Here is a 57,671-nt window from a genome sequence, read left to right as displayed (position 1 = left end):
CGCTACCACTACGACTCCGCCCAGCGCTGGGAGCGCCTGCACGCCGCCCTGCAGCGCTACCTGCCGTCGTGCCGCGCGCTGGCGGGGAGCGAACACGCTAACGCCTTCTGGCTGCAGACCCCGGCGCAGATCAACACCCAGCAGCTTACCTGGCGCGCCGCCCACGCCGGCGTGCTGATTGAGCCCGGGGCGCGCCATTTTCTCAACGCCGCGCCGCCGGATAACTACTTTCGCATGGGATTCCACGCCATTAACCCCGACGCCATCGCCCGGGGGGTGGAAGTCCTGCGCGGCCAGCTGGAGCAGATGGGTTAGCGGGATTGCTCATACTCGACGGCATCGCGCACGTTGAGCAGCGCCGGGCGCAGGCTGTCGAAAGGCACCGAACCGAGCGCGATGCGCAGCGCCTGGGGGATCGTGGCGGAGACGCAGAACGGCTCGGCGGTCGACACCGAAATACGGTGTTCCATCAGCGCATTCGCCAGCCGGTCGGCGCGGCTCTCTTCGCCCAGCGGCAGCCAGACGAAGTACGAATCGGGATGACTCACGACGGGAAGCCCACAAAGCACCTCGCGGGCCACCTGCTGCCGCTGTCGCGCATCCTGTCGTTTCTGCGTTTCAAAGCGGGCCACCGTGCCATCTTCAATCCAGGCGCAGATCAGCGAGCTTATCAGCGTCGGCGTATTCCACGTCGTGGCCCGGATGGCGCGCTCAATCTCCGGCCGATAGCGCGGCGGAGAAATCACCACCCCCACGCGCAGTCCGGTGGCGATATTTTTCGAAAATCCGGTGACATACACCGTTCTTTCCGGCGCATAGCTGACCACCGGCGGCGGCGGACGGCTCACCAGCCGGGCGTAGGCGGCATCTTCGATAATCAGCAGATCGTGCTGGCGCGCGAGGTCGGCCAGCGCCTGCCGCTGCCCGGCGTTGAGCACCCAGCCCAGCGGATTGTGCAGCGTCGGCATGGTATACACCGCCCGCACCCGCCGCTGCTGGCACAGCGTGTGAAGCGCCTGCAGGTCCGGCCCTTCGGCCCGACAGGGGATCGCCGCCAGCTCCAGATGATAGAGCGCCGCCAGCACCTTGAAGCCCGAATAGGTCAGCGCATCCACCGCCACCACATCCCCCGGACGTAACAGCCCCATAACGGTCACCGCCAGCCCGTGCTGCGCGCCGTTGACGATCAGGACATTTTCCGCGTCCGGCGCAAAGTGCCGGCAGGTCAAATGGCGGGCGATAATTTCCCGCTCGGCGAGCCGCCCGGCGTGAGGCTGATAGCGCAGATGCGAGTCAATATCGCCCGCCATCGCCAGCTGCCTGAGCGCCTCGCGCAGCGCATCGCCCTGCGCCGGCAGCGAAGGGTAGTTGAAGTTAAGATCCACGACGTCGGCGGCCACCACCTGCTGGTCGACCCCATGCCCCGGCGGCAGCGAGAGGTCCCGCACGAAGGTGCCGCGCCCGGTTTCGCCACTGACCAGCCCCATCTCCTCCAGTTCACGGTAGACGCGCGTGGCGGTGGCCAGCGAGAGGCGTTCCTCGGCGGCCAGGGTACGGTGCGTCGGCAGACGGGTGCCGGCGGGCAGCTGCCCGCTGCGGATCGCCTGCGCGTATCGGTCGACAACGGCTTTGTATCGGGCTTTCATCGTGAAATGTATCTATGACAATAATTTGATTGTATCAGATTGGCCACATTACCATCGCCGCTGACGATGCTCAAGCGGGCGCAGCCCAATCAGATAACGCGAGGTTAACGTGGTAGATTCAACACTGGATAAATCGGCGCCCGGCCCCTGGTCCGGATGGCTTCATGGTTTACTGGGGGTGATCATTTTCAGCGGTTCGCTGCCCGCGACGCGGCTGGCGGTGCTGGATATGGATCCGTTGTTATTGACCTTTCTGCGCGCCTCCATCGCAGGGCTGCTTGCCGTCGCCCTGCTGGTCGGCTTTCGTCAGAAACGCCCGCGCCTGGCGCAGCTTGTGCCCCTGATCATCGTCTCATCCGGGGTGGTGATCGGCTTTCCCCTGCTCACGGCGCTGGCACTGCAGCGCATCACTTCGGCGCATTCGATTGTGTTCATTGGCCTGCTGCCGCTGATGACCGCCCTCTTCGGCGTACTGCGCGGCGGCGAACGTCCGCGGCGGGCTTTCTGGATCTTTTCGCTGCTGGGCAGCCTGCTGGTGATGGGATTCGCCCTGACGCAAAGTGCGGCGGCGTCGCTCAGCGGCGATCTGCTGATGCTGGCGGCGGTGATCGCCTGCGGCCTCGGCTATGCGGAAGGGGCAAAGCTGACCCGGGAGCTCGGCGGCTGGCAGGTGATTTGCTGGGCGCTGGTGATAGCCCTGCCGTTGATGCTCCCCGCCTCGCTGATGGTTCAGCCCGCCTCCTGGCGCGCCATATCGACCTCCTCCTGGGCCGCGCTGGGCTATGTGTCGCTCTTCAGCATGCTGATTGGTTTTATCTTCTGGTACAAAGGGCTGGCCGCGGGCGGGATCGCCGCCGTCGGCCAGCTCCAGCTATTGCAGCCGTTCTTTGGGCTTGGCCTGTCGGCGGCGCTGTTGCACGAAACCGTCAGCCCCTTGATGCTGGCGGTCACCCTCGGGGTGGTGCTGAGCGTGGTGGGCTCGCGCAAATTTGGCCGCCAGCGGGTTGGCGCAGGGAGCGGGAGCCGCGCTTGACCTGACGCGTCGCCCCGCCGGGGAGGATGAGCGCCTACACCGGCCGCGCGTACTGGAGCATCACCTGCAGCAGCACGTTGGCCCCGGCGGCGACGTGCTCCGGCGAGGCATACTCCATTTCGTTATGGCTGATCCCGTCCTTGCAGGGGATAAAAATCATCCCGGTCGGCGCCAGGTAGCTCATATACACGGCGTCATGCCCGGCGCCGGAGACAATCGGTCGCGCCGGGTAGCCCAGCCGCTGCGCGGCATCGGCAATGGCCTGCTGGCATTCGCTATCGAACGGCGCCGCCGGATAGTGACTCACCTGCTTCAGGGCCACCTGCAGACCGCTCTCCCGTTCAACCTCCGTGATAAACGCCCGCAGCTGGCGATCCATTTCATCCACCAGCGCATCGCTGAGATTGCGCATATCAATGGAGAAGGTGACCTCCCCGGGCACCACGTTGCGGCTGTTGGGCCACGCCTGCACGCTGCCGACGGTGCCGCGTCCCTCTTCGCTGCGCCCGGCAATGGCGACCACCTCCTGCATAATGCGGGTCGCCACCTGCAGGGCATCCTGACGCAGGCGCATCGGCGTGGGTCCGGCGTGCGACGCCTGGCCGGTCACCACGCAGTCGTACCAGCGGATCCCCAGCACGCCCTGCACGATACCGATGGTTTTCGCTTCATCTTCGAGAATCGGTCCCTGCTCAATGTGCGCCTCAAAATAGGCGCCGATGGGATGCTCTCCCGGGGTCTGCTCGCCGATATAGCCGATCTGCGCCAGCGCCTCGCCGACGCTGACGCCCTCTTTATCCGTGACGGCCCAGGTCTCCTCCAGCGGGAAGACCCCGGCAAAGACCCCGGAGCCCATCATCACCGGCACGAAGCGCGACCCCTCTTCGTTGGTCCAGAACACCACCTCAATCGGCGCCTCGGTGGCAATCTGCCGATCGTTGAGCGTGCGCACCACCTCCAGCGCCGCCAGGACGCCGTAGTTGCCGTCAAATTTGCCGCCGGAGGGCTGGGTGTCGATATGGCTGCCGGAGACGATGGGCGGCAGGCTGGGGTTGCGCCCTTCCCGGCGCATAAACACATTGCCGATTTTATCGATGGTGACGCTCATCCCGGCCTCCCGCGCCCAGCCAATCACCCGGTCCCGCCCCTGGCGGTCGAGGTCGGTGAGGGTCAGACGGCGGCAGCCGCCCTTCGGCGTGGCGCCGATCTGAGCAAGATCCATTAACGACGCCCACAGGCGGTCGCCATTGATGCGCCAGCGGGTGGTGTCGGTGGCGGGGGTAAAAAGTACATCACTGCTCATGGTGGTCTCCTGACATCAAGGTCGCCGCCAGCGCAACCGGCGGTGGAAAATAAGGCATCAGCGCCTGGCCTTCATCTGTAGAGTGTGTTGCCGTCGGTCAGACGGCCAGGGCCTGCGCGTGGGCGTCAATCGCCAGCTCGCGCCAGCGGTGGCAACTCACCGTGTGGCGCTCCGCTGCGGCCTCCGTCGGCGGCAGGCTCTGCTCGCAGACCGGGCGACGGTGCGGACAGCGCTCGGCAAAGGCGCAGCCGGGGGGCAAGCGCGCCAGATCCGGCGGCGCGCCGGGAATGCAGTGCAGGGCATCGCCTTTCTTGAGCCCCTCTTTCGGCCGGCTGCCCAGCAGCACCCGGGTATAAGGATGGCGCGGGTGGCGCAGGATCTCGCTCATGGCGGCCTCCTCAACGATCCGCCCGGCGTACATCACCGCCACCCGGTCGGCAATCTCCACCGCGGCGCCGATGTCGTGGGTCACAAACACGATCGACAGCCCGCGCTGCTTTTGCTGCTCGCGCAGCAGGATCAGGATCTGGATTTGCACCGTGGCGTCGAGGGCGGTGGTCGGCTCATCCGCCAGCAGCAGCTGCGGGTTACAGGAGAGCGCAAGGGCGATCATCGCCCGCTGGCGCATCCCGCCGGACATCTCGTGCGGGTAAGCCTCCAGCCGCCGTTCGGGGCTGGGAATGCGCACCTGGCGCAGGGCCTCCAGCGCCCTGTCCCGGGCCGCCTGGCGCGACAGCCCTTCGTGGCGGCGCAGCCCTTCTATAATCTGCTGGCCGACGGTGTAGACCGGATCGAAGGCCAGCAGCGGCTCCTGAAAAATCATCGCGCAGCGCCCGCCGCGATAGCGCCGCAGCTGGCTGGCGTTCATCGTCAGCACCGCGTCGTCCCCCACCCGCAGGGTGCCGGAGAGCTCACTGCTCCCCGGCGGGTGCAGGCGCATCAGCGCCCGCAGGGTCACGCTCTTGCCGGAACCCGACTCGCCAATCAACGCCATCACCTCCCCCTTTTGTACGTCAAAGGAGACGCCGTTGACCGCGTTGATGGTCTGTCCGTCGCGGCGAAAGACGACCCGCAGGTCGCGCACATGGACAAAGGCGTTATGCGACATGGCTGACCTCCTTAAGGGGGATGCGCTGATGCCAGGGCGAGGCTGACTGCGCCATCAGGCAGGCGCTCTGGTGCCCCTCCCCGACCGCCTCCAGCCGCGGTTTCACCTCGGCGCAAACCGCCTTCGCGTGCGGGCAGCGGGTGTGAAAGCGGCAGCCGCTCGGCGGCGCGATGGGGCTGGGGGGATCGCCGCTTAGCGGCGAGGTCAGGGTGCGGTTTTGCGGATCCATGGAGGGCATCGAGCTTAACAGCGCCCGGGTATAGGGATGGGCGGAGGCGGTAAACAGCTGCTCCGCCGGGCCGATCTCCACCACTTCGCCAAGGTACATGACGAGGATCCGATCCGACAGCCAGCGCACCACGTGCAGATCGTGGCTGATAAACACATAGGTCAGCTCGAGGGTCCGCTTCAGCTCCTGCAGCAGCTGCAGCACCTGAGCTTCCACCGATTTATCCAGCGCCGACACCGCTTCATCAAGAATGACCAGCCGCGGCTTCATCGCCAGCGCGCGGGCGATATTCACCCGCTGCCGCTGGCCGCCGGAGAGCGCATGCGGATAGCGGTCGGCAAAGCGCGCCGGCTCAAGGCCAACGTGCGCCAGCAGATAGCGGGCGTATTCGCTGGCCTCTCTGGCGCTGACGCCGTGGACGCGCTGGCCGAAGGCGATGCTCTCCTCCATGGTCAGGCGCGGATTGAGCGAGGCATAGCTGTCCTGGAAAACCATCTGCACCTGGCGACGGTAGGCTTTCAGCGGCAGACGCGACGAGCCGACCCCCAGCCCGTCGAAGATCAGTTCGCCGCTGTCCTGGGTGAGCAGCTGCATCAGCAGCCGGGCGGTGGTCGATTTGCCGCAACCCGACTCGCCGACCACCCCCAGGGTTTCGCCTTTCATCACCGTGAAGCTGATATCGTCCACCGCCTGGACTACCTCCCGGCCTTTGCCGCCGCGGAAGTACTTCAGCAGGTGATTGACTTTCAGCAGCGGCTGCGCTGGCCCGCCGAGGTCGATATTGGTAAAGGGTTGCATCGCTTACTCCTTAATCGCCATTGCCGCACGCAGGCGGTCCGCGAGGATATTGAACGAAATGGAGGTGATAAAAATCATCAGGCCCGGCAGGGCGGCCACCCACGGCTGGGTATAGATTGCCGTGCGCAGCGTATTGAGCATCAGCCCCCACTCGGGCTCCGGCGGCCGCACGCCGAGGCCGAGAAACGACAGGCCGGAGGCGAGGATCATGCACACCGAAATCAGCCCGGTGGAGAAGACGAAGATCGGCCCGAGCACGTTACCCAGCACCTGGACGCGGATAATGGTCAACGCGCTGGCGCCGGTGGCCCGGGCGGCATCGATATAGTCCATATGCCGTACCTGGGCGGTCACGCTCTCGGCAATCCGCGCCACCTGCGGGACAAACACCAGGGTCAGCGACAGCAGCGCATTGCCGATGCCCGCCCCCAGCGCCCCCGACAGCGCAATCGCCAGCAGAACCGAGGGAAAGGCATAGAACACATCCACGGTGCGCATGATCAGGGTATTGATTTTGCCGCCCATGTAGCCAGCGATGATCCCGATGGCGCCGCCGATAAAAAAGGCGAACACCACCGGGACAATCCCCATAAACAGCGACAGCCGGGTGCCGAGGATCAGTCGCGACAGCATGTCGCGCCCCAGCTCATCAGAGCCCAGCGGGAAGCCGTCGCTGCCGATGGGCTTCAGGCGCAGGAACATCGACGTTTGATAGGGGTCTTTGACGATAAGCCACGGCCCGAACAGCGCCAGGGCCAGCAGAACGAGAATGATCGCGCCGACGAATACCCCGCCCGGATCGCGCAGCAGGCGGCGCAGCACGCCGCGCCAGTAACCTTGCCGGGAAGCGTTGGCCGGCGCGGCCGGGACCGCTTTCGTCGTTGCCGTATCCACCATGGTCAGCTCCTCTTAATGCGCGGGTCGAGGGTGGTCTGCAGAATATCCACCAACAGGTTGAGCAATACGAAAAACAGCGCCAGCACCCAGATGGTGCCCTGCAGCAGGGGCAGGTCGCGCTGAAAAATGGCGGTGTTGAGCAGCAGTCCGGTTCCCGGCCAGGAGAAGACGGTCTCCACGAGGATCGAGCCGCCCATCAGATAGCCCACCTGCAGCCCCATCACCGCCAGCGCGGTTGGCGCGGCATTTTTCATGACGTGGACAAAGATGCGCGACTCGTTGAGCCCGCGAGCGCGCAGGCCAACGATGAACTCCTGGCTGAGGATATCGGCGACCTGCGAGCGCACGGTGCGGGCGATAATCCCGGTCGGGATCACCGACAGCGTGATAGCCGGCAGCAGCATGAACTGCAGGTGCGCCCAGTCCCATTGCCAGCCCACCTCGCCTATCGGCCCGCCGCCGGTGGCCGGCAGCAGCGCGAACTTGACGCTGCAGAGGATCACCAGCAGCATCCCCAGCCAGTAGTGCGGCACGCTGACGCCAAACACCGACAACACCGAGGCCAGACGGTCAATGACGCTGTTGCGAAAATAGCCGGCGACAAAGCCGAACAGACTGCCGAGGACGAAGCCGATCGCCGTCGCCAGCAGCGCCAGGCGCAGGGAGTAGCTTACCGCGGTCATCACCTCGTCTATCACCGGGCGGCCGGTGGCGACCGACATTCCGAGGTCGCCGTGCAGCGCCCGCCACAGCCAGTGGATAAACTGCAGGGGCAGCGGCTTATCAAAGCCGTAGGCCTGCATCAACGTCTGGCGCAGCGCCTCCGAGGCGTCCGGCGGCATTACCGACACCAGCGGGTCGCCAGGCGCTATCTGCACCAGCATGAAACAGATCACCGCCACCCCAAGCATGGTGGGGATAGCCAGCAGAATGCGGTATAGCAGCGTATTGATCATCGGTCGCCCCTTTCGCGATTACTCTTTTTTGCTCACCAGACTGAGGTCGATAAACCAGCTCTGCGGTTGCACCACCCCGGTCACCGCGGGCGAAATCGCGCGCGGCCCGACGTCGTGGGCGACAAACAGGAACGGCACCTGATCCACCAGCGCGGCGTGCAGCTCGCCGGCGGCTTTATTCATCGCTTCCGGGGTAAAGGCGTGCTTGACGGCGGCGGCCAGTTTTTCCGTCTCCGGGGTGGAGAAGTAGCCCCAGTTGGTCGCCACCGGCGGAAACGCTTTGGCGGTGGAGAAGCGGATCAGGCCAAAATAGGGATCGTTGACCGCGGCGCTGACGTTGATCGCGTCGATCCCTTTTGCCGAGGGATCCCGGGCGCCCAGACGCCAGTTGGTGAACAGGGTGTTCCATTCCACCACTTTGATATCCACATTGAAGAAGCAGCTCTTCAGGCTCTGCTGGATATACTCGTTCATCGGCAAGGGCTGCATCTGCCCGGAGCCGGAAGCCGAGGTCGCCACCGTGACGTGCAGCGGCTTGCCGGCGCTGTATCCGGCCTCGGTCATCAGCTGACGGGCGGCGTCCGGGTCATATTTGATTTGGAAGGTGGGTTTGCCATGCCACGGGCTGTCGGCCTCGTAGACCCCGGTGGCCTCGGTCATATAGCCGCCGAGGTAGCTCTTCAGCTCGGCGCGGTTCAGACACAGGTTGGCCGCTTTGCGCACCCGAATGTCCTGCCACGGGGATCCTTTTTCAAAGGAGAACTGCCAGGGCCACAGGTGCGGCTGGGTGTTGGCGTAGAGGTGAAAACCCTGAGACTTGATCTGATCGATGGCGTCCGGCGCCGGGGCTTCAATCCAGTCCACCTGCTTCGACAGCAGCGCCGCGGTGCGGGCGTTAGCCTCCGGCAAGGGGATCAGCACCACCTTATCCACCCGGGGAATGCGATCTTTATTCCAGTAGTCGGGATTTTTCGCGAGGATCAGCTGCTGACGCGGCACCAGCTTCTCCAGTTTGAACGGGCCGCTGCCCACCGCATGGGCGGCGAAGGCGGTCCACGCCTGTTTGCTGCGCGCGGCGCTATCGCCCGCGCTGGCCGGCACCGCGTCATACTGCTTCTGCCACGCCGTGGGCGAGACAATAAACAGGTTGGTGATGTTGTACGGCAGCAGCGCGTCCGGTTCCGAGGTGGTCAGCGCCACGGTGTGATCGTCAATTTTCTCCGCGCCGGCGAGGGTCGGCATCCGCGACAGGGTGTTGCCGATCTGACCCGGGGCGTACTGTGGCGCTGCTTTATTGAGCACCTTATCCACGTTCCAGACGATGGCGTCGGCGTTCACCTCGATCCCATCATGAAATTTCACCCCCGGACGCAGGGTGAAAATCCAGCGGCGGGTGTTCTGCGGATCGATGTGCCACTCGGTCGCCAGCCCCGGCACCAGACCGCTGGGCTTTTCCCCTTGCGACAGATCCCACTCCACCAGCGCGTCGTACAGCGGGATGCCGGTAAAGCGGTTGCCCTCATAGCCCTGATCCGGCTGGCCGAGGGTCAACGGAATATCCGCGGCGGTCATGGCGATCCGCAGCGTGGAGGCGTTGGCAGGTAAGGCGGCGCCCGCCAGGGCCAGTGCGCCGCTCACCGCCACGGCGAGACGACCGGCACGCGAAAATAACGTCGTTTTGTGCATCACATGATCCCTGTTAAATAAAGTGTCACTGATTAACAGGCAAAATGCGTACCAGCTCTGGTGCGGGCGGAAATAGGCCGAAACCGACCGATAAAATAAGAAGGACTTATATTATCACCATGATAATTATGGGAAAATAATTCAACCTTATTCTGCCGCACCGCCAGCGGGAAATATGTTGCAGAATTGCACCAGTCGCTATATCGCAAAATTTAAATAATCACGTCGCGTCACTTTTTTATGCTTCCCCCTCCCCCGCCGCGGCGTATTCTCCGCCGGGAACAATCCCTTCTATACTTCAGAGAACACATCGACCGGGAGAGACTATGCCTTTAGCCGATTTTCACCGCTCCGATCCGTTTACCCTCGGTATCGAACTGGAGCTGCAGGTGGTGAACCCGCCGGGTTACGACCTCAGCCAGGATGCCTCGACTCTGATTGCCGACGTCCAGCATGAACTGACCGTGGGAGAAGCCAAGCACGATATCACCGAGAGCATGCTGGAGATCGCCACCGGGGTATGTCGCGACATCAGCCATGCGCAAGCCCAGCTCAGCGCCATCCAGCAGGCGGTCCAGCGCGCGGCGCTGCATCATCATCTGCAGATCTGCGGCGGCGGTTCGCACCCTTTTCATGCCTGGCAGCGCCAGCAGATCAGCGACAATCCGCGCTATGTCAAAACCGTCGAGCATTTTGGCTATCTGGCGCAGCAGGCGACGGTCTTTGGCCAGCATGTGCACGTCGGCTGCCAGAGCGGCGACGACGCCATCTATCTGCTGCACGGCCTGTCGCGCTTTGTACCGCATTTCATCGCCCTTAACGCCGCCTCGCCGTGGTTCGACAGCACCGACAGCCGCTTCGCCTGTTCGCGCCTCAACCGCTTCTCCTCTTATCCCGACAACGGCCCGATGCCGTGGGTGGCCGACTGGCAGGGGTTTCGTCGCCTGTTCCGCCAGCTGAGCTACACCAGCATGATCGACAGCATGAAGGATCTGCACTGGGATATTCGCCCCAGCCCGCAGTTTGGGACCGTCGAGGTGCGGGTGATGGACACCCCCCTGACCCTTGCCCAGGCGATCCACATCGCCGGCTTTATTCAGACCCTGGCCTGCTGGCTGTTGACGGAGCGTCCTTTTAAGCACCAGCCTGACGATTATCTGCTGTACCCTTTTAACCGCTATCAGGCCTGTCGCTACGGGCTGGACGGGACTCTCACCGATGTGCGCGGCGGGGAGCAGCGCAGCATCCGCCAGGAGATCCTGCAGCTCGCCGACCGGCTGGCTCCTTTCGCCCATCAGTTGAAGGCGACGGCGGCGCTGGAGGCGGTGGTTCGCCAGGCGAAATCGCCGCACAGCGAGGCGCAGCAGATGCGCGAGTTTATCGCCAACGGCGGTTCGCTTTCCGGGCTGGTGCAAAAACACTGTGAGATTTGGGCGGCATAAGGCAGCGAGGCGGGTATACTCGGCGCAGACCATAGAAAGGACCGCCCATGTTATTACGCTGCCTGCTCCCCCTGGCGCTGCTGCCCCTGGCCACCCTCGCCAGCGCCGCCTGTACCCTCACCGACCCGACGCTGACCCTGCAGAGCTATCGGGTGGATGCGCAGAAAGAGCGCATTGCGATGTACTGGCAGGATCGGCACGGCAAAGCCTGGGGTTCCCTGCGTTCGCTGCTGGCGGGTATCGATGGCGATGGCCGGGTGCAGATGGCGATGAACGGCGGCATTTACGATAAGGCCTACGCGCCGCTGGGGCTGTATATCGAAGACGGCAAGCGCCTGACGCCGGTAAACCGCTCCGCCGGCGGCGGGAACTTCTTTATCCGCCCCGGCGGCGTATTCCTGGTGGAGAACGGCCGGGCGAAAATCGTGCCGCTGCCGGCGTTTAAACGCTCTCCCGCCATCCGCTATGCGGTGCAGTCCGGCCCGATGCTGATTGAAAATGGCGCTATCAACTGGCGGCTGAAGCCCTCCGCCAGCTCCCGCAAACTGCGCAACGGCGTTGGCATCGATAAGCAGGGCCGGGTGGTGTTTATGCTCAGCGATCGGGAAACCAACTTCTATGATTTTGCCTGCTATGCGCAGTCAAAGCTTGGGGTGCGGCAGATGCTTTATCTCGACGGCACCCTGTCGAAGATGTACCGCAAAGGCGGCAGCGTGCCGTGGCAGTATCATCCGTTCGTGACCATGATAACGGTGGAGAGGAAATAGCGGGCGCGTTTGGGGGCGGCCATTCCAGCCAGGAGAGTGAATAAATTAACGACAGGCCGGGCAAGGGATTGCCGCCGTGCCCGATGTCCTTGCCCGGTGGCGCTGCGCTTACCGGGCCTACAAAGTCTGCTCGCTATGGTATGGCCCCTGAAAACTACGGGCTTGCAGCGGGGCCGATTCCCCCTGACCCCGGCTCTCCCCCAGAGGAGAGGGGAGAGCCCGGTAGTCGTTGTGGCGCCGCGCTTACCCCCGCCGATGCGCCCACTCGCGCATACGCTGAAACAGCACATACAGCGAAGGAATAAACAGGATGCCAACCATCGTCGCCACCAGCATCCCGCTGAACACCGTGGTGCCGATGATCCGCCGGCTCTGCGCCCCGGCGCCGGTGGCGAGCATCATCGGCATGATGCCGATAATAAACGACACCGCGGTCATCATCACCGCGCGGAAGCGGCGGGTGGCGCCCTCGCGCGCGGCGTCGACTATCGACATCCCCTCCTCGCGCCGGCTGCGGGCGAACTCAACGATCAGAATCGCATTCTTCGCCGCCAGGGCGATCAGCAGCACCAGCCCTATCTGGACATACACATCGTTGGCATAGCCCGCCGTCCACAGCCAGACCAGCGCTCCGCCGATGGCGAACAGCACCGAGAGCATGACGCTCGCCGGCAGCGTCCAGCTTTCATACTGCGCCACCAGGAACAGCCACGCCATCGCCACCGCCGCCAGCACGATCCACACCGCCTGATTGCCGGTCTGCTGCTCCTGCCAGGAGATCCCGCTCCAGGCGTAGTCATACCCCGGCGGCAGATGGGCCTGCAAAATCTGCTCCATGGCCGCCATCGCCGTGCGGCTGCTGACCCCCTCGGCCGCTGAACCGCTCACCGACACGGACGGGAACTGGTTGTACTGCTGAATAAACGGCGCCCCCACCGTCGGCGTAATGGTGACCAGATTGCTCAGCCGCACCCGCTCGCCGTCGCGGCTGCGGACGTACAGCTCGCTAATCTGCTCAGCCCGCTCGCGCCACTGCATCTCATTTTGCATCACCACATGATAGACACGGTTGTTAAGACTGAAATCGCCGGCGCGCGTGCCGCCGAACGCCGTCTGCAGGCTGCTGAAGATCTGCGCCACCGGCACATCCAGCAGCGCCGCCCGATCGCGGTCGACCGTCAGGGTCAGCTGCGGCACGTTGCTGCTCCAGGTGGTAAATACCCGGCTCAGCTGCGGATGCTGGTTCGCCAGCTGAAGGATCTCCCGCGTCACCTGCTCCAGCTCCGCCGACGACTGACCGGCCTGCGCCAGAATGCGCAGATCAAACCCCGAGGCATTGCCCAGGCCCGGCAGGGTCGGCGGCGCGAAGGTCATGATCGTCGCCTCCGGCAGCGACAGCAGCTGGCGCTGAATATCCGCCATCACCGTATCCAGCGGCGGCCGCTGATGCCAGTCCTTGAGCATCACCGAGATAAACCCGCCGTTAGCGGCGCTGGTGCCGTTGAGAATGTTAAAGCCGGACACCTGAATCACATCCTCCACCGCCGGGTTAGCCGTCAGCAGCTTGCGCGCCTGGGCCATCACCGCTTCGGTGCGCTCCAGCGACGCCGCCTCCGGCAGCTGCACACTGGCAAACAGGTAGCCCTGATCTTCCTGCGGCAGGAAGCCTTTCGGCATCGAGGTGAAGCTGAACGCCACCAGCGCGCCCGCCGCCACCGTCGCCGCCAGCGCCAGCCACGGGCGGCGGTTCATCCACCCCACCAGCCGGCCATAGCCGTCGCGGGTGCCGTCGAGAAGACGGTTAAACGCCCGCCACACTGCCGCCGGCCGGGCGGGTCGCGGGCGCAGCAGCAGCGCGCAGAGGGCCGGGGTCAGGGTTAACGCCACCAGGCTCGACAGGGCCACCGCGGTGGAGAGCGTCACGGCAAACTGCCGATACAGCTCGCCGACGATCCCCAGGAGCAGCGCCACCGGCACAAACACCGCCAACAGCACCAGGGTCGTGGCGATCACCGGCCCGGCGATCTGCCGCAGCGCCTGGGCGGTGGCCTGCAGGCGATCCAGTCCTTCCGCCATTTTGGTTTCGACATTCTCCACCACCACAATGGCGTCATCCACCACCATCGTCAGGGCAAGAATAATCGCGAACAGGCTGAGGGTGTTGGCGCTGTAGCCCAGCAGATAGAGCACCGCAAAGGTGCCGATCAGTGACACCGGGATCGCCAGGGCCACGATCAGCGTCGCCCGCCAGCTCTGCAGGAACAGCGACACCACCACCACCACCGCCAGCAGGGTCAGCGCCAGCGAGACGCCGATCTCTTTGATCGTCGCCGCCACAAAGCGGGTGGTATCGAACTTCACCTCCCAGGTGAGATCCGCCGGAAAGCGAGTGTGCAGGCGGTTAAGCTCCGCGCGCACCGCGCTGGCGACCTGCAGGGCGTTGGCGGTTGGCGTCGGATAGATCCCCAGATAGGCCGACGCTTTACCGTTCAGCTGCGCGCCGGAGCTGTAGCTGCGGGCGCCCAGCTCGATGGTCGCCACGTCGGCGAGGCGCACCAGCTGCCCCTGCGCGCCGCGACGGAGGATAATCTCGCCAAAGCTGGCCGCCTCGTTCAGACGCCCCAGTCCGTTGATGGTCAGCGTCTGCTGCTGGCCGTTGAACACCGGTGGGGTGCCCACCTGCCCCGCCGCCCCCTGCACATTCTGCTCGCGCAGCGCCTGGGCAACGTCATCCGTGGTGATGTTGAGGGCGTTCATGCGGTCCGGGCGCAGCCAGATGCGCATGCTGTAATCCCGGGCGCCAAACATCTGCACCTCGCCGACGCCGGGCAGGCGGGCCAGCGCCTCGCGCACCTGGGTGCTGGCGTAATTGCTGACAAACAGCGGCGACAGCGTGACCAGCGGCGAGTAAAGGCTTACCCCCATCAGCAGGTTGCTGGCGCGCTTGCGCACCTGGACGCCATTCTGCTGCACTTCCGCCGGAAGCTGCGCCAGCGCCTGCGCCACCCGGTTTTGCACGTCGATCGCCGCCAGATCGGCATCGGTGCCTGCCGCGAAGGTGATACTCAGGCGGTACGTCCCCTCGTCCGAGCTGGTGGACTCCATATACAGCATATGATCGACGCCGTTGAGCTGGGTCTCCAGCGGGGCGGCGATGGCCTCCGCCACGTCTGACGCGCTGGCGCCCGGCCAGCTGGCGGTGACGTTCACCACCGGGGGCGTGATCGCCGGGTACTGCTCCACCGGGATCAGCTTCAGCGATACCGCGCCGACAAAGGTCAGCAGCAGCGCGATCACCATCGCAAATCGCGGACGACGGATAAAAAAGGTCAGCATCCCCTCTCCTTAGCTAGTTCAGCACCTGCACCGCGGCGCCTTCGCGCAGCCGCTGCGCGCCGTCAGTGATCACCTGCTCGCCCGCCTGCAGCCCTTTCTCGACCGCAAACTGCTGCCCCTGTTGCCCCGCAAGGGTCAGACGACGCTGCCCGGCGGTGTGGTCCGGCTTCAGCACCCAGCTGAAAAAGCCCTGCGGATCCTGCTGCACGGCGGCAGCCGGGATCATCACCCGCGACGACAGCGCTTGCGGACGGAACAGGATCGTCACGCTGCCGCCCGGCAGCAGACGGTGCTGCGGATTGGCAAACTCCGCCCGCACCGCCACGCTGCCGGTGCGGGCGTCGATCCGGTTATCGATGGAGGTCAACACGCCGTCGCGCCGTTTGCCATCCACGTCAATTTGCGCCAGCCATGCCTGCTTCAGGGCGTGGATGTCGGCATGCTGGCCGGTTTTGCTGAAAAACGCGGCTTCGTCGAGGGCAAACGACACCCGTACCGGATCGAGCTGCACGATGTCCGCCAGCACCCCGCTGGACGGGTTGACCAGCGTCCCGACGTGAAAGGCGCTGTGGCCCACCCGCCCGGTCACCGGCGCCGCAATCCGGGTATAACCGAGCACAATCTGCTGAGCCTCGACGCGGGCTTTCGCCTGCTGCACGGCGGCGGCGGCGACGTCGCGCTGCATCCGGGCCGTGTCGAGGTCGTTGCGGCTGATGGAGTGGTTGTTGATGAGCCGCTCATAGCGAGTGAGCAGCTGCTGCGACTGGCGTAGCGAGGCTTCGGCGCTTTTCAGCTCGGCCTGCGCCAGGGCCAGCGCCGCGCGGGGCTGCGCGTCGTCGAGGGTAAACAGCAGGTCGCCCTCGGTCACATACTGCCCGTCCTGGAAGTGGCGCTGAACAATCACCCCTTCGGTGCGCGCGCGAATGTCGACGGCGCGGATCGCCTCGACCCGCCCGGGGATGGCGCGTTCTTCAGCGTGAGGAGCCCGTTCTACCGTGGCGACGCGGACCGGCACCGCCGGCGCGGCGGTCGCCGTCAGGGTGCTACCGCCCAGGACGCAGGCCAGCAGCGCAAAGCGAAAGGTGTTAATCATAGAGGATCCTTGCGAAAGTAACGCGCGCCTGCAGCCAGGCGCGCGAGATCGATCAGGCCGTTTTGCGGAACCGGCGCGTCAGACGCTTCTCGACTTCCACCACCAGGAACATGGCGATGCCGATGACCAGGGTGACAAACCAGTAGCGCAGCGGCAGCGCTTCCGTGCCAAACATGCTCTGCATCAGCGGGACATAGATAATCACCAGCTGCATCAGCAGCAGGACACCGGTCACCAGCCAGATGCCTTTATTGCGCAGCAGGCCCATGCTCAGGGAGAAGCTGTCGCTGCTGCGGCAGTTGATCATGTAGACCCACTGCGCCGTCACCAGCATCTGCAGCAGCACGGTGCGGATAAACTCCGGACTGTGGCCGCGCGGCGCCAGCCAGGCCTCAAGGATAAAGGCGGCAATCGCGATCATCGACCCGACGAAAGCCACCCGCCACACGGCGAAACCATCCATCACGTGCTGGCCGGTTTTACGCGGCGGGCGGTTCATCACGTTGCGCTCCGCGGCCTCAAAGGCCAGGCCGAAGGAGAGCGTCGCCGACGTCGCCATGTTCATCCACAGGATCAGCACCGGGGTCAACGGAATCATGTTCCCCGCCAGCAGGGCGATGATGATCAGCAGCCCCTGCGCCAGGTTGGTCGGCATGATGAAGAGGATGGTCTTCTTCAGGTTGTCATAGACCCGACGGCCCTCTTTCACCGAGCTGGCGATGGTGGCGAAGTTATCATCGGTCAGCACCATGTCAGCCGCCTCTTTGGTGACTTCGGTGCCTTTGATGCCCATGGCGATACCCACGTCGGCCTGGCGCAGCGCCGGCGCGTCGTTGACGCCATCGCCGGTCATGCCGACCACTTCGCCGTTATCCTGCAGGGCTTTCACCAGGCGCAGCTTATGCTCCGGGCTGGTGCGGGCAAAGATGTCGTACTCCACCGCCGCCTTCGCCAGCGCCGCATCGTCCATGTGCTCCAGCTGGTAGCCGGTCATGGCCTGGCTGCTGTTGGTGATCCCCAGCATCTGGCCGATGCTCATCGCCGTCTGCGGGTGGTCGCCGGTGATCATCTTCACGCGGATGCCGGCGGTCTGGCAGGCGTGAATAGCGTCAATCGCTTCCGGACGCGGGGGATCCATCATCCCGGCGATGCCGAGGAAAATCAGTCCCTCCTGCAGGTCCTCATGGTTCAGCGTGGTGGCATCAACGCTGGCCGGCTTACAGGCCGCCGCCACCATGCGCAGCCCCTGACGGGCGAAGCGCGCCATCTCCTCTTCCCAGTACTGCGCCTCGAAGGGCACCGCGCCCTGGCGGGTCATCTGCTCGCGGCACATGGCGAAGATGACGTCCGGCGCACCGGTGATCAGCACCCGGGCGTCGCCATCGATGTGCTGCAGCGTCGACATATATTTGTACTGCGAGTCAAAGGGGATCTTGGCCACCAGACGGGCCTCCACCGCCGGGAGCTGCGCTTTCGCCGCCAGCACCTTCAGCGCCCCTTCGGTTGGCCCGCCGGTGATCCCCCACAGGCCGCGCTCATCCTGGGTAAGCTGGCTGTCGTTGCACAGGTCGATGGTGCGCAGCCAGGTCTCCAGCACGGTACCCGGCTGAACCTGCACGGGCTCATCGCTCCCCTCAAGGAAGATCCGCCCCTGCGGCTCATAGCTGTCGCCTTCCACCCGGTAGCAGCAGTCGGCGGTGATGATCGCCTTGACGGTCATTTCGTTCATCGTCAGGGTGCCGGTTTTATCCGAGCAGACCACGGTCATGGCGCCGAGGGTTTCCACGGTCGGCAGCTTACGGATAATCGCCCGCTTGCGTGCCATCGTCTGGACGCCGAGCGACAGAATAATCGAGATGATCGCCGGCAGTCCCTCCGGTACCGCGGCCACCGCCAGGCTAATCAGCGACAGCAGCAGTTCGCCCATCGGGATGTCCCGCAACGCGAGGCTGAAAATAAACAGCGCCACCATCATGGCGAGGATAATGACGAAAATCGCTTTGCCGAGCTTATCCATCTGCACCAGCAGCGGGGTGCGGTGCTTCTCAATGCCCGCCATCATCTGGTTGATATGGCCGAGTTCGGTCTGCGCGCCGGTGGCGGTCACCACGCCGACGCCGCCGCCGGCGCTGACGGTGGTCCCGGAGAAGACCATGTTCACCCGGTCGCCCAGCGGCAGGTCGCCCTCCAGCGCGTCGGTGATTTTATCCACCACCGTCGACTCGCCGGTGAGGATCGCCTCTTCCACCCGCAGGTTGTGCGTTTCAATCAGCCGCATGTCCGCCGGCACGCGGTCGCCGGCGCGCAGGATAACGATATCCCCCGGAACCAGGTCGCGCGTCGGGATAGTCTCATGTTTGCCGTTACGCTGGACGCGGGCATCGCTGGAGAGCATGTTGCGGATCCCCTGCAGGGATTTTTCGGCGTTGCTCTCCTGGATATGGCCGATCAGGGCGTTAATCACCGTCACGCCAAGGATCACCAGGGTATCGACCCAGTGCCCCATGATGGCGGTCAGCGCCGCGGCGGCCAGCAGCACATAAATCAGTACGTCGTTAAAGTGGGCGAGAAAGCGCAGCCAGGCCGGTTTTCCCTTCTTTTCCGGCAGCGCGTTCGGCCCGCAGGTATTCAGGCGCTCGGCGGCGTCTGCGGAACTTAACCCAGCGGCCTGGCTTTTGGTCTGCGCCAGCACTGCGTCAACGGTCTGCTGCCAGACCTGCCGTGGCGCGGTGTCGCCCGAGGGCGTCGTAAACTTTGGGTTATTCATCTTGGTCAAATTACATTTTCCTTATAAATTCCGTGAGTCGGAAAGCCTGAAATCATTCCTGGCCAATGCAATAAAAGGTGGCGAAAAAGCCGATAAAAATGTGAACCATTACAAGCCTAAATTTTTCGCAAAATAAAAAATATGTGGTAAGTTAATTCCACGAACCAACTATTACAGAATATTAATAAACCAAAACTAAACGAGGTCAAATATGTTTGGAATCTACCGCGGACGCCGTCTGGCGCTGTACATCCTGCTGGCCATCATCGCTGCCACGCTGGTGGGGTATAGCACTTATAGTTTTGTAAAAGCGCTGGCATAATAATGACGTTAATTTACAAGTAACGGGATTTAATTTAATTACAAATTATTTCAGATTAATTAACATGCGAAGACAACGCAGGCAATAATATTAAAAAGAGGCGCATTAAGGCGAGTAAAATACAAAGCATATTGCGTTAGGTGTTATTTTGCCGGACAATATGTTTTTTAACTGATGATTAACATGACATGAAACATCCGCTGGAAACGCTCCTCTCCGCCGCCGGGATCTTACTGCTGGCCCTGCTCTCCTGTCTGCTGTTGCCCGCGCCGTCGCTGGGCCTGACGCTGGCGCAAAAGCTGGTTGAGACATTCCATATGATGGATCTCAACCAGCTTTATACCGTGCTGTTTTGTCTGTGGTTCCTGGCGCTGGGCGCCATTGAGTATCTGGTGCTGCGCTGGGTGTGGCGTCGCTGGTTTTCCCTCGAACGCTAAATCAGGAAGGGCGCGCCTCAGTGGGCGCGGCTGTGGTTCTCTTTACGGTAGGCGCCCGGCGGCAGATTGAAGGTCCGGGTGAAGACGCGGGTAAAGGTCTGTTGTGAATCGAAGCCATACTTCAGGCAGATATCGTAGACCCGCTGATCGGTGTCGCGCAGATCGCGGGCGGCCAGCAGCAGCTTCCTTTCGCGTATATAGCGCCCCAGGCTCTCCCCTTTATACTGTAAAAACAGCCGTTGCAGATGCCATTTCGAATACCCGGCATGGCGAGCGATATCATCAATACGCAGCGGTTGATGCAGGTTGTCATCAATCCACTCGACGATAGTGTCAATCACCTGAGCGGAAATCGTCATATGCTCTCTCCTCTGATGCTGCACTGGCGCTTAGCGCCACCAGGCGTTAAATGATTGCGTCTTATCGGCGACCCACACCGGCTCGCCCTGCACAGGCGTCAGCAGACGCCAGGCCCTTCCTTCGCTGGCAGCCGCCAGCCGTTGATACGGTTCATCCCAGCTGTGTTTCGCCAAAACGAATCGTCCTGCATGCCCAGGCAGCACCGCGCGAGCGCGCAGGTCGTCAGCAGCCTGAGCCGTTTCATCCGGCATCATGTGGATATATTTCCAGTCCTGGTCATACTGTCCGTTCTCCATGATCGCCAGATCGATCGGACCGAACTCATCGCCTATCGCTTTAAAGTGCGGCCCATACCCGCTGTCGCCGCTGTAATAAATCTTTTGCTGCGGGGTAACGAACAGAAAACTGGCCCACAGCGTCTGGTTGCGCTTCAGCCCACGGCCGGAAAAGTGCCGCGCCGGCAGGACGTGGACGCTGAGCTCATCGCTAACCGGAATCGCCTGCTGCCAGTCCGCTTCGGTAATCAGCGCCCCGTCCATTCCCCAGTAGCGCAGGTGCGACCCAACCCCCAGCGGCGTAATGACCCGCTTAATTTTCGGCAGCAGAGCGCGGATGGTGGCGTAATCCAGATGGTCGTAGTGATCGTGGGAGACGATCAGCAGATCGATCGCCGGCATCCCTTCCGCTCGCCACGGATAATCGCCGGGGAAGGCTTTATTGATAAAGGAGAACGGCGCCGCGTAATCGCTGAACACCGGGTCGATCAGGATGCGTTTTCCCGCCAGCTGCAGATACCAGGAAGAGTGGCCGAGCCAGACCATTACGTCCTGCCCGAGGGGCAGCGTCGCCAGATCGGTTTTCACCAGCGGCAGCGGCTGCGCGGGACGGGCGTTTTCCCGTTTGGTCATCAAAAAATCCCACCACGCCGCCAGCATATTTTTCTGCCCGGTGAATCCCGGCGTGGGCAGTTGGTTATGGAACTGGCCGTCCCGGTAGTGGGGAGACGCTTCCACCTGGCTAAGCTGTGCCCCCTGCGGCGCCTTACCAAAACCGGCATTGAGGACAAACGGCAATGTCGTTGCTGCTGCGAGTAACATGATGGCGACCACGCTGAAAGTGACACGGTTCATATCCTGACCAGACAAAAGCCCCCATCCCGGAGGCTTTATGATATAACTTGATTATGAGTGAGTACGCACTCATTATTAGGAATGTGATGAAAGTCGTCAAGACGATTTTCAATTTTTGCGTTCCGCCGTTGCAGCGACCTGGTCAGACGTGCAAAGATCGGCGGTTTGTTTAAACCTGCGTGAGGAAAAATGTAGTGGCTCGTCCAAAGAGTGAAGATAAAAAGCAAGCGTTACTGGAAGCTGCCGCCGCGGCTTTCGCCCAGTCCGGCATCGCCGCCTCGACGTCGGCCATCGCCCGCAGCGCCGGGGTTGCCGAGGGGACGCTGTTTCGCTATTTCGCCACCAAGGATGAGTTGCTCAACGAACTGTACCTCGCCATTAAGCTGCGCCTGGTGCGGATGATGATCGCCGGGCTGGATCCGGACGAAAAGCGCCCGAAAGAGAACGCGCGCAATATCTGGAACAGCTATATCGACTGGGGCGTGCGCAACCCGATGGAGCACAAGGCGATCCGCCGGATGGCGCTCAGCGAGCGCATCACGGACGAAACCCGCCGCCAGGTGAAAGAGAGTTTTCCGGAGCTCAACGAAATGTGCCAGCTGTCGGTGAAAGAGATATTCCTCAGCGAAGCGTATCGCGCCTTTGGCGATGCCCTGTTTCTGTCGCTGGCGGAAACCACTATCGAATTCGCCAGCCACGATCCGCAGCGCGCCCGGGAGATTATCGCCCTCGGTTTTGAAGCCATGTGGAACGCCCTGCATGAGGCGGACGCCAAATGACGCCGGAAACGCTGCACCCCTGCGCCCACCGTATCGCCCTGACCTACCCGTTTACCGAGCACTGCTGGCCCTTTGGGCCGGAGTACGACGTGTTTAAGGTCGACGGCCGCATCTTTATGATCACCATGACCATTCGCGGCCGGGCGCTGGTCAACCTCAAGGCCGAGCCGCAGAAGTCGCTGCTCAATCAGGAAATTTATCGCAGTATCGAACCGGGCTACCATATGAACAAGAAACACTGGATCACGGTGGTGCCGGGGGACGATATCAGCGAGGATCTGCTGGCCGAGCTGATTGACGACTCATGGCATCAGGTGGTGAACAAGCTGAGCAAAAAGGCCCAGCAGCGCCTGCGTCCGCGCTGATTTTCAGCCAAACGCGATAAGTGTTATCGCATTTTTCACCCTTATCATTTGGCGATCTTCGCTGTACTCTTCCTCTCCTGAACGCACCGGTAAGGTGCTGTAAACTGTGAGGAAGAGTTATGGATATCGTATCGGTCGCTTTGAAGCGCTATTCCACCAAGGCCTTTGACGCCACGAAAAAGCTGACTGCCGGGGAAGCGGAACAGCTGAAAACGCTGCTGCAGTACAGCCCGTCTAGCACCAACTCCCAGCCGTGGCACTTTATCGTCGCCAGCACCGATGAAGGGAAAGCCCGCGTGGCGAAAGCCGCCAGCGGTACCTACGTGTTCAACGAACGTAAAATTCTCGACGCCTCGCACGTGGTGGTGTTCTGCGCGAAAACCGCGATGGACGACGCCTGGCTGCAGCGCGTCGTGGATCAGGAAGAGGCCGATGGCCGTTTCGCCACCCCGGACGCAAAAGCCGCTAACCACAAGGGTCGCACTTTCTTTGCCGATATGCACCGCAAAGAGCTGAAGGATGACGATCAGTGGATGGCGAAGCAGGTGTATCTCAACGTCGGCAATTTCCTGTTGGGCGTAGCGGCGATGGGTCTCGACGCCGTGCCGATTGAAGGGGTTGATTTTGCGATCCTTGATGAGGAATTTGACCTGAAAGCCCAGGGCTACACCAGCCTGGTGGTGGTCCCGGTCGGCCATCATAGCGTTGAAGACTTTAACGCCTCCCTGCCGAAGTCGCGTCTGCCGCAGTCGACGACGATTACCGAGATTTAATTCCCTTCTGCCGGGAACGCCCGGGCCATGGCGCAACAGCGTCTCGCCCGGGACTTTCTTCCCCCACTCTTTCCCCCTCTTTTTCTGCCGTTTGTGCCAGGTTTCTGGCGCTAATAAGCCCGCTTGTGCCAGGAATAACGCCTTTAGTGTGAACCAGCCGCTTTAATTAATTGATAAATAATATTTTTTATTTCTGGCACGCCCTTTGCTCTTAACAGATACCGCTATCTGGATGAAGGAGAAACCGGGTGAAACATATCTATGTGGCCAGCCACGGCCATTTTGCTCGCGGACTGGTGAACAGTTTGTCACTGCTGATTGGCGACGAACACGGCGTTATCCCGGTCTGCGCCTATGACGAAGATATCGTGACCACCGAACAGCTGGAGCAAACCCTGGAGCATCTCATCGTCCAGGCGAATGGTGATGAAGTGGTGATCTTTACCGACCTGCTTGGCGGCAGTATCAACAATAGCGCCGTGAGCGTCTTGATGCGTCATCGTAACGTTTTCGTGGTCGCCGGCATCAATCTGACTCTGCTGCTGGAGTTTCTGCTGTGCGAAGAAGCCACTACCGAGGCCGCGATTGTCTACGCCACCAGCGCGGCGCGTGAATCCATTGTTTTCATCAACCCTCTACTAACACAACCATCCTCTGACCCACAGGGAGAATCTCATGATTAAACTCGTGCGCATTGATTATCGGCTGCTGCACGGCCAGGTGGTTTTTGCCTGGACCCGAGCGCTGGATATCGATCATATCATCGTCGCTAACGCCAAAGCCGCGGCGGATGCCTTCATTACGATGTCGCTTAACCTGGCCAAGCCGGCGGGCGTCACGCTGGACATCGCCACCGTTGAACAGGCGGCGGAAAAGCTTAACGGCGGCAAGTTGGATCATAAAAAAGTCATGGTGGTCCTTGGCAATACTGCTGAAACCCTCGCGCTGGTAGAAAAAGTCCCGGGAATTAGCGCAATTAATTACGGCGGTCTGCCACAGAAGGAAGGGGCAAGACAATTCGGCAAGGCCATCTATCTGACCGAAGAGGAAATCGCCCATAGCAGAGCGCTTAAAGAAAAAGGCATTCGGCTGGAGATGCGTCAGGTACCCGCCCACTCGGCTGAACTCCTTAACGACCAACTTTAACTTCGGAGGTCACTATGTTGCTCACCGCAACGTTACTCGGACTGATTGCCGCCCTGGGGATCCTCGATGGCCGCCTGCTTGGGGTATCGATGATCGACCGGCCGCTGGTGATGTGCGCCCTCACCGGTCTGGTCTGCGGCAATCTGCATGAGGGGATTCTGATTGGCGCTACGCTGGAGCTTATTTTCCTCGGCAACGTCGCCATCGGCGCCGCGCACCCGCCAGATATCGTGACCGGCTCCGTACTGGCGACCGCGTTTTCGATCATGTCCGGCCGCGGTCCGGAGGCTGCGCTCACCATCGCCATTCCTGTTTCAATGCTGGCGCAGACGCTGGGCATCCTGGTGCGCGTGGTGAACGCCCGCTTCGGTCATCTGGCGGATCGCTATGCGGCACAGGGTAATACCCGAATGGTCGGCCTGATGCACCTCGCCGGTCCGACGCTACTCTATTTTTTAAACGGATTTCTACCGGTTTTTTTCGCCATCCTGCTTGGCTCTTCGGCGGTAAGCTGGTTCCTGGAGGCCATTCCACCGGTGATAACCAACGGATTGATCGTCGCCAGTAAGATCCTGCCGGCGCTCGGCTTCGCCCTGCTGATCAGCATGATGCTCAGCAGCAAACTGATGCCGTACCTCGGTCTGGGATTTCTGATAGCGGCATATACCAAACTGGATATCATCGCCATCGCGCTATTCGCCGTGGTGTTGGCTTTTATCATCAGCCAGTTTCTTAATCTTAAGCAGCAGGAGAGCTAATCATGAGTGAAATGACGCAGACCCTGTCAGGCGCCGCCCAGCCGCAAAGCGATGACGCAAGCCGGGTCACCGCTCGGGATTTACGCAGCGTGTTCTGGCGCTCCTTTACGCTGCAGGGCTCGTGGAACTACGAGCGCCAACAGCATATGGGCTACGCCTTCGCAATGTCGCCGGCCCTGAAGCGCATCTATCAGGACCCGACGGAACTGGGGCGCGCCCTGCAGCGCCATCTGGTGCTGTTTAATACTACGCCGCACCTCTCCACCTTTATCTTCGGCTTGTCGATCGCTATGGAAGAGGAGAATCAACGCAATCCCGAATTTAATGAAGAATCAATAAACGCGATTAAAACCAGCCTGATGGGGCCTCTGGCGGGTATCGGTGACTCCATATTCTGGGGGTCATTGAAGGTGATTGCCGCCGGGATGGGGATTTATTTCGCCCAGCAGGGCAGCCTCCTGGGACCGATAATGGCGTTGTTAGTTTATAACCTACCGCATCTGTTGTGCCGCTGGTATGGGCTGAAGCTCGGCTATCGGGCTGGCACCACCTGGCTGATGCGGATTTACCAAAGCGGACTCATGGATCGGGTCACCTATATCGCGTCAATCGTTGGCCTGATGGTCGTCGGCGCGATGACCGCCAGTATGATAGATATCACCACCCCGCTCAGCTTCACTGCCGGGCAGACGACCATGAAGGCGCAGGAGTTTATCGACAAAATACTTCCTTCTCTGCTGCCTCTGCTTTTCACCCTTGGGATGTACAAGCTGATCCGTAAGGGAGTCAACATCAACTGGATCCTGTTAGGCACCATCGCGTTTGGCATGGCGGCCAGCGCGTTAGGCCTGCTTTAAAAAGAGGAATATTACCCATGCACGTAGAAGACTATATGAATGAAACCCCCGCTCGCCTGCTCGCTATGCTAACGCAGACGCGGGAAGATCTCTGGCAAGCGGCGAAAGCGCTGGCGGATCGCGGGATCTCTCGAATCATCCTGACCGGTTCCGGTACGTCTTACCACGGCGCGCTGACCGCGCGGTCGTTTATGCAGCAGTGGTGCGGCATCCCGGTCGATGTGTACTGGCCCTTCCTGCTGGACGAGACGGCTCTATCCCTCAGCGACAAAGCGCTGGTCATCGGCATTTCTCAGGGAGGCGGTAGCCTCTCTACTCTCGCCGCAATGGAGCGCGCCCGGGCAGCCGGGCACCTTACCGCTTCCATGGCCGGGGAAGCGCCAGCTGCCATCGACCAGGCGGCAGATTTGATCCTGACGGTCCCCTGTGGAGAAGAGCGCGCCGGCGCCAAAACCAAAGGGTATCACTGCACCATACTCAACCTGATACTGCTTGCGCTTGCCGTCGCCAGTCGCCAGCAGCGCCTGAGCGATGAGGAGCGCAAGGCGCTACTCGTCCGCATGGAGAGGACGTTCAATCATTTGCCGACGCTCATTGAGGCCTCGCAGGCGTGGGTTCTCAATCACGCCCGGCCGCTTATCGACAGCGCGGACATTCGCCTGACCGGTCCGGCAGGGCTGTTTGGCACCGTTCAGGAAGGTGCGCTAAAGATGCTTGAAACGCTACGCTGTCCGGTTGCCGGTTACGAATTTGAGGAGTTCATCCACGGGATCTATAACGCCTTCGACGAACGCTCTACCCTGATCATGCTCGATCCGTTTCCCGATGAGCGTCAGGATCGCCTGGCGGAAATACTTGGCGGCTGGACTCAGCATATTTATCGCATTGGTCCACAAGTCGAAAATAACGGCAAAAATATGCCCTTCGCATTTATTAACGATTCCGACTTTGCGATCTTTGAATATATTATTCCGTTACAAATGGTTTGTGCCCGACTGCCGCCAGTGAAGGGCATCGATCCCGCAATACCGAAGGATCCGCAGTTCCACCAGAAAATGAAAAGTAAACAACCCAATTAATTGACGCATAGTAAAAGTTATCCGCTATTCAGCGGAGGACCCGTTACATCCCAAGGAGACCAATATGTCTATAGCTCATAAAAACGCACATACTATTATTCGCGATATTTTATCTAAGCAGCACATTGAGCGGGTATGGTTTGTCGGCTGCGGTGGTTCATTAACCGGTTTCTGGCCGGGGAAATATTTTCTCGATTGTGAAGCGAAAAAGCTGGCCGTCGGCTATGTGACCAGTAATGAATTTGTCCACGCGACGCCGAACGCGTTAGGTAAAAACAGCGTAGTGATCCTCGCCTCGCAGCAGGGCAACACCGCTGAAACGGTGGAAGCCGCCCGCATCGCGCGTCAGAAAGGCGCCGCCACTATTGGACTGGTATATACCCCCGGCACGCCGCTGTGCGAACACAGCGATTACACTATTGAATACTGCTGGGCGCGCTATCCCGAAACCGTCGATCCGACGCAGCAAAAAGCGGCATACAGCCTGTGGCTGGCGCTGGAAGTGCTTGCGCAAACTGAGGGATACGCCCATTACGATGAGATGGTCAGCGCCTTTGCCAGTTTTGAATCCGTGGTACGCGGCGCTCAGCAGCAGGTTCAGGCGGATGCGCGCCATTTTGCCGAAGCCTGGAAGAGCGAAAAGGTCATCTACATGATGGGCAGCGGCCCCTCATTCGGCGCCGCGCATCAGGAATCCATCTGTATTCTGCTCGAGATGCAGTGGATTAACTCCGCCAGCATCCACAGCGGCGAGTATTTCCACGGCCCCTTTGAGATTACCGAAGCGGGAACGCCGTTTATTTTATTAAAAAGCAGCGGCCGCACCCGCCCGCTGGATGACCGCGCGATCCGCTTTATCGAACGTTACCAGGGAAAACTGCAGATTATTGACGTGGAAAAGGTGGGAATCGACACACTGCACGCCAGCGTGCGCGAATATTTCTGCGGCCTGCTGCACAACTGCGTACTGGATGTTTACAACCTGGCGCTGGCCACCGCCCGCAACCATCCGCTGACCACCCGCCGCTATATGTGGAAAGTCGAATATTGATTCGCTAACCGCCTGCCAGCCCCGGCGTAATTCTCCGGGGCTGCGTTGAGGATTACCAGCTAAAATCTTCAATACGTAATTCAAAAATATCGTGAATATAGCCAATTTCCGCTACCGGCAGCGCCACGTTATAGAGTATTTTTAGGCGCTGGAACGAGTGATTGACCATGGCAATAAATTCGCCATGCTGGCGGGTAAATTGCTCAAGATCTTTATAATGGCTAATTTCATTACGCATTACCAGACGCTCAATCATACAGCTGAGATGCACATATAAACTGATAATTAAGTTATTATTAAAATGCAAACCAAGCGTATTTTGCCACTCAGCGATAATGGTTTCGATATGACCCATGGTTTTTCCGGCATTCAGTATCGTCAGAGAGTTGACAACGTTATGCAGCGAAAACTCACGTACCATATTTTTATTAATCAGCGCAATTTGCTTTTCATTAAGATAGCCGCTTAAGAGCTGACTCAGATGTCGATGCCCCTGCTCGCCAAGTAGTTCCTCAATGCCAACCCAGGGCACTCCGGCCAGCTGCGGGTCGTGGGTACCCACGACCGCAATAACTTCATACTGGTGGAGCAACGATACCGCCGTACGACTGTTTTTTAAGCGCGTATACTCGCAGGCGATGATGTTAATATCAAAATCGTTGAGCAGGCTCTTCTCCATCAGATTTTTAAATTTAAATGCGGTACCGATACCTGTAATACAGGTCACCAGCAGCGCACGCTCTTTTTTTTCTGCGGGCCAGAACACATCCCAACGCGACTGATTAAGCGGCACGATCTCTTCGGCGATTTGTTCGATATTTTTTTCCAGCGCGATCTCGCTGGCAACATTCAGCGCCATGCGGGTCGTGACGTTATCCACCACCACCAGCGGGCCGTTAATCACCGACAAAAGCGCATCGGCAATCTCCTTTGTGTAGCCCATATCAATAAGCACCATCACACCCGCACGCGTGTCCGTATGCTGGAGATAATCAACCACGGCGCGACTGACGTCGCTGAACGCCACCTCCATCGGCATATCCATGGCCTGGTAGATCTTCTCGCCAATCAGGCGGTTGGCAACGCCGGCAATGCTGCTGGCGGTCGAATAACCGTGGGCGATTATCAGCGCTTTCACTTTTCCGCCGCTGGTCGCATCGATAGCATTACTGACAATGGCGGTAATCGCCAGACGGTCAAGCGTATCGATGAGCAGATCGTATTTGTTATTGACGACATCCAGTAGTTTCCCCGCGATACGCTGCGCCAGCCCCGCTGAGGACTCCAGCCAGCGCTGCATCACCAGACGCGCGGGCTCGGCAACGCTGCGCGGCGCCAGAGGAAGGCTGGTCAGGTAGCGGCCAGTAAGATAGGCGAATTCGGCATTCAGCTGGAGATCGTAATTGGCGGCGATCGCCTTGCCCACATCCTCAATAAAGCGCAGCCGCTTGTCCTGAAGAGAGACCGCGCTCTCCTGATTCATCAACGCATCGAGATAGAACGTCACGTTTTGATAAATGAGCTTTTCAAAGGTCCGCACGCTAATATTATCCTGAGCCAACTCCTCGCACAGGCTACAAATATTTTCCGTTAGCCGTTGGTATTCATGGTGACGACCAGAAAAAAGAGGCTGCGCATCGCCATCGCGGTAAATCATCACCCGCTCGCTATTTTGCTGAAGGGAAAAAGGCGCATCCGCCAGTAATCGGTCGGGCAGCAAACCCGCTTTTATGTGTAAAAGACCGCTATCACGTTCGCCAAATGTCCAGGCGCTGGCGCAAATATTGCGAATCAAATTTTCCAGCCCACCGACATTTCCTTCAAGCGTTTCACGCATTAGCTGGCTGACGATTTCGCCATCCAGCGCAAGATCGTGGTTCAAACGCTGGGCTTCACGGCGGAAAAAGTGGTGGATAAACGCCAGCCGCTCGAATTGGCCGCGTTCAGCGATCGGCAGAATTTTTACAATCACCGGAATACGGCGAATAAAGGTCGCCAGGAAGTGTTTTTCCAGATCCTCGGTTGAAGCAAAAATTAGCCGCACCGTCGCGCTGCGCTCGTCGGTGCTCTCCCCCAGCCGGCGCCAGCTACCGTTATCCATAAAATGAAACAGCTTTTCCTGACCTTCGGGCGGCAGCCGATGAACCTCATCGATAAACAACACCCCGCCGTTGCTGGTCTCGATAAGACCAGGAACGGCTTTATCGGCGCCGGTAAAGGCCCCCTTCGCATGACCAAATAACTTCGAGGTCAGTAGTTCTGGATTATTCGCGTACTCGGCGCAGTTAAATACGGTAAAAGGCGCATCGGCAGGTAAAATACCTTCATCTATTGCGTAGTGCCAGAGCTGGCGAGCTAGAAAGCTTTTCCCGGTGCCAGTAGGGCCCCGCAGCAGCAGCGGCAGACCTGCGCCAGGGTAGCTGATGGCGGCCTTGCACTGCCGCAATGCTTCCTGCAGGCTGCCCTGCGCGCCAATCAGCTGCGCCAGACTATCCTGACGCTCCGCGCACAGCGCCTGAATGGAGGCGTATTCGCCGTGCCGAACCGCCAGCCGGTGATGATCGCGCAGAACGGTAACGGGTAAAAACAGCACCGGGCGACCGTTCACTTTGACCACCCGCTGCTCGCGATGAAGATTATTCAGATGATGGCTGATGATGCTGCGTTTTTGCTTCAAGCTATCGGCGATGGCCATAGCGTTAAACTCGCCCAGCGCTTCCGCCGTCAGCGCTCGCCCGGCGATCCGTTGTTCTAGCTGGCGAAAAATCGACTCCTTGTTCATCTCGCTCCCCTGTCAAAAGCGTAAAATTCGCTTATACGACAATTCGCGCAGGACGTCGCTGCCGCCAGCCACACTTCTTTAAAAGCGCTTAATTTTTCATGGTTTAACGTTCCCCGCGTGCCAGATGCGCTCGGCATAGCGGCCAATCACCGCCAGCGAGACGGCAAGGATCAGGAAAAACAGCACCTTGTGCATCCCGTTCCAGAAAAATTCAAAGAAGCGGGTATAGAGATTGATCGCCAGGAAGGTTAACCCAAAGCCGCGCAGCATTGCGTCATCGGTTTTCAGACTGATAAAAATGCAGACGCCGGCCGCCGCGGCAAACAGCAGCCCCCACGGCAGGAGTCGCGCCTGGCTTACGTTGTACCAGCTGTCAGCGTCGTAATTGCCGAAAATCGACAGGATCCACAGCGCAATAAACAGATACGTGAGGCCCATCGCCTTGCTGACGGTAAACAGCTGCCGCTGGCGAAGCAGGGACTGCGCGCCGTAGCAGAGCGCCAGCAGCGCGCCGCCGAACAGGACGAAGCGAATCGGGTAGTTCATGCCCAGCCAGTAGGCGCCCCACCCCGAGACATAGCCGGTTTCCGCGCCAAACCAGTTGCCCAGCGCCAGCAGAAAAAAGAGCCACACCAGCCCGGAGCGGGCAGCATAGCCGATAGCGCCGTAAATCACGCATCCGGCCAGAAACAGCGGCGCGATATGGCCGCTGCCGTTATCCAGCCGTTCGCCAAGCTGCCATAGCGCCACCGCGGTAAAGACAACGCCCAGAAACAAAATCGCCTCGGTGCTGTAGTGCCACTGCGTTTCCCGCCGCTGGCGGCGAAAACCCCAGGCGTAGCAGGCCACCGCCAGCAGCGCAGGCAGCAGGATCCGCGTCAGCGCCGAGCGGCTGAACAGGCTCAGCAGCCACGCCACCAGTTCATTGTCGGCGAACAGACTGCCCAGAGCAATCAGCACGCAGGCCAGCGCGGTCCAGAAGGCATAGCGGCTCAGACGCCGCCAGTCGAAGGGGGAGACGCGCAGCGTTTGCGCCAGCCGCTGGCTGTCTGCCGGGGTTAACTCCCCGCTGGCCTGCCAGGCGTTCAGCGCGCGCTGAATAATGCGCTGCTCTTTTCGGGTTACGTTCATAGGCATTCCTTGAGACTGATGACAAACCTGTTTTCGCTAATGTGCTCGCCTTTCTGCGGGTGGCAGTTGCGCCTGACCCGGCCTACCTAACCATTTATATATCAGATTGTTACCCCGCAACTTAGGCCCGCGTAAGCGCAGCGCCGCCGGGCATGATATCAGGCTCGATACCCGTCATATTGCCGGGTGGCGGCTGCGCCTGACCCGGCCTACGGTCCCAAATCACCGCCGGGCCTGGGGCTGCTGAAACTGCCGGTGTTGCGGCCTCAACATCGCTGAGACGTTCCCGGCCGGCCGGGCAATACCCGAAGATGGCACATTGCCAGCCATCTGATTCCTTGTGATTAATGTTGGTCCAGCCACGCCAGCGCCTGCTCGCCCGCCTCGTCCATCGGCAGGTAGACCAGCAGGCGCGAACCGTTGCGCGGCGCCGAATACCAGTACATCTGCTGCAGGCTGAATCGCCCGAGCTGCGGGTGGTTAAAATGTTTAATCTGGTTTTCCACGCCACGCACCTCGTAGCGCTGATGCCACAGCGCTTCAAACTCCGACGAGGCGGCGAAAAAGCGCGCCAGTTTGTTTTCCCATGCCGGATCGCCGCGGTGCTCGGCCATCGCGGCGCGGAAATAGGAGACGAAGGTCGGCAGCACATCGCGATTTTCGATCCGGCTGCGCCAGGTCTCATGGGTCAGATACAGATAAATGCAGTTGCGATCTTCTTCCGGGAGGGTGGCGAAATCGATGCCCATCAGGCGGCAGAAGCTGTCGTTCCAGGCCACAATATCAAAGTTCGGTTTTTGAATACTGGCCGGCTGCGGCATCAGGCTGTCGAGCATTCGCCGGGTGCCGGGGCTGATGCCTTCACATACCGTCACCTGGGTCGCTTCCGGCGGGGTCAGCCCGGCGAGTACGAACAGGTGCCGGGTCTCCAGCGGGCTGCACTGCAGGGCATTCGCTACCCCCACCAGCACCGCTTCCGACGGATTCACCTCCCGCCCCTGCTCCAGCCAGGTGTACCAGGTGACGCCGACGTCGGCAAGCATCGCCACCTCCTCCCGACGCAGACCCGGCGTGCGCCGGCGGCCCACCCGGGGCAACCCCAGGCGCTGCGGATCGAGGCTCTCACGCCGGGCGCGCAGAAACGCCCCCAGCTGTTTGCGCCGATCGTCCGGCACGGCGAACGTCGACTCTCGTTGCGGCATCGTGGTCATCACCCCTCCAGCATGGTAGTTCCAGTACCAGTATAGACAGGAACTGGTACCCGTTTAATTTATCGGTAATGCTACGTCGGTCTGCTGAATGACGCAATGGAGAACCCCATGAAAACGTCTGCTGTTTCACCCGGCCGCGCCGGTCTGTGGCTGCTGCTGGGCGGCCAGATGCTGCCGCTTATTGATACCTCGATCACCAATGTGGCGCTGGACGCCATCACCCACACCCTGGCGGCCAGCGCCACGCAGCTGGAGCTTATCGTCGCGCTCTACGGCGTCGCCTTTGCCGTCTGCCTGGCGATGGGCAGTAAGCTTGGCGATAACTATGGCCGCCGTCGCCTGTTTATGTGGGGCGTCGCTCTCTTTGGCATCGCTTCCCTGCTGTGCGGCATGGCGAACAGCATCAGCGCCCTGCTGGCCGCCCGCACCCTGCAGGGCGCCGGGGCGGCGCTGATTGTGCCGCAGATCCTCGCCACCCTGCACGTCACCCTCAAAGGCCCGGCCCACGCCCGGGCCATCAGCCTGTATGGCGGGATCGGCGGGATCGCGTTTATCGTCGGTCAGATGGGCGGCGGCTGGCTGGTATCGGCGGATATCGCCGGGCTGGGCTGGCGCAACGCCTTTTTTATCAATGTGCCGATCTGCCTGCTGGTGCTGGCCCTGAGCCGCCGCTATGTGCCGGAAACCCGTCGTGAGACGCCGTCGCGGATTGACTGGCAGGGCACCCTGTACCTCGCCCTCATCCTCTGCTGCCTGCTGTTCCCGATGGCCCTCGGTCCGGAGCTGCACTGGCCGCTGTGGCTGCAGCTGATGCTGGTGGCGGTTCTGCCGCTGCTGTTCGCCATGCGTCAGAGCGCCCTGCGCCAGCAGCAGCGCGGCGACCATCCCCTGCTGCCGCCGCGTCTGCTGCAGTTGACCAGCATCCGCTTCGGGATGGCCATCGCTCTGCTGTTCTTCAGCGCCTGGTCCGGCTTTATGTTCTGTATGGCGCTGACCATGCAGGAGGGGCTGGGGATGGCGCCGTGGCAGTCCGGCAATAGCTTTATCGCCCTCGGCGTGGCCTATTTTATTTCGGCGCTGTATGCCCCGCGGCTTATCGCCCGCTACAGCATGGGGCGGATCCTGTTGACCGGTCTGACGGTGCAGATCGCCGGGCTACTGCTGTTGTGCGCCACCTTCTCCCGCTTCGGCATCGCCACCACCGCCCTGACGCTGGTCCCCGCCACGGCGCTGATCGGCTACGGTCAGGCGCTGATCGTCAACAGCTTTTACCGCATTGGCATGCGCGATATCAGCGCCAGCGACGCCGGGGCCGGGAGCGCTATCCTCAGCACCCTGCAGCAGGCGACCCTCGGTCTCGGGCCGGCTATCCTCGGTTCGCTGTTCCTGGCGCTGGCCCGCCGCGGCGGCGGAAACTATCCGCAGGCGCTGATTGATTTTCTGCTGGTCGAGGTGGCCATGATGCTGTTGCTGGGGGCCATCGCGCTGTGGCTGCGCCATCATCTCAACCGACAGCCGGCGACGGCGGCGTCGTAATACCGGCGGCGGTAATTTGCATAATCGTTATCCAGCGGTCATCATACCCGCTGGATATTCAGGAGACGTTATGCAGGAATTAATATCGCAAATTGCCGCCTTAGGAATCGAAATAACCCCCACCCGCTCGCTGATGATTATCTTCGGCATTATCTTGTTCACCGCCGTCGTCGTGCATCTGATATTGCACAAAGTGGTCCTGCGCGCTTTTGAAAAACGGGCGTTGGCCAGCAGCCATCTGTGGTTGCAAATCATCACGCAGAATAAACTCTTTCACCGACTGGCCTTTACCCTGCAGGGGATCATCGTTAACGTGCAGGCGGTGCTGTGGCTGCAAAAAGGCAGCGAGGCCGCGGAAATATTAACCACCGTGGCTCAGCTATGGGTGATGATATATGCCATGCTGTCCTTCTTCTCGCTGCTGGATGTGATCTTAAAGCTGGCGCAGAAATTTCCCGCCGCCTCTCAGCTACCGCTGAAGGGGATATTCCAGGGAATTAAGCTGGTGACGGCGATTATTATCGGCATCCTGATTATTTCCCTGCTGATAGGCCAGTCGCCAGCGATCCTGATTAGCGGGCTCGGCGCGATGGCCGCGGTACTGATGCTGGTATTTAAAGATCCGATCCTTGGTCTGGTGGCCGGTATCCAGCTCTCGGCCAACGATATGCTCAAGCTTGGCGACTGGCTGGAGATGCCGAAGTACGGCGCCGACGGCGCGGTGATCGATATCGGCCTCACCACGGTCAAGGTACGCAACTGGGACAACACCATCACCACCATTCCAACCTGGTCGCTGGTCTCCGACTCATTTAAAAACTGGAGCGGGATGTCGGCCTCCGGCGGCCGCCGCATTAAGCGCAGCCTCAACATCGACACCACCAGCATTCATTTCCTCGATGAACAGGAGCAGCAGCGCTTGATCCGGGCGAAGTTGCTTAAACCCTATATGGATTCGCGCCACGAGGAGATTAGCGCCTGGAACCAGCAGTATGCCGGGGAGCAATCGGTTCTCAATGAGCGCCGAATGACCAATGTCGGCACCTTCCGCGCCTATCTGCAGGAGTATTTACGTCATCATCCGCGCATCCGCCAGGATATGACCCTGATGGTGCGCCAGCTGGCGCCGGATGCCAACGGCTTGCCGATCGAGATCTACTGCTTCACCAACACCGTGGTGTGGGCGGAATATGAGGGGATCCAGGCGGATATTTTCGACCATGTCTTCGCCGTAGTGGAGGAGTTTGGCTTACGCATTCATCAAACGCCCACCGGCAACGACATTCGCGCGCTGGCGGGGGCCTTCCCCCGCTAACCTCAGGCGCTGGCGCGGGCGATCACGCGCCAGTCCATCATCACCCGCTCGACGGCGGCGTCGGGATCGTCGATGCGTTTCATTAACAGATCCACCGCCGTGCGGCCGATCGCCCGGGAGGGCTGTTCAACGGTGGTCAGCTGCGGGGAGACCACTTCCGCCAGCTCGGTGCCGTCGAAGCCGATCACCGCGATATCCTCCGGCACCCGCAGCCCGGCCTGGTCAATCGCCCGCAGCGCCCCGGCGGCAAGGGAGTCCGATACGGCAAATACCGCGTCGGGCTTCTCGTCTTGCGACAGCAGCTGCTCCATCGCCCGTTTACCGGCCGCCGCGCTAAGATCCTGCGCATAGGTTACCTGCTGATACGCCAGACCGTGCACGTGCAGCACGCTTTTATAGCCGCGCTCGCGCAGACGGGCGTAGCGATAGCTGAGGTCGTGATTAATGAGCGCGATGCGGCGGCGGCCGCCGTCGGCCAGCCGGGACACCGCCCCCTGGGCCGCCTCGACGTCGTTAATCCCGACGCAGGAGATGCTGCCTGTGTCGGCATACTCCGCACACTGTACCCAGGGCGCATCGCCAATCATGGTGGTCAGTTCCGGCAGGCTGGAGAGCGCGTTCATGGTGATAATGCCATCGACCATTTTGCCGGAGAGCAGCTGCAGGCCGGAGGTCGAGCGGGCCAGATCCGACCCGGAGTTACACAGCAGAATGCGGTAGCCGTTCTTTTCCGCCTCTTCTTCTATCCCTTTCACCACCTCGGCGCAAAAGGGGTTAGCGATATTGGAGACCATCACCAGGATCATATTGCTGCGGGCGGTTCGCAGCTGTCGCGCCAGCAGGTTCGGCTGATAGTTGCTCTCTTTGATCGCCTGCAGCACGCGCTCACGGTTTTTGGCTTTTACCGTATCGCTGTTGTTCAGCACCCGCGACACCGTGGCCACCGAAACGCCGGCCAGACGAGCAATTTTCTGAATAGACATAAACCCTGCACTTCCTGCGATAGAGGTGGATCCTGCAGGCTATCATAAATGACCTCTGGTTGGCCTGCCAGCCTGGCGCGCAAGCGCGGCTCAGTAAGACGGTGTCTCGGGAAACTATTAATAATCAGGGCTTCTCTCCCGCCCCGTTAACGCGCATCCTTTTGCCGTTTCATATGCTTATTAGCGCAGGAGGCGCAACAGACCGCCTGCGCCCCATTTGTGCTTTTATGATTAAGGATGATATCCCCATGAGGCTCTCCACCGCGATTCTCGCCCTCAGCTGTGCCCTGGTAACGATCACCGGCTGCACCTCGTCAAAATCGTCACCGGAACGCCACGCCTATGCGTTCGTCGCCCACCGCTCCGATTTTGTCGGCGGCAACTTCACCGTCAACCGTCAGGAAAATTACCGTTTAAACCTGCCGACCTTCACGGCGATGTACGCCCGCGGCCAGCAGGATAAAGCCGCTGGCATGAGCGAAAGCGACGCCCGCCGCACCGCCGAGGCCATCAAACAACAGGCGGCGCAGGGCACCCGCACCGAGCACGCCTTTACCGGCAACGCCAGCGACAAATGGGATAATGCGATGGAAAATAAAGATGCCGTCCTGTTCGGCAATGAGCTCTCCGGGGCCTATCTCGACGGCTATCTTGGGGTGAAATAACCCGGCGGCGCGCGTCCTGCGCCCCGCCAGAATTCAGCGTTCGACGCTCACCCAGCGCTGCTGCTGATGGCTTTTGACGATCGCCTCGATGATGTACATCACATCGGCGCCGTCGTCGAAAGCGGCGAAGCGCCGGGCCCCGGCCTCCGGCATCTTCCCGGCGCGCACCGCCTGATAAAAATGGCCCATCATATTCTTAAAGGCGTCCGGCCAGCCCTCAATATGGCCGCCGGGGTAATGGGCGCTGTCAGCGATCTCCGGCCGCAGCAGGCTGGGGTCGTCGCTGAGCCGCCGATCCGGCTGCTCGCGGTGGCCAATCCACAGCCGCTGGGGCACTTCCTGATCCCAGGCCAGAGAACAGCGACTGCCGTTAATCTCCACCGCCAGACGGTTTTTCCGCCCGGCGCTCACCTGAGAGACCATAAAGCTGCCTTTGCTGCCATCGTCAAAACGCAACAGCACCGAGCCAAAGTCCTCGGTATCGACAGGCCGGGTTTCATATCCCTGCGCCTCGTGAACGGCGCTGAAGGTCGCTTTGCCATTCACTGGCGCTTTACGCGTCGGCCAGACGATAGACAGATCCGCCATCACCTCGACAATCCGCCGACCGGTCATAAACTGCACGGTATCGCACCAGTGGGAGCCGATGTCGGCCACCGTCCGCGACGCGCCGCCCTGCGCCGCATCAACCCGCCAGTTGTAGTCGGTCTCCAGCAGCATCCAGTCCTGTAAATAGCCGCCGTGCGCCGCGAAGATTCTGCCGACATCGCCATGGCGGATCATCGCCGCCGCCTGCTGGACCATGGCGAACTGGCGATAGACAAAGCTGACGCCATGCACCACGCCGGCCCGGGCGGCAAGCGTCACCAGCTCCCGCGCCTCCTCCGCCGTCATACACAGCGGTTTTTCGGAGAAGACGTGCAGCCCGGCGGCGAGGATCTGCCGGTTAATCTGGGCATGCAGATGGTTCGGCGTACAGTTATGCACCACCTGCAGCCCCGGATGGGCCAGCAGCGCCTCCACGCTGTCGTAGGCATGGGCAATATTCAGCGCTCGCGCCTTGCGCTGCGCCGCCTCAAGGCTGCTGTCGCACAGCGCCACCACCTCGATATCCCCCAGCCGCCGCAGCGCCTCCAGATGCGCCGGACCAATAAACCCTGCCCCAATAATCGCGACCTGAATCATATTATTCCCTCCCGCCGGCGGCAAAGTCATCGAAGGCCCGCCCGGCAACGGGAATGATATGGCGACGAATAAACTCGCTGCCCTCGCGCGCGCCGGTCTCGGCGTCCTTCAGGCAGCACTCCCATTCCAGCACCGCCCAGCCGTCAAAATCATATTCGGTCAGCTTACTGAACACCCCTTTGAAGTCGATCTGCCCGTCGCCGGGAGAGCGGAAACGGCCAGCCCGCTGCTGCCAGGGCTGATAGCCGCCGTAGACGCCATTGCGCCCGTTGCGGCGAAATTCGGCGTCCTTGACGTGAAACGCTTTAATTCGCGAATGATAGATATCGATATAGGTCAGGTAATCCATCTGCTGCAGATGCAGGTGGCTCGGGTCATAGAGCATATTGCAGCGCGGATGGTTATCCACCCGCGCGAGAAAACGCTCAAAGGTCACGCCATCATGCAGGTCTTCGCCGGGGTGGATCTCGTAGCAGACGTCGACGCCCTGCTCGTCGAAGAGGTCCAGCAGCGGCCGCCAGCGCCGGGCCAGCTCGGCAAAGGCCTCATCCAGAAGCGGCTGATTATGCGGCGGCCATGGATAAAAAAAGGGCCATGCCAGCGCCCCGGAAAAGGTCGCATGGGCCTTCAGCCCCAGGCGACCGGAGGCCACCGCCGCCTGCTTGACCTTCTCCACCGCCCAGCGCTGGCGCGCCTGCGGATCGCCATGCAGCGCCGCCGGAGCAAAGGCGTCAAACGCCGCGTCATACGCCGGATGCACCGCCACCAGCTGTCCTTCAAGGTGGGTGGACAGCTCGCTGATCGCCAGCCCATGCTCCGCTAGGACACCACTGACCTCGTCGCAGTAGGTCTGGCTCGCCGCCGCCCGCTCGACATCGAAAATCGCCGGGTGGTTGCAGGGGATCTGCAATGCCTTGTACCCGAGGCCGGCGGCCCACTGCGCCACCCCCTCCAGCGTGTTGAACGGCGCCTGCGGGCCGATAAACTGCGCCAGAAAAATGCCCGGTCCCTTAATCGTTTTCATACCCCCTCCTGAAAAATTAGTGCGGCTCTTTCTCGTTGTACTGGAAAGAGAAAAGGAAAATCAGCGCGATAACCGCGGCGGCCACCGCCGGGATCCACCAGAAGGTCACCCAGGCCTGCGGCACGCTCTGCCCGGCCACCAGATGGTTATACAGCGCGCCGGAGATCTGCGAGCCCAGCAGCATGCCGATCCCGTAGGTGAACATCACAATCATGCTCTGCGCCTGGCCTTTGACCTTCTCGCCCGCCACGCGGTCGGTGTAGATAAAGCCGACGACAAAGAAAAAGTCATAGCACACGCCGTGCAGCAAAATGCCGAGATAGAGCAGGAAGCGCCCCTCTTCGCTGACGCCGAGGGCGAAAAAGGCATAGCGCACAAACCACGCCGCCATGCCGATAAGCAGCATGTATTTCACCCCGAGGCGACGGAACAGCAGCGGGATCACCAGCATAAAGACGATCTCTGACACCTGGCCGAAGGACATCGCGGTGCTGACATCCTTAACGCCGGCATCCGCCAGATACGACGCGGTATAGGCGTAATAGGTGCCTAACGGCACGGAAATTAAGGTGGCGCAGAGAGAGAAAATCAGGAAATGGCGCGTTTTCAGCAGCGCGAAGGCGTCCGCGCACAGCAGATCGCGAAACTGAACCGGCATGCCTTTGGCCGGCGCCGGGGTGTGGGGCAGCGTCAGGCTGTAGATCGCCAGCGCCACCGAACAGAGCGCCGCCAGGGTGAAGATGCCGGTGGTGTCAGAGATGCCGGTCACCCCGATGCAGATCCCGGCGATAATCCAGCCGATGGTGCCGAACACGCGGACCACCGGAAAGGTTTTATCGACGTTAGCCAGGCTGTGGAAGGCGATATTGTTGGTCAGCGCCAGGGTCGGCATGTAGCACAGCGTATAGCCGAACAGCAGGCCAATCAGCAGCGCGCCGTTCTGCGCCACCAGCGCCTGGGGGACAAACCACAGGATCGCCGCCCCGGCCAGGTGCATCACCGCCATCACCTTCTGCGAGGCGAAAAAGCGATCCACCAGCATCCCCAGCACAAAGGGAGACAGGATGGAGGCGATCGGCCCGGCGGAGAACGCATCGCCGATCAGCAATGACATCTCATAGCGGGTCATGACCAGCCCCAGGGTCACCGACCAGCTGCCCCAGATAAAGAACTGCATAAACATCATTAACGACAGCCGCGGCACCAGAAAACGGTGGCTCACGCGGACACTTTCCCGACCTTCTGTTGTTGTGACCATGTTGCTCGCCCTCAGAAAAGTAATCGATTACAAAATCGCTCAACACAAAAGTAATCGATTACAAAAAGAAGATCGCCAGGCAAATGCGCCACCTGCGAAGAGGATCACAATAAAAAGGCAGGCAGCCCCGCCGGACGGCGGGGCATCTCGCTTACGCCGGGCGGCGCAGCAGTTTGAAGGCGATAAACAGGAACAGGATCCACACCGGCAGCAGGATCGCCGACAGGCGCATCCCGTCGATCGTGCACATCAGCGCCAGAATCAGCCCAAGGAAAGCAATGCAGAAGTAGTTGCTGGCGGGCGCCAGCAGCGCTTTAAACTTCGACTCACGCCCTTTGCGGCGCTGGGCGGCGCGGAACTTCAGATGCGCCATACAGATCATGATCCAGTTCAGCAGCAGCGTCGCCACCACCAGGGCCATCAGCAGTCCCAGCGCTTCATGCGGCAGCAGGTAGTTCAGCACCACCACCAGCGAGGTGATAATCCCCGAGAGCAGCAGAGAGTTCACCGGCACGCCTCGCTTGCTGACGCGGGCGAGGAAGGTCGGCGCATTGCCCTGCACCGACAGGCCGAACAGCATCCGGCTGTTGGAGTACACGCCGCTGTTATACACCGACAGCGAAGCCACCAGAATGACGAAGTTCAGCGCGGACGCCACCAGGTTGCTGTCGAGATGATGGAAAATCATCACAAACGGGCTGCTATCGGATTTGATCTCCACCCACGGGTAGAGCGCCAGCAGCACCACCAGCGAACCGATATAGAACAGCAGGATACGATAAACCACCTGGTTGACCGCTTTCGGAATGCTCTTTTCCGGATTTTGCGCTTCCGCGGCGGTGATGCCGATAAGCTCCAGCCCGCCGAAGGAGAACATGATCACCGCCAGCGACAGGATAAGACCGTGCCAGCCGGTGGCGAAGAAACCGCCGTGCTTCCACAGGTTGTCGAAACCCGCCTTGCTGCCGCCGTGGCCGCCAAACAGCATCCACAGGCCAAAGGCAATCATGCCGATAATCGCCAGCACTTTTATCAGCGCGAACCAGAACTCCGCTTCGCCATACAGGCGCACGTTGACCAGGTTGACGGCGTTAATAATGAGGAAGAAGGCCGCCGCCCAGATCCAGGTCGGAACGTCGGGCAGCCAGTACTGCATGTAGATCCCGGCGGCGGTCAGCTCCGCCATTCCCACCAGCACGAACATCACCCAGTAGTTCCAGCCGGACAGGAAGCCGGCGAACGGGCCCCAGTATTTGTAGGCAAAGTGGGCAAAGGAGCCGGATACCGGCTCTTCCACCACCATCTCGCCCAGCTGGCGCATGATCAGAAAAGCGACAATCCCGGCCACCGCGTAGCCCAGCAAGACCGCCGGGCCAGCCATTTGAATCGCCGGACCAATGCCGAGAAACAGGCCGGTGCCAATCGCGCCGCCAAGGGCGATAAGTTGAATGTGTCGGTTCTGTAAACCGCGATGAAGCGTCGGGCCGCTCTCTTCTACGGCATCCGACGACGTTGACGCGTCTTTCACGTCGTTCCCCTGTGTGTTTTTGCGAAGGGGCACCTTTTATCACTTAGGGGGGATTGTCGCAAGTTGCGTGGGGCTATGGCGGCGGCTAGATTCCCCCCCACGCTTGCACGATCCCAGGCCGGGCAAGGCGTCGTCGTCCGGCACATACGCGGTGACTACCCGCTCTCTTTGCCCGCTGGCGCTGAGCTTACCGGCCCTACGCAGACGCCTGTATCCCGGTCAGGAAAACTTAATATCGCACCATCACCGACTTCAGCTCCGTGTAGTCATCGATAAACGCGCTGCCGAATTCGCGCCCGATGCCCGAGCCCTTCATGCCGCCGAACGGCACCGCCGGGTCGAGGAAGGTATGCATATTGACCCACACGATGCCGGCGTCTATCGCCTCCGAGTAGCGCAGCGCCAGGCGAATATTATCCGACCAGACGCTGGCCGCCAGGCCATACGGCGAGGCATTCATCCGCGCCAGCGCCTCGTCTTCACTGTGATAGCCGATAAAGCTGCACACCGGGCCGAAGGTCTCCTCGCGCATCAGGGTGCTCTCTTCACTGCGCACTTTGACCGCCGTCGGCTGCAGGAAATAGCCCTCCCCCGGCAGGGCTTCGCCGCCGCAGACGATGGTATCGCCCTCGTCGCGTGCGGTCTGAATGAGCCGCAATACTTTTTCATGCTGCTGGCGGTTGGCCAGCGGCCCCATCAGCGTGCGCTCATCCAGCGGCGATCCCGGCGCGAAGGCGCTGAGTCTTTCTTTCAGCAGCGCCAGCACCGCATCCAGTTTGCCCTGCGGCAGATAAAAGCGCTCCGCGGCGGCGCAAATCTGCCCCTGGTTCAGGTAGCCGGCTTCAAGAATGCCGTTGACCATCGCCTCCGGCGTCAGGTCGTCAAGAAACAGCGCGGCGTTTTTGCCCCCCAGCTCAAGGGTGACCCGTTTACCGAAAGCGCCAGCCGACTGCTGGACTTTCTCGCCGGTAGCCACCGAGCCGGTGAAGCTCACCTTGGCGCAGGCCGGATGAGTAATCAGCCGCTGAGCAATCTCGCCGCCGGCGCCGTTGACCACGTTAATCACCCCGTCCGGAATACCCACCGCTTTCGCCAGCTCCGCCACGCGCAGCAGCGTCAGCGGCGTATACTCACTCGGCTTGAGGACGATGGTGCAGCCGCAGACCAGGGCCGCCGCCAGCTTCCAGACGGCAATCATGATGGAGAAGTTCCACGGCACGATGCCCACCACCACCCCCAGCGGCTGGCGGCGGGTGAAGGCGGTATATTTCTCCCCGGCCATCGACGGCAGCGACACATCCAGCGTTTCGCCGGTCACCTTACCCGCCCAGCCGGCGAAGTAGCGCAGGAACGCGACCGATTGATCCAGCTCTAACATCCGCGCCAGGGTGATGGTCTTACCGGAGCAGAGACTTTCCAGCTGCGCCAGCGCTTCGCGATGCTCAGCCAGGGCATCCGCCAGCTTCAGCAGCAAGGTTCCGCGCGCCAGCGTCGGCATTTCGCGCCACTGACTAAACGCCTGGCGGGCGCTCTCTACCGCGCGGTCCGCCTGGTCGCTATCCGCCGCGGTGACCTCGGCGATCGCCCGCCCGGTGGCCGGGTTGATCACCGCAAACGGCGCGCCGCGGCCCGCCTCTCGCTCACCGGCGATAAACTGCCCGTGCGGCTGGCGTAAAAAGGCGGTCACTTCCGCCAGTAAGGTTATCTCGCTCATCGTCAGTACCCGTTTTTTCAGCAACGTTGGCCCATCACAGCACGGCTTCCCGCCGCCGCCCATCGTTCTAAAGAACGTCATTCTTCCGGACGATATTCAACGCCCGCGCGGCGTGCTGTGATGAGGAACTTGAGCGAGGCAAGACCACAGGGTAACGCGATGAACATCAAAATCGATGCGCTGAACTACTACGGCGCGACGAAGAAATACCACCTCCATTTTCCGGCGCTGCGGGAAGATATTGAAGCCGACGTGGTGATTATCGGCGGCGGCTTCTCCGGCATTAACACCGCCCTTGAGCTGGCGGAACAGGGCATCACTAACGTGGTGGTGCTGGAAGCGCGCCATCTCGGCTACGGCGGCACCGGGCGCAACGGCGGCCAGGTGATGGCCGGTATCGGTCACGATATCGAAGCGGTAAAAAAGCACGTCGGCAAAGAGGGGCTGGAGACGCTGTTTAAAATCGCCAACCTCGGCGCAGGCATCATTCGCGAGCGCATCCGCAAATACAACATCGACGCCGATTTCGTCCCCGGCTACGGCTACCTCGCCTATAACCAGCGGCAGCTCAAAACGCTGCGCCAGTGGGAGAAAGAGTTTAAGGCCGCCACCCCGGATGAAGATATCGAACTGTATACCGGGAAAGAGGTGCAGCAGGTGGTCGGCTCCGAGGTCTACTGCGGCGCGCTGAAACATATGGGCGGCGGGCAGATCCATTCGCTCAATATGCTCCTCGGCTCGGCGCAGGCCGCCCATTCGCTGGGGGTGAAGATCTTCGAATCCTCGCCGGTGGTGGAGGTGAATTACGGCAAACAGGTGCGGGTACGGACCGCGATGGGCAGCGTCAAAGCCGCCAAGCTGCTGTGGGCCTGCGACAGCTTCCTCAACAATATGGAGCCGGAGATCTACAACAAAACGCTGGTCACTTACTCCTACCAGGTATCGACCGAGCCGCTCTCCGATGAACTGATCGAGCGCATCAGCCCGCTGCGCGGCGCCTTCAGCGATATTCGCCCGGTGATTAATTATTACCGCGTCACCCGGGAAAACCGCCTGCTGTTCGGCAGCGCCACCCGCTTTGTGGAGTATACGCCGAACGATTTCGCCGCCTGGAACCGCACCCTGCTGGCGGAGGTCTTCCCCTATTTGAAGGATGTGAAGATCGATTTCGCCTGGGGCGGGCCGATGGCCTGTAGCGCCAACCTGTTCCCGCAGATCGGCACCCTACGCGATCACAACAACGTCTTTTACGTCCAGGGGTACTCCGGCTTCGGCGTCACCCCATCGCACATCGTGTGCAAAATCCTCGCCGAAGGGATCAACGGCGGTTCCGACCGCTATCGTCTGCTGAGCAGCATCCCCCACGCGACCATCCACGGCCGTGACAGCCTGCGCTTGCTATTAGTCACCGCCGGAAAACTGATGCATCAAACCGCCGGTTTCTGGAAAGGCCGGAGTTAACCAGGAGAACGCTATGCACGCTTTTAAACTTAAACACCCGGTGCCCGACCTGCAGCCAATCGGCAGCGTCAGCCTGCTCGGCGCGACGCCGACCGCCGGCGACCCGCAGGTGGCCGGGGCGATGATCTACGGCGAGCCGCAGGATGCCTTTACCTGCGGACTGTTTTCGTCCACTGAGGGGAGCTTTACCATGACCTATCCGTTTACCGAACACGCCACCGTGCTGGAAGGCGAAGTGGAGCTGACCGTCGCTGGCGGCGAGCCGCAGCGCTTTGCGCCGGGCGACAGCTGGTTTGTTAAACAGGGTACCGAAGTGGAGTGGAAAATCCTGACGCCGCGATTTGTGAAGCACTACCTGGCGAACGTCGAGACGCGCTAACGCGCTGATACTGCCCGGCGGCGCTGCGCTTGCCCGGGCCGGGAGGACGAATGCCGTCGCCAGGCCGGGTCAGGCGCCAGCCGCCACCCGGCAGAAACAGGCGCAATGTGGCAAGACGGATGGCCCCGGTTTTCGGGGTCATGTTGTTTATCCACCCTCACATTCATCGACGGCGTCACAGAATCATGCGCCGCCCTCCACCTTCCGGACGATATTCGTTGAGCAGGATGCCCGCCTAAATTATGACTATCCGGGAGTGGCGCTGGCTATTCCCTGCCCTCCCCCACTATTGTGCAGAGGTTGACTATGTTTAGTAACAGACTTGCCAGCCATCTTGAGCGCGGGGTCGTCGGCTTCCCGACCACTCTCGCCAGCTCCGTCGGGCTGATTATGGCCAGCCCGGTGATCCTGACGGTGACCAGCGGCTTCGGCATGGGGGGTGATACCTTCGCGCTGGCGGTGCTGCTGGCCTTTATTATGATGCAGGCGCAGGTCACCACCTTTGCCGAGGCGGCGACGCTCATTCCCACCACCGGTTCGGTGTACGACTATATCTCCTGCGGCATGGGACGCTTCTTCGCCATCACCGGCGCGCTGTGCGCCTATCTGATCGTGCATATTTTCGCCGGGACGGCGGAGACGATCCTGGCCGGCATTATGGCGCTGGTGAACTTCGAATCGATCAACGCCCAGATGGCCGCTCACCAGAACACCTGGATGGTGGGCGTCGGCATGGTGGTGGTTTTCGGCCTGTTGAACGCCATCGGCGTGGAAATCTTCGGCAAGGTCGAAGTGGTGCTGACTTTCGGCATGTGGACCACGCTGACCATTTTCGGCCTGTGCGGCATTTTTATGGCGCCGGTCACCCATCTTTCCGGCTGGTTCGGCACGCCGCTGAACGTCAGCGATATCCATGGCCTGTTCGGCTATATCGGCATGGCGATGTTTATGTTCGTCGGTTGCGAACTGGTGACGCCGATGGCGCCGGAGATCAAACAGGCTCACCGTACCATTCCGCGGGCGATGGCGCTGGGCCTTCTGGGGGTCGCCAGCTGCATGTTTATCTACGGGGCGGCGATCAACCGCCAGGTGGAGAACACCGTGCTCGACGCGGCCAACAACGTCCATCTGCTGGATACGCCGATGGCGATCCCGGCCTTTGCCGAGCGGGTGATGGGCCACGCCGGCCAGTACTGGCTGGGGGTCGGGCTGCTGCTGGCGGGCTGCGCCACCATCAATACGCTGATGGCCGCGGTACCGCGCATTATTTACGGTATGGCGCTGGACGGCGCGCTGCCCCGCTTCCTGACCTGGCTGCATCCGCGCTTTAAAACGCCGGTGATCGCCATCGCCATCGGGGTGGCGATCCCCTGCCTGCACGCCTGGTATCTGAACGGCGATCTGGACCGCATTGTGCCGCTGATCCTCGCCGCGGTCTGCGCCTGGGGCGTCGCCTATCTGCTGGTTACTCTGTCGGTGGTGATGCTGCGCATTCGCCGCCCGGACCTGCCGCGCGCCTACCGCTCGCCGTGGTTCCCGCTGCCGCAGATTATCTCCAGCGTCGGAATTATCATCGCTATCGTCAATATCACCCCGCCGGGGATGGACAGCCGCCAGGTGCTGGTGCCGTTCGGCATTATGCTCGGCCTGACCGCCGCCTACGCCCTGTTCTGGACGGTGTGCGTACAGCGCGTCAATCCGTTCAAGCCGCTGGTGGTGGAAGAGGTGGTCGACCGCGCCATCAGCAACTACGAAAAACAGACCCGCGGGGAGATGACGCCAGATGTCCTCCGTCCCCTGGTTTGAGACGCCGTTAATGAACGCGGTACAGCGCGATCTGGCCGGCTGGCCCTGCGAAAAGCTGAGCGAGCGCAGCGCGCTGCTGCGATTGAACGACGCCACCGCCGTCACCTTCAGCGTGCGTCAGAAGCGGCTGTTTATGGCCAGCATTCACAGCTGCGAATTTGTCGTCGCAGGGCCGGTCACCCGGCCCGTGCGCGGTCACATTCGCGCCCATCAATCCGGCTGGTGGAAACGCCAGCCGATCCGCTTTATCGGCGGCAAAGGCAGCGAGGAACTCGCCGGCTATCTCAACGGGTTTCCTAATCTCCAGCAGACCCTAAGCGAACTGGACTACCGCCGCTTTTCGTTGACCTTTGACGGTAACGGCTGGCGCTGCAGTATTGAACCCTGGGCCGCCAGCGAAGTGGTCTGTAAAATGCCGCCGCTGCGCCGTTATCTGCGGCTGGAAGCGCAGCAGCGGATGCTGCTGCTCAGCGTGCTGGCGATGATCGTTCAGGCAGTCAGTCAGTGGATGCGCGGTGAAATCGTAGATGAGAAAGCATTTTCTTCCCCGCCATCACAGCGGGGAAGCTGAGCCGGTTTACTGCAGGCCAAACCGTTGCGCCAGCCGATCGATGGCCTGCCTCTGGAACTGCGCAAACTCCGCCCGCGGCTGCTGCTGCTGAATAAAGTCCAGCAGCGGATCCTGGACCGCGGTGCGAATGCCGCTCAGGGCTTCCATCACCGCCAGGCCGCAGAACGGCACGTAGGATTCGGCGTAGCCGCCCTCGTGCACCATCACCAGTTTCCCGCCGCACAGACGATCCGCCGCCTGCTGCACCAGCCCGGTCATCGCCCGGAAGCTGTCGCTGTGCAGCTGCATCCGCGCCAGCGGGTCCATGGCGTTGGCATCATAGCCGCAGGCGATAATAATCAGCTCCGGCTCAAAACGCGCCAGCGCCGGAATAACGATGGTTTCCAGCGCATAGCGCCAGCTATCGTCCCCCGCCCCGGCCAGCAGCGGAATATTGATGTTGTAACCTTCGCCCGCGCCAGCGCCGCGATCGTCCTCACCGGCATAACCGGGTGGGAAGCAACCGTCCTGATGCAAGGAGATGGTCAGCACGTCGTCGCGCTGCAGGTAGATATGCTGGGTGCCGTTGCCGTGATGAACGTCCCAGTCAATGATCGCCACCTTGCCGAGCCCCAGCAGCGCTTTCGCCCGCTCGACGGCAATCGGAATATTGGCGAGGAAACAGAAGCCCATCGACTGGTCCGGCAGGCAGTGGTGTCCGGGCGGCCGCGACAGCGAATAGGCATTATCCAGCTCGCCCTTCAGCACCGCTTCCACCGCCGCGCAGGCCAGTCCGGCGGAGAGACAGGCGATTTCATAACTGCCCGGCCCCAACGGCGCCTCTTTGCCCAGCATGCCGCCGCCGTTATCGCTTATCGCCTTGAAGCGCTCAAGATAGCTGTCGGGATGGATCCGCCGCAGGTCCGCAAGGCTTGCCGGCGCCGCGCTGCGCAGCGCCAGCTGCGGCGTCAGCCCGGAGACGTCCATGAGGTTTTTCATCCGCCGTTTGGTCTCCGGCGATTCGGCATGACCGCCGCCGGCGGGCGGTTGCACCCACCCGCCCACCGGCAGCGTCACCGCGTGCAGACCGGTACTGTGCCAGAAACAACGTTCATCAAAGAAGAAACCGGTTTTTCTTTTCACTCTATCCTCCCGTTGGCTAAGCCTTTGCCGGCGGCCGACGCCGCCGCAATCAAAATCAGTGACAGCAGCGCGCAGCCCCCTGCCGCCAGCAGCAGCGGATCGGCGCTGGCAAAATGCTGCAGTAAAGCCCCGGCTAATGCCGGACCGGCCGCCATGCCGCCGCCGATCACCAGATTAATGCTGTTCATCAGTCGGCCGTTGTTATCGAGCCCGGCGACGCGGGCGAGAATAAAGGGCAGCACGAAGGTCCAGGTGAACTTAAACAGCAGCGCCGCGATGGCGTAGCGCGCCAGCAGCGGCTGGCCGATCAGCAGCCCGACGCTGAGGATCAGCAGGCCGTAGCCCAGCCACACCGGCAAACGATCGGCCCGGCGGGTGCCGCGCAGGGCCGCGCCCCCCGCGCCGATAATGCCGCACACCGTCGCCGCCGCCAGCACCAGGCCGACCTGCGTCGGGCTCAGGCCCGCCGCCGCGCCGAGGGTGCCGATAAAGGTCCACACCGCGCTAAGGCTGATATAGAAGGTCAGCACCGCGAGGACCGCCAGCGCCTGACGCCACAGCGCCGTCGGCGGCTGCTGGCGCGAGACGGACAACGGTTGAAAGCGCGGCGGGAAAGCCGACACCAGCGGCAGGCAGCAGAGCATAATGGCGGCGAGGATCAGATAGACCACCTTGAGGCCAAAGCTGGCAAACAGCCCGGGCAGCACCAGCAGGCCAAGCATCCCCAGCAGCAGTTGCCCAAGCACCCAGAAGGCATAGACTCGCGACGGGTTCGAGGTTCCCGCCGCGCAGCTGATGCACAGAATCATCAGCGTGCCGCCCGCCAGCGAGGCGAGAAAGCGCACCGCCAGCAGCGTCTCATACTGGGTCACCGCCGCCGAGGCGAGATTGGCTGTCAGAAACACAACCCCGGCCGTCAGGGCGACCCGCCGCCAGTCGAGGCGACTCATCCACCACCACGCCGGCAGCGTCGCCAGGCTCATCGCCCCCAGTTCCGCCGAGAACAACCAGCCGATCTGGCCGGGTTTTAGCTGCCATTCGCTGGCCAGCTGCGCCGCCACCGCCGGCGCGGTCATCAGAATACCTGGCGCAATTGCGGCGAAAATCACAATCGCCGCCAGCAAACGCAGGGACACGACCAGCCCGGCGGGCCGGGAAAGCGCATGTTCAGTGAGAGGGGTACTTGACATCGTAGGGCGTGCTCCGGTCAAAAAAGCCTCCCCCCGGAGGGGTCTCCAGGGAGTGATACCCACAGGCATCAGGAAAACGCCGTGCTGCCACGGCGCGCGCGGGATGCGATAGTCAGATCACAGATGCAGCGTACGCTGAGCGGCCGGCATCCAGGTTCGGGAAACGAGTTCAGTACGATTGACCACTTCGGTCTTGGCGAAAATATTGCGCAGGTGCGTTTTCACCGTCGAGAGCGAGATATCCAGCCGGCGGGCAATCAGCTTATTGCTGGCCCCTTCGCGCACCATGCCGACGATTTCCCGCTCTTTGGCCGTCAGGATGGCGGGCAGGTCATCTTCGTCCTGCAGGCAGTCGCGGATCGCCAGCTCCACCAGCGGCAGCACCGCCTGGGCCCGATGACGCTCTTCGCTGGAGAAAGGCACGTCGCGCATCAGCGAGATACCGGCGACGATCCGCCGCTCGCGGCGAATAAAGATCTCGGTCATGTCGCGCACATTATTCGGCAACATAAATTCATGATAATAATGCCGGTTGCGGTCGCAGAGCCGCGGCGTCATCGCCGCCATGGTGGTGTTCTGGTGGCTAAAGCGCGACGGCAGCAACGGATCCAGCGGCTGGAAGTTTTCCAGATATTGTTGGTGCGTATTATCAGAAATATTATGCAATATATAGTTTTCGGGTTTTAACCGATTATTTACTCGATAAAATACCGCCGAAGACAGTGGAATTAACTGGGAAATAGTCTGTAAACAACGGGCTATTATCGCATCATTACGGCTGGCTTTTAACAAAGCAGACATGATAGGGCCTCCCCGTCGAGGTGCTGGTACATGACACATGAATGACTACCGATTATTGAAGCATACATTTCACATTTAAGTAACACAATCATTAACATATTAACAGTGTGATAGCCGTTACAAAATTTTCAGCAATCCATTGTTATATAAAGCATTTAAAAAACACACCCGCCATGCTTTACGATAGCGGCGTTAAAAAATAAACAAAAAAGATTAACACCCGGCGGACAGGCCCCTGGTGATAAAAAAATCCTATCCCGGACGCGTCTCTCTCATCCTTAAGAACGATGGATTTCTGTTTTTTTTCACTTATACCTCTAACAGGATGCAATTAATTTTCGCCGCGGCTTAATCATGTGATTACGCCTGACCCGCTGTTGCCAAAATAATATCAACAGCGCCGGTCATTAACCGAGGATAAGCCGATGCTGAATATCACCGCCCTGCGCCAGCAGCAAATTCCGCTGGCCGCTGAGCCGCGCTCGCCGGTGCCGTTTCATATTCTGATGAAGCCGATTGGCCCCGCCTGCAATCTCGCCTGCCGCTACTGCTATTACCCGCAGGATGAAACGCCGGTCAACAAGATGGACGAGGCGCGGCTGGAGCAGTTTATCCGCCGCTATATCGCCGCCCAGCCCGCCGGCGCGCGGGAAATCAACTTTGTCTGGCAGGGCGGCGAGCCGCTGCTGGCCGGCCTGAGCTTCTACAAAAAAGCGCTCGCCCTGCAGGCGCGTTATGCCCCCGACGGCGTCACCATCAGCAACAGCCTGCAGACCAACGGCACGCTGCTCAACGACGCCTGGTGCCGGCTGTTTCGCGAGCATCGCTTTATTATCGGCTTGAGCCTCGAAGGCAGCGAAGCGCTACAGGACCAGCATCGTCCGGATAAACGCGGCCGGGCCACCTGGCCGGCGGCGCTGCGCGGCATCGACCTTCTCCACCAGCATCAGGTGGAGTTTAACCTGCTGGTGGTGGTGCATAACGAGATGGCGGCGCACGCGGCGGCGATTTATGACCGGGTGGTCAGCCTCGGCGCGCGCTATCTGCAGTTTCAGCCGCTGATGAGCGAAGGCGCAGCGCTGCGCGAGGGCTATCAGCTGAGCGCCGATAACTGGGGGCGTTTTATGGTCGGCATCTGGCGGCAGTGGCAGAAGCGCTGCGACAAGGGGCGGGTGTTCGTCATCAATATCGAGCAGGCGTGGGCGCAGTACTTCACCCACACCAGCGGCAGCTGCGTGCACAGCGCCCGCTGCGGCAGCAATCTGGTGATGGAGCCCGACGGAGAGCTCTACGCCTGCGATCATCTGATCAACGCCGAGCATCGGCTGGGCCGCCTCGATGAGCAGACGCTCGCCGCCGCGGTCGACGCCTCGGTGCAACTGCCTTTCGGTCAGCAGAAAAGCCTGCGCCGCGAATGCCAGACCTGCGCGGTCAAAATGGTCTGCCAGGGCGGCTGTCCGGCGCATCTCAACGCCGCGGGCAACAACCGCCTCTGCGGCGGCTACTACCGCTTCTTTAGCGAAATTCTTGCGCCCGTGCGCCCCTTTTCCCGCGACCTTGAAGGGCTGCAAGCCTGGCGGGCCGCGTTTGTCGGGGCCGCGCATCCGGCGTAACCCGTTGCTCTGAAGCTATCCCTTTGAAACAGGAGAATCCGTTGTGAATAAAACAGCCATGGCCGCGGCGGTCAGTGTCATCCTCGCCGGCGGCGCGCACGCCGCGCAGCAGGAGCGTCCGAACGTCATCGTCATTATCGCCGATGATATGGGCTACTCGGACATTAGCCCCTTCGGCGGCGAGATCCCCACCCCCAACCTGCAGGCGATGGCCGAGCAGGGGATGCGCATGAGCCAGTATTACACCTCGCCGATGTCGGCCCCGGCGCGCTCCATGCTGCTCACCGGCAACAGCAACCAGCAGGCCGGGATGGGCGGCATGTGGTGGTATGACAGCACTATTGGCAAGGAGGGCTACGAGCTGCGGCTGACCGACCGCGTCACCACCATGGCCGAGCGCTTTAAAGACGCGGGGTATAACACTCTGATGGCCGGCAAGTGGCACCTTGGTTTTGTTCCCGGCGCCACGCCGAAGGACCGCGGCTTTAACCACGCTTTCGCCTTTATGGGCGGCGGCACCAGCCATTTTAACGACGCTATTCCGCTGGGTACCGTTGAAGCGTTTCACACCTACTACACCCGCGACGGCGAGCGCGTCTCCCTGCCGGACGATTTCTACTCCAGCGAGGCCTACGCCCGGCAGATGAACAGCTGGATTAAAGACACGCCGCAGGAACAACCGGTCTTCGCCTGGCTGGCCTTTACCGCCCCGCACGACCCGCTGCAGGCGCCTGACGAATGGATCAAGCGCTTCAAAGGCCAGTATGAGCAGGGCTACGCCGAGGTCTATCGCCAGCGTATCGCCCGCCTGAAAGCGCTGGGGATTATCCAGGACAACACCCCGCTCCCGCACCTTGAGCTGGATAAAGAGTGGGACGCGCTGACCCCGGAGCAGCAGAAATATACCGCGAAAGTGATGCAGGTCTACGCGGCGATGATCGCCAATATGGACGCGCAGATCGGCACCCTGATGGAAACGCTGAAGCAAACCGGTCGCGATAAAAACACCCTGCTGGTGTTCTTAACCGACAACGGCGCCAACCCGGCGCAGGGCTTCTACTACGAATCCACCCCGGAATTCTGGAAGCAGTTTGACAACAGCTATGACAACGTTGGCCGCAAAGGCTCGTTTGTCTCCTACGGCCCGCACTGGGCCAACGTCAGCAACGCCCCTTACGCCAACTATCACAAAACCACCAGCGCTCAGGGCGGGATTAACACCGACTTTATGATCGCCGGCCCCGGGATTACCCGCCACGGTAAAATCGACGCCTCGACGATGGCGGTGTATGACGTGGCGCCGACCCTGTATGAATTCGCCGGTATCGATCCGAACAAATCGCTGGCGAAGAAGCCGGTGCTGCCGATGATTGGCGTCAGCTTTAAGCGCTATCTCACCGGCGAAGTGCAGCAGCCGCCGCGCGGGAACTACGGCGTCGAGCTGCATCATCAGGCGGCGTGGGTCGATGGCGAATGGAAGCTGCGGCGGCTGGTGCCGCGGGGCTTCACCGCCGGCGACGCGCCGTGGCAGCTGTTTAATCTGCACGACGATCCGCTGGAAACTCATGACGTCGCGGCCCAACACCCCGATCGGGTCAAAGCGATGAGCGAAGCCTACGAGGCGTTCGCCAGACGCACCATGGTCACCCGGGCGCAGGGCAAAATGATCGATTACGTCGGTATCGACAGCAAGACCGGACGCTATCTGGCGGTCGACCCCGCCACCATGAAGCCGGTTCCGGCGCCGCAGGCGATCCCGGTGAGCGAGCTCCATTAACCGACCCGGCTATCGTTCTTCCGGGCGATAGCCGGGAGCTGGCGCGCTTTTTAAGGTAACCGGAAACCCCATTACAGGAGAGAGCGAATGGCGAGAGTCGTGGTGATCACCGGCGGCGGAACCGGAATTGGCGCCGCCTGCGCGCGGCTGATGCGCGCCGCGGGCGACCGGGTGTTTATTACCGGACGGCGCGAGGCGCCATTGCGGGCGGTCGCCGATGAGACCGGCGCCACGGCGCTGATGGGCGATGCCGCCGACGGCGAGGCGTGGCGCCAGCGGCTGCTGCCGGCCATTCTCGACCAGGCCGGCGGTATTGATGTCCTCATCTGCAGCGCCGGCGGGATGGGCAACAGCCCCGCCGCCGATACCAGCGACCGCCAGTGGCGCGAGGCGCTGGACGGCAATCTCACCAGCGCCTTCGCCAGCGTTCGCGCCTGCCTGCCCTCGCTGATTGCCCGCCGCGGCAACGTGCTGTTTGTCGCCTCCATCGCCTCGCTGGCCGCCGGTCCGCAGGCCTGCGGCTACGTCACCGCCAAACACGCCTTAATCGGCCTGATGCGCTCCGTCGCCCGCGATTACGGCCCGCAGGGGGTGCGCGCCAACGCCGTCTGCCCCGGCTGGGTCACCACGCCGATGGCGGATGAAGAGATGCTCCCGCTGATGCAGGCGGAAGGGTTGTCGCTGACTGAGGCGTATCAGCGGGTCTGTCGCGACGTTCCGCTGCGCCGACCCGCCAGCCCCGAGGAGATAGCCGAGGTCTGTCAGTTTCTCTGTTCACCGCAGGCCGCCATCATCAGCGGCGCTACGCTGGTCGCCGACGGCGGCGCCAGTATCGTCGATGTTCCCACTCTGGCGTTTGCCTAACGCCCTACTCTGTTCAGGAGCCCCTATGACTTCAGAAGCCGTATTTATCCAGGTCGGCGCGCTGGCCGATGGTTTTGCGCCACACGGTAATGTACTCGCCACCGCCAGCCTGCCCGCAGGCGAGCGCTTTACCTTTTATGTCGCCGGGAGCGAGCCGCAGCAGCTGATCATCGAAGATGAGCAGACGCTAAGCTGGAACGGCACGCGCGCCCCCTGGCGGGCGACCGCCCTGCGCCCGGATATTCTGTTTATCGACTTCCTTGACCCGGAGCGGGATAACGCCAGCATCAGCGCGGTATGTAACCTGACGCAGCGCAACGCTACCCTGGTCTATGGCCAGCTGCCGGACGAAGCCGCCGCGCGGCTGGACGCCTTCAGCCGGGTGGAGCGAGGCCTGCCGCTGACCGCGGTAGAAGCGCGCTTTGTCTTCGCCCGCCTGGATGCGCAGCCGGGGCCGCTGCCGGGCTTTACTCCTGCGCTGGTCGGCATGCGCAATCAGTACACCTACAGCCCGACCGAGCGCTATGAGCACATCTATCTCAACGATAATTTTTACGCCTGGCAGTGTCTGGACGGCGTGGAAAAGGGGCTGGCGGATGTCGACCGCTGCCACTATGTGCTGGTGGCGGAGGATCTCTATCTGTTTGTCTGGCGCGAGAAAATCATTCCGACGCTGGGGGTGATCCTGATCGATCTTCAGCAAATGCGCACCGACGGCAAGATCATGGGCTATCAGGGCAGCGACTTCGGCGCCCTCAGCAATTTCCCGGTCGGCGCCAGCGCGAAGATCCTCAACATCACCCGCCATCAGGAATAAAGGGGCGCCGCCGGGCACGCTTTCAGGCACCACGCCCGTCCTATTGCCGGGTGGCGGCTGGCGCCTTACCCGGCCTACGGGGTCCTCTCACAGGCTGACACATCGTAGGCCCGGCAAGCGCAGCGCCACCGGGCGATGACAGCAGGTACGGAGCCACTTTTATGCCGGGTGGCGGCTCCGCCTTACCCGGCCTACGGGGTCCTCTCACAGGCTCATACCTCGTAGGCCCGGTAAGCGCAGCGCCACCGGGCGATGACAGCAGGCACGGAGCCGTTTTTATGCCGGGTGGCGGCTACGCCTTACCCGGCCTGCGGGGTCCTCTCACTGGCTGACACCTCGTAGGCCCGGCAAGCGCAGCGCCGCCGGGCGATGATAGCGGGCACGGAGCCGCTTTTATGCCGGGTGGCGGCTGCGCCTTACCCGGCCTGCGGGGTCCTCTCACTGGCTCACACCCCGTAGGCCCGGCAAGCGCAGCGCCACCGGGCGATGACAGCAGGCACAGAGCCGCTTTTATGCCGGGTGGCGGCTGCGCCTTACCCGGCCTGCGGGGTCCTCTCACAGGCTCATACCTCGTAGGCCCGGCAAGCGCAGCGCCACCAGGCGATGACAGCAGGCACGGAGCCGCTTTTATGCCGGGTAGCGGCTGCGCCTTACCCGGCCTACGTTCGTACGACCTGTCGTTAATTTATTCACCATTGTTGCTGAAACTGCCGGTGCTGGCGGCCTCAAAATCGCTGAGACGCTCCCGGAAGGCCGGGGCAGCCCGCATGGATGCGGGCTGAGGGCCGTGTTTTGCACGGACGCTGCCTCGGCCCGACCC

49 protein-coding genes (1 of these 49 running past the window's edge) are annotated in these 57,671 nt (G+C 61.4%); 25 read left to right on the top strand and 24 right to left on the bottom strand.

Annotated elements, in window-relative coordinates; translation table 11 throughout:
• Positions 1-315, top strand: the end of a protein-coding gene (locus QLG03_RS23530) for a PLP-dependent aminotransferase family protein (protein ID WP_255988338.1). 1,149 nt of this gene lie to the left of the window's left edge; only the last 315 of its 1,464 coding nucleotides appear in the window; the start codon falls outside the window, past its left edge; the stop codon is at positions 313-315.
• On the opposite strand, the gene QLG03_RS23525 is transcribed toward QLG03_RS23530, so the two are convergent.
• A complete protein-coding gene (locus QLG03_RS23525; RefSeq protein WP_101989645.1) occupies positions 312-1,646 on the bottom strand; it encodes a PLP-dependent aminotransferase family protein in 1,335 nt (444 codons plus the stop codon). The two genes, QLG03_RS23530 and QLG03_RS23525, sit on opposite strands and share 4 nt — an antisense overlap.
• A 124-nt stretch (positions 1,647-1,770) precedes the next feature.
• On the opposite strand from QLG03_RS23525, the gene QLG03_RS23520 reads away from it, so the two are divergent.
• Positions 1,771-2,679 (top strand): DMT family transporter, encoded by a 909-nt coding sequence (locus QLG03_RS23520; protein WP_255988530.1) that lies wholly within the window; start codon positions 1,771-1,773, stop codon positions 2,677-2,679.
• Positions 2,680-2,713: 34 nt separating this feature from the next.
• Here QLG03_RS23520 and QLG03_RS23515 read toward each other — a convergent pair whose 3' ends face one another.
• The 6 genes from QLG03_RS23515 to QLG03_RS23490 form a co-directional block, all read right to left on the bottom strand.
• Positions 2,714-3,982: a Zn-dependent hydrolase gene (locus QLG03_RS23515; protein WP_255988341.1), complete on the bottom strand. Its 1,269-nt coding sequence runs from the start codon at positions 3,980-3,982 to the stop codon at positions 2,714-2,716.
• A 97-nt stretch (positions 3,983-4,079) separates the two neighbouring features.
• Complete coding sequence (locus QLG03_RS23510; protein ID WP_044521499.1) at positions 4,080-5,090, bottom strand: ABC transporter ATP-binding protein; 1,011 nt, start codon at positions 5,088-5,090, stop codon at positions 4,080-4,082.
• On the bottom strand, positions 5,080-6,117 hold the full coding sequence (locus QLG03_RS23505; RefSeq protein ID WP_064157783.1) for an ABC transporter ATP-binding protein: 1,038 nt from the start codon (positions 6,115-6,117) through the stop codon (positions 5,080-5,082). Before QLG03_RS23505 ends, QLG03_RS23510 begins: the two co-directional genes overlap by 11 nt.
• Positions 6,118-6,120: 3 nt before the next feature.
• Positions 6,121-7,014, bottom strand: a complete 894-nt coding sequence (locus QLG03_RS23500; RefSeq protein ID WP_023288741.1) for an ABC transporter permease — start codon at positions 7,012-7,014, stop codon at positions 6,121-6,123.
• Positions 7,015-7,016: 2 nt separating this feature from the next.
• Positions 7,017-7,970, bottom strand: a complete 954-nt coding sequence (locus QLG03_RS23495) for an ABC transporter permease (protein WP_023288740.1) — start codon at positions 7,968-7,970, stop codon at positions 7,017-7,019.
• Positions 7,971-7,988: 18 nt separating this feature from the next.
• The gene (locus QLG03_RS23490) at positions 7,989-9,656 is read right to left on the bottom strand and encodes an ABC transporter substrate-binding protein (RefSeq protein ID WP_255988342.1); all 1,668 of its coding nucleotides are present in this window, start codon (positions 9,654-9,656) and stop codon (positions 7,989-7,991) included.
• Between the two features lie 326 nt (positions 9,657-9,982).
• Here QLG03_RS23490 and QLG03_RS23485 point away from each other — a divergent pair, with 326 nt between their 5' ends.
• The gene (locus QLG03_RS23485; protein ID WP_048296974.1) at positions 9,983-11,098 is read left to right on the top strand and encodes a YbdK family carboxylate-amine ligase; all 1,116 of its coding nucleotides are present in this window, start codon (positions 9,983-9,985) and stop codon (positions 11,096-11,098) included.
• Between the two features lie 47 nt (positions 11,099-11,145).
• On the top strand, positions 11,146-11,865 hold the full coding sequence (locus QLG03_RS23480) for a phosphodiester glycosidase family protein (RefSeq protein WP_065882582.1): 720 nt from the start codon (positions 11,146-11,148) through the stop codon (positions 11,863-11,865).
• A 243-nt stretch (positions 11,866-12,108) separates the two neighbouring features.
• Here QLG03_RS23480 and QLG03_RS23475 read toward each other — a convergent pair whose 3' ends face one another.
• The 3 genes from QLG03_RS23475 to QLG03_RS23465 are packed head-to-tail and all read right to left on the bottom strand — an operon-like array spanning position 12,109 to position 19,070.
• Complete coding sequence (locus QLG03_RS23475; RefSeq protein WP_282473672.1) at positions 12,109-15,201, bottom strand: efflux RND transporter permease subunit; 3,093 nt, start codon at positions 15,199-15,201, stop codon at positions 12,109-12,111.
• Positions 15,202-15,214: 13 nt separating this feature from the next.
• The gene (locus QLG03_RS23470) at positions 15,215-16,294 is read right to left on the bottom strand and encodes an efflux RND transporter periplasmic adaptor subunit (protein ID WP_110238482.1); all 1,080 of its coding nucleotides are present in this window, start codon (positions 16,292-16,294) and stop codon (positions 15,215-15,217) included.
• 52 nt (positions 16,295-16,346) lie between these two features.
• Positions 16,347-19,070, bottom strand: coding sequence for a cation-transporting P-type ATPase (locus QLG03_RS23465; protein ID WP_023288734.1), 2,724 nt, complete (start codon positions 19,068-19,070; stop codon positions 16,347-16,349).
• A 501-nt stretch (positions 19,071-19,571) separates the two neighbouring features.
• Here QLG03_RS23465 and QLG03_RS23460 point away from each other — a divergent pair.
• Positions 19,572-19,820 (top strand): DUF1158 domain-containing protein, encoded by a 249-nt coding sequence (locus tag QLG03_RS23460; RefSeq protein WP_002893037.1) that lies wholly within the window; start codon positions 19,572-19,574, stop codon positions 19,818-19,820.
• Between the two features lie 17 nt (positions 19,821-19,837).
• Here the strand turns inward: QLG03_RS23460 and QLG03_RS23455 are convergent, their stop codons facing one another.
• Positions 19,838-20,179, bottom strand: a complete 342-nt coding sequence (locus tag QLG03_RS23455) for a RamA family antibiotic efflux transcriptional regulator (RefSeq protein ID WP_004202492.1) — start codon at positions 20,177-20,179, stop codon at positions 19,838-19,840.
• A gap of 30 nt (positions 20,180-20,209) precedes the next feature.
• Positions 20,210-21,325, bottom strand: coding sequence for an MBL fold metallo-hydrolase (locus QLG03_RS23450; RefSeq protein WP_165453652.1), 1,116 nt, complete (start codon positions 21,323-21,325; stop codon positions 20,210-20,212).
• Positions 21,326-21,504: 179 nt separating this feature from the next.
• Here QLG03_RS23450 and QLG03_RS23445 point away from each other — a divergent pair, with 179 nt between their 5' ends.
• From QLG03_RS23445 to QLG03_RS23405, 9 genes are all read left to right on the top strand, one after another.
• A complete protein-coding gene (locus QLG03_RS23445; RefSeq protein WP_023288732.1) occupies positions 21,505-22,089 on the top strand; it encodes a TetR/AcrR family transcriptional regulator in 585 nt (194 codons plus the stop codon).
• A complete protein-coding gene (locus QLG03_RS23440) occupies positions 22,086-22,454 on the top strand; it encodes an MmcQ/YjbR family DNA-binding protein (RefSeq protein WP_004202487.1) in 369 nt (122 codons plus the stop codon). The genes QLG03_RS23445 and QLG03_RS23440 overlap by 4 nt, the downstream gene beginning before the upstream one ends.
• 119 nt (positions 22,455-22,573) lie before the next feature.
• A complete protein-coding gene (gene nfsB / locus QLG03_RS23435; RefSeq protein ID WP_023288731.1) occupies positions 22,574-23,227 on the top strand; it encodes an oxygen-insensitive NAD(P)H nitroreductase in 654 nt (217 codons plus the stop codon).
• 248 nt (positions 23,228-23,475) lie between these two features.
• Positions 23,476-23,910 (top strand): PTS sugar transporter subunit IIA, encoded by a 435-nt coding sequence (locus tag QLG03_RS23430; protein WP_004099989.1) that lies wholly within the window; start codon positions 23,476-23,478, stop codon positions 23,908-23,910.
• Complete coding sequence (locus QLG03_RS23425) at positions 23,903-24,373, top strand: PTS sugar transporter subunit IIB (protein ID WP_023288730.1); 471 nt, start codon at positions 23,903-23,905, stop codon at positions 24,371-24,373. The genes QLG03_RS23430 and QLG03_RS23425 overlap by 8 nt, the downstream gene beginning before the upstream one ends.
• A 14-nt stretch (positions 24,374-24,387) precedes the next feature.
• Entirely contained in the window at positions 24,388-25,131 is a 744-nt protein-coding gene (locus QLG03_RS23420) for a PTS mannose/fructose/sorbose/N-acetylgalactosamine transporter subunit IIC (protein ID WP_004183295.1), read from the top strand.
• A 2-nt stretch (positions 25,132-25,133) separates the two neighbouring features.
• On the top strand, positions 25,134-25,988 hold the full coding sequence (locus QLG03_RS23415; protein ID WP_004099982.1) for a PTS system mannose/fructose/sorbose family transporter subunit IID: 855 nt from the start codon (positions 25,134-25,136) through the stop codon (positions 25,986-25,988).
• 17 nt (positions 25,989-26,005) lie between these two features.
• Positions 26,006-27,067: an SIS domain-containing protein gene (locus tag QLG03_RS23410; protein ID WP_064157790.1), complete on the top strand. Its 1,062-nt coding sequence runs from the start codon at positions 26,006-26,008 to the stop codon at positions 27,065-27,067.
• A gap of 64 nt (positions 27,068-27,131) precedes the next feature.
• Positions 27,132-28,118, top strand: coding sequence for an SIS domain-containing protein (locus tag QLG03_RS23405; RefSeq protein WP_004202478.1), 987 nt, complete (start codon positions 27,132-27,134; stop codon positions 28,116-28,118).
• Between the two features lie 52 nt (positions 28,119-28,170).
• Here QLG03_RS23405 and QLG03_RS23400 read toward each other — a convergent pair whose 3' ends face one another.
• From QLG03_RS23400 to QLG03_RS23390, 3 genes are all read right to left on the bottom strand, one after another.
• Positions 28,171-30,900 carry a sigma-54-dependent transcriptional regulator gene (locus tag QLG03_RS23400; RefSeq protein ID WP_255988348.1) on the bottom strand — a complete coding sequence of 910 codons (2,730 nt, stop codon included), beginning with the start codon at positions 30,898-30,900 and terminating at the stop codon, positions 28,171-28,173.
• 96 nt (positions 30,901-30,996) lie between these two features.
• Complete coding sequence (locus tag QLG03_RS23395; protein WP_044521467.1) at positions 30,997-32,031, bottom strand: DUF2157 domain-containing protein; 1,035 nt, start codon at positions 32,029-32,031, stop codon at positions 30,997-30,999.
• 344 nt (positions 32,032-32,375) lie between these two features.
• Entirely contained in the window at positions 32,376-33,242 is an 867-nt protein-coding gene (locus QLG03_RS23390) for a helix-turn-helix transcriptional regulator (protein WP_023288725.1), read from the bottom strand.
• 108 nt (positions 33,243-33,350) lie between these two features.
• Between QLG03_RS23390 and QLG03_RS23385 the strand changes: the two genes are divergently transcribed.
• Both QLG03_RS23385 and QLG03_RS23380 read left to right on the top strand, forming a co-directional pair.
• Positions 33,351-34,778: an MFS transporter gene (locus tag QLG03_RS23385; RefSeq protein WP_048296961.1), complete on the top strand. Its 1,428-nt coding sequence runs from the start codon at positions 33,351-33,353 to the stop codon at positions 34,776-34,778.
• A 70-nt stretch (positions 34,779-34,848) separates the two neighbouring features.
• Positions 34,849-36,093, top strand: coding sequence for a mechanosensitive ion channel family protein (locus tag QLG03_RS23380; RefSeq protein ID WP_023288723.1), 1,245 nt, complete (start codon positions 34,849-34,851; stop codon positions 36,091-36,093).
• A 2-nt stretch (positions 36,094-36,095) separates the two neighbouring features.
• On the opposite strand, the gene QLG03_RS23375 is transcribed toward QLG03_RS23380, so the two are convergent.
• Entirely contained in the window at positions 36,096-37,076 is a 981-nt protein-coding gene (locus tag QLG03_RS23375; RefSeq protein WP_017900840.1) for a LacI family DNA-binding transcriptional regulator, read from the bottom strand.
• A 248-nt stretch (positions 37,077-37,324) separates the two neighbouring features.
• Here QLG03_RS23375 and QLG03_RS23370 point away from each other — a divergent pair, with 248 nt between their 5' ends.
• Positions 37,325-37,741 (top strand): Exc2 family lipoprotein, encoded by a 417-nt coding sequence (locus QLG03_RS23370; RefSeq protein ID WP_023288721.1) that lies wholly within the window; start codon positions 37,325-37,327, stop codon positions 37,739-37,741.
• A gap of 33 nt (positions 37,742-37,774) precedes the next feature.
• Here QLG03_RS23370 and QLG03_RS23365 read toward each other — a convergent pair whose 3' ends face one another.
• The 5 genes from QLG03_RS23365 to QLG03_RS23345 all read right to left on the bottom strand — a co-directional run bounded on the left by QLG03_RS23365 (position 37,775) and on the right by QLG03_RS23345 (position 44,450).
• Complete coding sequence (locus QLG03_RS23365) at positions 37,775-38,926, bottom strand: Gfo/Idh/MocA family oxidoreductase (protein ID WP_044521461.1); 1,152 nt, start codon at positions 38,924-38,926, stop codon at positions 37,775-37,777.
• Between the two features lies 1 nt (position 38,927).
• Positions 38,928-39,950: a sugar phosphate isomerase/epimerase gene (locus QLG03_RS23360; protein WP_023288719.1), complete on the bottom strand. Its 1,023-nt coding sequence runs from the start codon at positions 39,948-39,950 to the stop codon at positions 38,928-38,930.
• A gap of 16 nt (positions 39,951-39,966) precedes the next feature.
• The gene (locus tag QLG03_RS23355; protein ID WP_255988355.1) at positions 39,967-41,172 is read right to left on the bottom strand and encodes an MFS transporter; all 1,206 of its coding nucleotides are present in this window, start codon (positions 41,170-41,172) and stop codon (positions 39,967-39,969) included.
• 187 nt (positions 41,173-41,359) lie between these two features.
• Complete coding sequence (gene pheP / locus QLG03_RS23350; protein WP_023288717.1) at positions 41,360-42,736, bottom strand: phenylalanine transporter; 1,377 nt, start codon at positions 42,734-42,736, stop codon at positions 41,360-41,362.
• A gap of 229 nt (positions 42,737-42,965) precedes the next feature.
• The gene (locus QLG03_RS23345; protein WP_032454961.1) at positions 42,966-44,450 is read right to left on the bottom strand and encodes an aldehyde dehydrogenase family protein; all 1,485 of its coding nucleotides are present in this window, start codon (positions 44,448-44,450) and stop codon (positions 42,966-42,968) included.
• 159 nt (positions 44,451-44,609) lie between these two features.
• Between QLG03_RS23345 and QLG03_RS23340 the strand changes: the two genes are divergently transcribed.
• The 4 genes from QLG03_RS23340 to QLG03_RS23325 all read left to right on the top strand — a co-directional run bounded on the left by QLG03_RS23340 (position 44,610) and on the right by QLG03_RS23325 (position 48,667).
• The gene (locus tag QLG03_RS23340; RefSeq protein WP_023288715.1) at positions 44,610-45,911 is read left to right on the top strand and encodes an FAD-binding oxidoreductase; all 1,302 of its coding nucleotides are present in this window, start codon (positions 44,610-44,612) and stop codon (positions 45,909-45,911) included.
• A 13-nt stretch (positions 45,912-45,924) separates the two neighbouring features.
• Positions 45,925-46,290: a cupin domain-containing protein gene (locus QLG03_RS23335; RefSeq protein WP_002892824.1), complete on the top strand. Its 366-nt coding sequence runs from the start codon at positions 45,925-45,927 to the stop codon at positions 46,288-46,290.
• Between the two features lie 306 nt (positions 46,291-46,596).
• Positions 46,597-48,096: an APC family permease gene (locus QLG03_RS23330; protein WP_032454960.1), complete on the top strand. Its 1,500-nt coding sequence runs from the start codon at positions 46,597-46,599 to the stop codon at positions 48,094-48,096.
• The gene (locus QLG03_RS23325) at positions 48,074-48,667 is read left to right on the top strand and encodes a DUF3156 family protein (RefSeq protein ID WP_132134139.1); all 594 of its coding nucleotides are present in this window, start codon (positions 48,074-48,076) and stop codon (positions 48,665-48,667) included. The genes QLG03_RS23330 and QLG03_RS23325 overlap by 23 nt, the downstream gene beginning before the upstream one ends.
• Positions 48,668-48,673: 6 nt before the next feature.
• Here QLG03_RS23325 and QLG03_RS23320 read toward each other — a convergent pair whose 3' ends face one another.
• The 3 genes from QLG03_RS23320 to QLG03_RS23310 all read right to left on the bottom strand — a co-directional run bounded on the left by QLG03_RS23320 (position 48,674) and on the right by QLG03_RS23310 (position 51,780).
• Positions 48,674-49,789, bottom strand: a complete 1,116-nt coding sequence (locus QLG03_RS23320) for a class II histone deacetylase (RefSeq protein ID WP_048334288.1) — start codon at positions 49,787-49,789, stop codon at positions 48,674-48,676.
• On the bottom strand, positions 49,786-50,979 hold the full coding sequence (locus QLG03_RS23315) for an MFS transporter (RefSeq protein ID WP_023288711.1): 1,194 nt from the start codon (positions 50,977-50,979) through the stop codon (positions 49,786-49,788). The genes QLG03_RS23320 and QLG03_RS23315 overlap by 4 nt, the downstream gene beginning before the upstream one ends.
• 117 nt (positions 50,980-51,096) lie before the next feature.
• The gene (locus QLG03_RS23310; protein WP_032454931.1) at positions 51,097-51,780 is read right to left on the bottom strand and encodes a LuxR family transcriptional regulator; all 684 of its coding nucleotides are present in this window, start codon (positions 51,778-51,780) and stop codon (positions 51,097-51,099) included.
• A 425-nt stretch (positions 51,781-52,205) separates the two neighbouring features.
• Here QLG03_RS23310 and QLG03_RS23305 point away from each other — a divergent pair, with 425 nt between their 5' ends.
• The 4 genes from QLG03_RS23305 (at position 52,206) to QLG03_RS23290 (ending at position 56,851) form a co-directional block, all read left to right on the top strand.
• Positions 52,206-53,393, top strand: coding sequence for an anaerobic sulfatase maturase (locus QLG03_RS23305; protein ID WP_282473671.1), 1,188 nt, complete (start codon positions 52,206-52,208; stop codon positions 53,391-53,393).
• Between the two features lie 43 nt (positions 53,394-53,436).
• Positions 53,437-55,170 carry an arylsulfatase gene (locus QLG03_RS23300; RefSeq protein ID WP_255988361.1) on the top strand — a complete coding sequence of 578 codons (1,734 nt, stop codon included), beginning with the start codon at positions 53,437-53,439 and terminating at the stop codon, positions 55,168-55,170.
• Positions 55,171-55,257: 87 nt separating this feature from the next.
• Entirely contained in the window at positions 55,258-56,034 is a 777-nt protein-coding gene (locus QLG03_RS23295; RefSeq protein ID WP_049013140.1) for an SDR family oxidoreductase, read from the top strand.
• A 25-nt stretch (positions 56,035-56,059) separates the two neighbouring features.
• Complete coding sequence (locus tag QLG03_RS23290) at positions 56,060-56,851, top strand: MoaF C-terminal domain-containing protein (RefSeq protein WP_064157802.1); 792 nt, start codon at positions 56,060-56,062, stop codon at positions 56,849-56,851.
• Positions 56,852-57,671 lie beyond the last annotated feature (820 nt).

The organism is Klebsiella sp. V115_8 (genome assembly GCF_029967715.1).
GTDB classification, from domain to species: domain Bacteria; phylum Pseudomonadota; class Gammaproteobacteria; order Enterobacterales; family Enterobacteriaceae; genus Klebsiella; species Klebsiella quasipneumoniae.
Note: the sequence above shows the minus strand (reverse complement) of the source record. Positions and strands in the feature narration are given on the sequence as shown.

Excerpts from the sequence above, each read along its gene's own strand:
- QLG03_RS23525 (WP_101989645.1), bottom strand. The coding sequence starts at position 1,646 with ATGAAAGCCCGATACAAAGCCGTTGTCGACCGATACGCGCAGGCGATC.
- QLG03_RS23515 (WP_255988341.1), bottom strand. The coding sequence starts at position 3,982 with ATGAGCAGTGATGTACTTTTTACCCCCGCCACCGACACCACCCGCTGG.
- QLG03_RS23510 (WP_044521499.1), bottom strand. The coding sequence starts at position 5,090 with ATGTCGCATAACGCCTTTGTCCATGTGCGCGACCTGCGGGTCGTCTTT.
- QLG03_RS23505 (WP_064157783.1), bottom strand. The coding sequence starts at position 6,117 with ATGCAACCCTTTACCAATATCGACCTCGGCGGGCCAGCGCAGCCGCTG.
- QLG03_RS23500 (WP_023288741.1), bottom strand. The coding sequence starts at position 7,014 with ATGGTGGATACGGCAACGACGAAAGCGGTCCCGGCCGCGCCGGCCAAC.
- QLG03_RS23495 (WP_023288740.1), bottom strand. The coding sequence starts at position 7,970 with ATGATCAATACGCTGCTATACCGCATTCTGCTGGCTATCCCCACCATG.
- QLG03_RS23490 (WP_255988342.1), bottom strand. The coding sequence starts at position 9,656 with ATGCACAAAACGACGTTATTTTCGCGTGCCGGTCGTCTCGCCGTGGCG.
- QLG03_RS23485 (WP_048296974.1), top strand. The coding sequence starts at position 9,983 with ATGCCTTTAGCCGATTTTCACCGCTCCGATCCGTTTACCCTCGGTATC.
- QLG03_RS23480 (WP_065882582.1), top strand. The coding sequence starts at position 11,146 with ATGTTATTACGCTGCCTGCTCCCCCTGGCGCTGCTGCCCCTGGCCACC.
- QLG03_RS23475 (WP_282473672.1), bottom strand. The coding sequence starts at position 15,201 with ATGCTGACCTTTTTTATCCGTCGTCCGCGATTTGCGATGGTGATCGCG.
- QLG03_RS23470 (WP_110238482.1), bottom strand. The coding sequence starts at position 16,294 with ATGATTAACACCTTTCGCTTTGCGCTGCTGGCCTGCGTCCTGGGCGGT.
- QLG03_RS23460 (WP_002893037.1), top strand. The coding sequence starts at position 19,572 with ATGAAACATCCGCTGGAAACGCTCCTCTCCGCCGCCGGGATCTTACTG.
- QLG03_RS23455 (WP_004202492.1), bottom strand. The coding sequence starts at position 20,179 with ATGACGATTTCCGCTCAGGTGATTGACACTATCGTCGAGTGGATTGAT.
- QLG03_RS23440 (WP_004202487.1), top strand. The coding sequence starts at position 22,086 with ATGACGCCGGAAACGCTGCACCCCTGCGCCCACCGTATCGCCCTGACC.
- nfsB (WP_023288731.1), top strand. The coding sequence starts at position 22,574 with ATGGATATCGTATCGGTCGCTTTGAAGCGCTATTCCACCAAGGCCTTT.
- QLG03_RS23425 (WP_023288730.1), top strand. The coding sequence starts at position 23,903 with ATGATTAAACTCGTGCGCATTGATTATCGGCTGCTGCACGGCCAGGTG.
- QLG03_RS23420 (WP_004183295.1), top strand. The coding sequence starts at position 24,388 with ATGTTGCTCACCGCAACGTTACTCGGACTGATTGCCGCCCTGGGGATC.
- QLG03_RS23415 (WP_004099982.1), top strand. The coding sequence starts at position 25,134 with ATGAGTGAAATGACGCAGACCCTGTCAGGCGCCGCCCAGCCGCAAAGC.
- QLG03_RS23410 (WP_064157790.1), top strand. The coding sequence starts at position 26,006 with ATGCACGTAGAAGACTATATGAATGAAACCCCCGCTCGCCTGCTCGCT.
- QLG03_RS23405 (WP_004202478.1), top strand. The coding sequence starts at position 27,132 with ATGTCTATAGCTCATAAAAACGCACATACTATTATTCGCGATATTTTA.
- QLG03_RS23400 (WP_255988348.1), bottom strand. The coding sequence starts at position 30,900 with ATGAACAAGGAGTCGATTTTTCGCCAGCTAGAACAACGGATCGCCGGG.
- QLG03_RS23395 (WP_044521467.1), bottom strand. The coding sequence starts at position 32,031 with ATGAACGTAACCCGAAAAGAGCAGCGCATTATTCAGCGCGCGCTGAAC.
- QLG03_RS23390 (WP_023288725.1), bottom strand. The coding sequence starts at position 33,242 with ATGACCACGATGCCGCAACGAGAGTCGACGTTCGCCGTGCCGGACGAT.
- QLG03_RS23385 (WP_048296961.1), top strand. The coding sequence starts at position 33,351 with ATGAAAACGTCTGCTGTTTCACCCGGCCGCGCCGGTCTGTGGCTGCTG.
- QLG03_RS23380 (WP_023288723.1), top strand. The coding sequence starts at position 34,849 with ATGCAGGAATTAATATCGCAAATTGCCGCCTTAGGAATCGAAATAACC.
- QLG03_RS23375 (WP_017900840.1), bottom strand. The coding sequence starts at position 37,076 with ATGTCTATTCAGAAAATTGCTCGTCTGGCCGGCGTTTCGGTGGCCACG.
- QLG03_RS23370 (WP_023288721.1), top strand. The coding sequence starts at position 37,325 with ATGAGGCTCTCCACCGCGATTCTCGCCCTCAGCTGTGCCCTGGTAACG.
- QLG03_RS23365 (WP_044521461.1), bottom strand. The coding sequence starts at position 38,926 with ATGATTCAGGTCGCGATTATTGGGGCAGGGTTTATTGGTCCGGCGCAT.
- QLG03_RS23360 (WP_023288719.1), bottom strand. The coding sequence starts at position 39,950 with ATGAAAACGATTAAGGGACCGGGCATTTTTCTGGCGCAGTTTATCGGC.
- QLG03_RS23345 (WP_032454961.1), bottom strand. The coding sequence starts at position 44,450 with ATGAGCGAGATAACCTTACTGGCGGAAGTGACCGCCTTTTTACGCCAG.
- QLG03_RS23340 (WP_023288715.1), top strand. The coding sequence starts at position 44,610 with ATGAACATCAAAATCGATGCGCTGAACTACTACGGCGCGACGAAGAAA.
- QLG03_RS23335 (WP_002892824.1), top strand. The coding sequence starts at position 45,925 with ATGCACGCTTTTAAACTTAAACACCCGGTGCCCGACCTGCAGCCAATC.
- QLG03_RS23330 (WP_032454960.1), top strand. The coding sequence starts at position 46,597 with ATGTTTAGTAACAGACTTGCCAGCCATCTTGAGCGCGGGGTCGTCGGC.
- QLG03_RS23325 (WP_132134139.1), top strand. The coding sequence starts at position 48,074 with ATGTCCTCCGTCCCCTGGTTTGAGACGCCGTTAATGAACGCGGTACAG.
- QLG03_RS23315 (WP_023288711.1), bottom strand. The coding sequence starts at position 50,979 with ATGTCAAGTACCCCTCTCACTGAACATGCGCTTTCCCGGCCCGCCGGG.
- QLG03_RS23310 (WP_032454931.1), bottom strand. The coding sequence starts at position 51,780 with ATGTCTGCTTTGTTAAAAGCCAGCCGTAATGATGCGATAATAGCCCGT.
- QLG03_RS23305 (WP_282473671.1), top strand. The coding sequence starts at position 52,206 with ATGCTGAATATCACCGCCCTGCGCCAGCAGCAAATTCCGCTGGCCGCT.
- QLG03_RS23295 (WP_049013140.1), top strand. The coding sequence starts at position 55,258 with ATGGCGAGAGTCGTGGTGATCACCGGCGGCGGAACCGGAATTGGCGCC.
- QLG03_RS23290 (WP_064157802.1), top strand. The coding sequence starts at position 56,060 with ATGACTTCAGAAGCCGTATTTATCCAGGTCGGCGCGCTGGCCGATGGT.